Source organism: Nonomuraea sp. bgisy101, assembly GCF_057708945.1.
The window spans coordinates 670,561-724,745 of record NZ_JBYITD010000001.1; the positions used below are offsets into that span (position 1 = coordinate 670,561).

A 54,185-nucleotide genomic window follows, 5' to 3' on the forward strand; every position below is an offset into this window, starting at 1 on the left:
CGACGAGATCAACCAGCAGCTGCGGGACCTGCAGCGGTCGATCACCGCGGCGTTGAAGAAGACGAACACGAAGGTCGACAACGTGCTCGTGGCGCGGCTGCAGACGACGAACGCGGCGCTGTCGAAGCTGGCGACAGAGCGGGACCGGATCGCCGCGACCCTGGAGAAGGCCACCCAGACGGCCGCCGACGTCGCCGAACGAGCCCGCTCGAGCGCAGCCCTGTCCACCCTCACCGAGGAGGAGCGCGCCACGCCGGAAGGGATCGCGGCGGCCCTCCGCAACCGGCTGCAGGCGATCGACGCCTTCCAGGCTGATGTGCAGCGGCTGCAGAAGCGCGGCCTGGACAAGAGCCTGATCGAGCAGCTCGTCACCGGCGGGCCCGACCAGTCCGGCGCGATCGCCGACACCTTGTCGAAGGCGTCCGCCGCCACGCTCCGCGAGATCAACTCGCTGCAGCGGCGCATCAACACGAACTCGAAGTTCTTCGGCCAGCAGGCCGCGGACTTCCTGTTCGACGCCGGAGACAACGCGGGCCGCGGCTTCCTGACGGGGCTGAAGAGTCAAGAGAAGGAGATCAAGGCGCTGATGGTCGAGATCGCCAAAACCGTGTCGACGACCATCAAGAAAGAGCTGAAGATCAAGTCGCCGTCGCGGGTGCTGCGCGCCGACGGCCGCGACTCGGCGCGCGGGTACCTGCTCGGCTTGGAGGACATCGCGCCGCAGGTGCGGGCGGCGGCCGCCCGGCTCGTCGAGCCGGTCACGCCGGCGCGGACCCAGCCGTTCCGGCCCGCCCGCGAAACCGCGGCCGCGAACCGGCCGGTCGCGCCGCGCGGCCAGCAACAGACCGCCCAGGCCGTGCGCGAACTCACGATCAACAACACCTTCCACCAGGTCATGACCAGCGCGAACGAGATCGTCGCCGAGCAGGAGCGCCGCCTGACCGCGGCGCTCCGATAGGAGGACAGCAGCGTGGCCTCGACGGACTGGCTGTGTTTTTCCGGCGTGGAGGTGGCCAACAGCGCACGCGTGTACGCCTACGCGCAGGCGAGTCTCGCGCCGACGCACGCGTCGATCCGCGACTGCGGCTGCACCGGCCTGACCGAGGTCCTCGGCGACGAGCCGTACACGCTGCCCGAAACCGACGAAGCCCCCTGGTACGACCCGGCCGAGCCGTCGTCGACGGACTTCGCCGGCTTCATCGTCACCGACATCGACGGCCTGGATGCCGCGCCTGTCTCCCGCCCGGTCACCAACCGGCTTGGCGACGGTGCCGTCATCGGCCGCCGCCGCTACGGGCCGCGCACCATCACCGTGAGCGGCGTCCTCGTCGGCCGCACCGCGTGCGCCGTCGACTACGGGCACCCGCTGGCTTGCGTCGGTGCTGCGCGGCTCGCTGGCGTGCGGGGCGGGCGCGTGCGGCGGCGACGACTTGGAGTTCATGACGTGCTGCCCGACGGTGCCGGCCGGGCCGGGCGAATGCTGCCCCGGCCCGTGCACCAGCCAGACGTGCGGCGCGGGCGTGTTCCGCACGCTGCGCGACGTCGCTCTGCTCGCGGAGCCGACGGTGCAGCAGCGCATCACCGGCTGCGCCTGCTGCCCCGGCGAGCTGCGGCAGATCCAGTTCCAGCTCGTCGCCGGCCGCCCCCACGCCCTGCGGCCCGCGGTCACGGTCGCCGAAGGTGTGCATTGGCCGCCGCCGACGCCGGACGACGAATGCGTGCAGTGGTCGACCGACCCGGGCTGCCTCGACGAGGCCGGCGAATGCGCCGCCCAGCAGCCGCAGCCGTGCCCGCTCGACCCGAACTGCCCGCCGCCGGTCCTGCCGACGCTGCCGCTGCCGGACAACCCGTGCCTGTGTGAGCCGTTCACCCGCCGCCAGGTGTGCGTGGAGATCCCCGAGAACGCCGCCCCGATCTGGGCCGACCTGGTGCCGCTGCTGGAGATCTACTCCGGGTCCGGCATCCTGCGCAACATCCGGTTCCGCTTCTACCCCAACCCGTTCGGCGCGCCGTACGAGGACCTCGACCCGTGCTCCTGGTGCTCGGAGATCAACATCTCGTATCTGCCGTCGGGCGCCCGGCTGACGATGGACTCGACCCGCCGCACCATCTACGTGCAGTGCCCAGGCCGGGCCGATACCCCGGCCGAGCAGATCGTGTCCGGCCCTCAAGGACGCCCGCTCGACTGGCCGGTGCTGGAGTGCGGCATCCCGTACCTGGCGTGCATCTCTGCCGACTCCGACACGATCGCCGCCGACGCGTCGGTGACGCTCCGCACCATCGTGAGAGAGGCATAGAGATGGGGCCGCTCGGCTGCGCCGAGGAGTACACCGTCGGCATCTACGACCGGACCGGCGGCCGCCAGTACGGCACCGTCGAGGCGTCCGCTCTGGACTGGTCCCGCCTCCTGGACGACACCTCCGAAGCCAACGTCGCCGTGCCGTACCAGGGCGCCGAATGCTGCCAGCTGCTCGGCGACGCCCGCACCTGGTGCAACGAGCTGGCCGTCTTCCGCGATCAGACTCTGGTGTGGCAGGGCCCCCTGGTGAAGATCCAGCACCGCGGCGACGAGACGCTGCTGCAGGCCTGCGACGTCACCCAGTGGCTGTTCCGCCGCAAGATCCGCGCCCTGCTGGACTTCACCGGCACCAACAAAGCTGACCTCGCCGTCATCGGCCAGAGGCTCATCGAGCACGGGTTCGCGCCCGACGACCCGAACGTGCTCGCCTACCTGATGGTGTCCGCCTCCGGCATCATCGGCGAACGCAAGTACGCCAAGAACTCGGGCTACGTCCTGGACCAGCTGCGCGAGCTCGCGCGCACCGGCCTGGACTTCACCGCGCTCGGCCGGCGCATCCTACTGATGGGCGAGGGGCCGCTCGGCAGGCTGCCCGGCCTGACCGACGAGCACTTCGTCGGCCCTCTGTCGGTCATCGAGGACGGCTTGGCCGCCATCACGCACGCCACCGTCATTGGCAAGGGCGTCACCGCCCAGGCTGGCGGCGTCGGCGCGTGCGGGCTGCTGGAGTTCATCGCCACCGAGGAGGAGATCCAGGACATCGCCTCCGCGCAAGCCGAAGCCAACGCGCTCGTCGCGGCCGGCAACCCGGCGCCGCTGTTCCTGGAGGTGCCCGACGACTCACAGCTCGCGCCCGAGGCCCCGGTCGGCATCAACGACCTGATCCCGGGCGTGGTCATCCCCGTCACCTCCGAGGCGACCTGCCGTACGGTAGCGGCGGATCTGCGGCTCATCCGGCTGAAGGTGACGTTCACCGAGAACGACGGCGAGAAGGTCGGCATCACGCTCGCGCCGCCCGGCATTGACACCCCGTCGACCGTCGCGGCCTGACCCAGGGAGACCAGCATGGCGAGGTTGAAGACGCGGCCACGCACACCCGCGGAGATCCTCCGCGACCTGGACGACCGTGTCCGCGTCCTGGAGCACCGCACCAGCGTGGTGATCGGCGTCGCCCCGGACGCCTACGTGCTCGAGGTCGATGACTCCGGCCGGCTGACCGCCCGGCACGCCGACAGCGGCACCGTCACTGTCATCGCCCTGCCGTGACATGCTGGGCGGGCGCTGCTGGTGGAGCCGCGCCCGCCCTTTGGATCAACGTTTTGCCTGGTCAGCCCAGGGTGATGCTGATAGGGATGCCAAGCCAGGCGAGTGCCACTATGACGATAAGCGCCCACACCAGCCACTACGCCGGAGCCCTGCTGCTGGCCCATGGAGCCTGTCACGCTCGGCGACCCTGTCCAGGACGACCTCAACCAGGTGCTCGCCGTACGCAAATTCAGTTGGGATCCCAAACATCGCTCACTTTCGCAAGGCTCTCTCTGATTGCAGCCTCTCTTATCTGCCATTGATGGAGAGGTAGATCCAGCGCCTGCCATTCAACGCTGATTGAAAGGTCGCCATGCTGAGGAAGAGGGTGAAGCCAGCAAGAGAACGACAAACATGCGCCCTGAACATATGTGCCACGGATGGAAAGCGTCGGCTCTGTACGATGCGAATCCCCTGCAGGTGTTGCTGTCGGCGGGGGCGCATGATCCAGGACTTCGGCGGTCCTCCCGTCTGGATAGCGGACTTTCACGGCCGGCCGCAATGCGAGATGAGCGCCGCCTTCGACTGTTATCGGCTGCCTGTCCATCTCGCTTTCGTGAAGGCGTCCTTCGATTCTCAAGATCAAACCCGATGAGAAAACACTAACCTGGTCGATAAACACCGCGCAACGATTGTTGCGTGCAATCATGCCCTGTATTGATAGCGTTGCCGGAATCTCCCTCGCAGGTCTATCTATCCAAGGAGAAGCGTCATCAGAAAAAGTATGTCCACCAATGGTAGGCATTGTGTCCTCATTGAGTATTGACGCTATAGCTACAGAAGGCCGCTATCTGGGCGATCAACACTCTGATTGCCCAGATAGCGACGTTTGCCCATACTATTGAGGCCGTATGGATGTTAAGACTAGCATGATTCCCTTCTGACGGGGATCGTCCCCAGTCCGAAGCGGCATGTCAAAGTTCCGGGAGCTAGACGCACACAAAAGACTCCGAGTTGGAGTCGGTGTAGCTTGCGGTTGCCTGACCATTGTGCGTAGTGGTGAGCCAGAGGCGTGTGGTGTACCACCTGACGGAGCCGGAGCCGCGGCAGGAGTACGACGCTTGGGATCGGGAGGCGGTCCCTGCGGCACATGTCCACTTCACAGCGCCAGTAGCCACGACGTTCCAGTAGGTGCCGTCCCATTGGAGGAGTTCGGCCTCGACGCGGCATCCGCCATTGATCCGATGGATTCGTCTACTAAGGCCGAAATGACTGTGCAGCAGCACAATATTGACGCAATCTCACCACATTGAGGCAGTATTTACTACAGCCAGTTATGCGGCCAATGTGACCGGTAAAGGTATTCGGCCATCTCTGTGCGATCATGAGGAAGCCCGAATCGTAGAGATCTCTGAATGGCGGCCGGGCTGCCTGGTGTGCACGCCGGCGGTGCTCGAGGGCGAGCGGCTGGACGGTGAAGGCGCGCCCCCGCTGCTACTGCGGGCAGCACCCCGTGGTGCAGGGCCCCGGCGTAGTGGAGTTTTGTCCTGTTTCTCGATCATGTGGGGTCGGTGTTGAGGGTGCGGGTGGCGTCGCGGGAGACGTGGCGGATGGCCTGGGCGATGTTGCCGACTCCGGTCAGGCGTAGGGCGCCGATGGCGAGGTTGCGCAAGGCGGCCATGGCGCGGGGCGCGTTGCCGGTGCGGACCTGGCTGTGGTCTTCGGTGTATGTGACGTCGCGGACGTGGTGAAGCCGGTTCTCGATGCTCCAGTGGCCGCGGATCTAGGTGCCAGTTCGGTGGGAGGGGCCTGCCAGGCGGGCAGGTCAGTGATCGCGTAGACGGTCACCGTCCGCCATCTGCCCGTTTTGCCGTCCCTGACCTGCCGTTTGATCTGCATCGCCTGGACGGCGTGGGGGAACAGTAGTCCGGTGGTGACGGTGATGACTTTGAGGGTGCGGCGTTCTTCACGTCCGTGCCCGCGGTCGCGTTCGCGGTGCTGGATGGGGATCAGTTTCCACGACAGCCGTTTGACCTGCGCGTACAGGCTGGGCTGGTTCTTCTTGACGATCAGCACGTAGTGCGCCCGTTTCTGCTCGATGAGGAAGGTGGCGTGCTCGCGCTGGGTGTGCAGGGCATCGGCGGTGACCACGCGATCGTCCAGGTCGAGACGCTCCAGCACGGGCCGGAAGCAGGTGATCTCGTTGGTCTTGCCGTCCACGCCGGTCTGCGCGAGCACCAGGCTGCTGCCGTGGTCGAAGGCGGCCAGCGTAGTCAAGGAACCCCAAAGAGTGATCTTGGTAGTGTTGACCTGTGGTAAGTCGCGGCATCCGAGTCGAAGGTTCACGGATCGTGCACCGTCCGACCACGAGCCCTGATCATCACGGCGAGCAGCTGCCCGCCTTCAGTGCCAAACCGGCATCGCCGGGTGGGACCCCAGAAGGCTCCGTTTCACCACGGCGGCGGTCAACTGCCGTCGCTGCCTCCGGCAAGGCGTGGCCACGCCGACACCAGAGCTGACGTTGTTCTAAGGCCTGTGCTGCGGATCATGAGAGTCGGTCCAGGACACAGCAGGAGCTGGCAGTGGAGACCGAACTCCATAGCGGAAGGCCCGCAGGACATGGTCTCAGTTCCGGAAGATCTCGTTGAGGAAGCCCATCTTGTCGGGTCGTGCCGTCAGCAGAAGCAGGGCGAGTGTGACAACAGGGTCGAGGGCGGGATCGCTGTCTGTTCGCAGAGTGCGGACGGTGGCTTCGGGACTGGAGTGCTCCCGGGCCTGAAGAACCGTGCGCTCGCCAACGGTCACCGCGAAATGCAACTTTCGTCGAAACCGTGAGCGGTGGATGTGGTACGCCTGCCCCCGCAGTCGCACGGTGTCCTTGCGGCGCTCACCCACCGGCTGCCCACGCACGGACAGCAGCGGCTGTCCCTCGTTGAAGTCAATCAGCAGACGGGGTTCGTCGCCGACCAGATCACCGCTGCTCAATACGGACTGACGGCCTCGGCCGGCCTGTACTGCGAACGCCCCTGGTGTTTCACCCTCAAAGCTGAACGTTGAGCTGAGCAGCGAGATCATGGACTCGCCCGGCCGTAACCCGTCGATAGTAGTCATCGCCGAACCACCGGGTCAGCCCTGGCGCCACGTGAAGCGTGGAACCCTGAAGCGAAGTGCGCGGCTGCCGACCGCTGTCGAATCCAGTCGGCTGCTGGTCGCAGCCTTGGACCGGCTCTCATGATTCACAGAACAGACCTTAGCTGGCCCGCACCAGCGGCCCGGCCAGGGGCTGGGCCAGTGCGGTGAAGCGCGCCCCAGCCGGGGCTGGTGCTTCCTGCTCAGCCTTCGGAATCTCCCCGGCAAGTCGCTCAGCGCAGAGCATCGATGACAGTAGGTTTCGGCTGTTGGGGTGCGTGCCTACTTCTCGCGGGTCCAGACGAGCTCGGCCACGACGACGTGCTCCCGGTCGTACACCGCGGCGGCGACGAGCAGCTCAGGCCGGCCCTGGCTGATCAAGCCCACCGTGTAAGCGTAAGGGGTGATGCCTTCGCCTTCGACGGCATGCACGATCCACCCGTGCAGCTGAATGCCGGCGGCGACGTCGTGCAGCAGGTTCGACTCGGCCAGGCTCACGCGAGCACCGCCCCACGTACGGCGCGGGGCAGGCCTGGGCAGCTCGTCAGCATGCGCCGATCCTAGGTGCCGCGTCGTGGCCAGCCGTGCCGCCGCGACGGCCCCCGGTACGCTGGCGGTGATGCTGCTGGTGTGAGGGCCGGGCCGACCTGCGAACGGTGCGGGGTGGTCACGATCGCCAGATGTGGATGTGCGTCCAGTTGCAGCTGCTTGGTCACTGCGGGGCCGGGCGCCACGGTGTCCGGCAACGGGTCATCGGCGAACCCGTACGTTGTCTCTGCGACCGGCACGCTCGATTGCGAGGCGGTCCAGGACTGCGTCGGTGCCGGGTTCGTCCAGGGGCTGCAGTACGACGACGCCGCCAACCAGTTCAGAGCCCGGATCGACCCAGCGCCGGGCAACAACCTGCAGCAGAGTGCCGCAGGACTGTTCGTGCCGACCGGCGCCGCCACGGTGTCGGTCGCCGACACCGCCTGCATCGACATGTCCGGCAACGGGGCGGGCGGATCCCCGATCACCGCGGCGCCGATCCTCAACGCGGCCGCCGGCAACCTCATCACGTGCACGCCGACCGGCCTGCGGGCCGCGCTCACGCTCGCCACGTGCGGTCTCACCGGTAACGGCAGCGCCGCGTCGCCTCTCGCGGCGAAGGTCGGCACCTGGCCGTACCCGTGCACACCTGTCGACACGTTCGCGGGAAACGTCTACTGCGACGGCACCGGCCAGCTGCGCAGTGAGCCGCGTGGACGGACAGCGTTCAACCAGAACACGCAGAACACCACCTACGCCAACGTTGCGGTTCCGGCGGCGATTGACACGCTGATCGAGACGCGAACCCTGTTGATCACAAACCCGGACACGTGTCGGGAGTCGTTCGTGCTGGTGTCGATGGAGCTGGACGTCGACCTGAACCTGCCAGCCAACAGCGGCGCCGCGTACGGCCTGTACACCGACGAGATGCTGTTCCACGCCAACCGCGGCTCGACGGCGGAGAACGACTTTCACGTGCAGGTGGTGAAGGTGGTCAACCAGACGCCGAACCTAGCGCCGGGCGGGAGCAACAACTTCGGTGTGGACATCACGGCCGGCCGGGGCAGCGGAGGCGCCACCTACAACAGGATTCAAACGTTCATTCGAGCCTTTCAGTGGATTCTGTAGGAGGAACTGTGCGAAAGCGGAACTTTGTCGAGGTGCCCGAGTCCGTCGCTGTCGCTTCCTCGTCGCCAGAGCTGCGCACGATGTACGTCGCCTATGCCAGCGGGGCAGTGGCCTCCGTCGAAAGCAACGAGGAAACGATCTCCCTGCCCGACGGCACGAAAGAGATCACCCGCCAGGAGTACGAGGCGAGGCTCGCTGAGCTCAAGGCCGCCAACGCCGAGCATGTCGCGGCGCTACGGGCCGACGATGAGCGGCGCACTCGCGAGGACTACGAGGCACTCAGTGCTGCAGGCGTCCAGGAGGCGACCGCCCGCCGCCTGTCCGGCTACACCGGGGAGCTGTAGCCGTGCCGCAGGTGTGCGTGGGGCCCGAGTTCTCCGTCGACCCGAACGGGCGGCTGCGGCTGGACCTGTGCGGCAGCCCGGCCGAGCAGGCGTGGCCGTACCCGTGTCCGACTTCGCACAACCCGCTCCGGGTCGACCCGTCGTGTGGGCTGTGGGTGCCGCCGTACCCGAAAGCCGGGCGGGCGTCGGCGTCCGGCACGACCGGCGGCGCGCTGGTGACCGTCCCGGCCGGCTACACCGAGGTCGCCCAGGCGGAGATCGAGGTGGAGAACCCGTCGGACTGCTCCGCGGCGATCGTCGTGCAGTGGGTGCAGGTTGACGTCGACCTGTACCTGCCTGCAGGCGCGGACTCCAGGGCCGGGTTCAGGATCAACGGCAATGCCGTGATGGCCAACGAGAACGCCGCACCTGCGAGCGGTACCCAGGAGACCGGCATCCACTGGGAGCTGACGCAAACGCTCGTTTCCGGCACCATCCCGGCGGGCGGATCCAACACGTTCACCGCGCCGATCGACGTCGGGTCCGGCCAGGGCGGCGCCCAGTACGGGGAGATCAGGTGGCAGATGCGAGTGCTGGTCCTGGCGGGCCTGTGATGAACACGAAGTGGTTCCTGCTGGGCGACGGCACGCTGATCTCCCGCTCGCTGCAGGTCGACGGCTCGTACCCGATGAAGGTGACCGTCCCCGCTGACGCGGTCGAGATCAGCGAGGAGAAGGCGGCGGAGATCCGCGAAGGCTACGCCGCCGGCGTCAGGGCGTGGGCGGCCGAGCAGAACGCCGCCGCCGACCTCATCCGTCGGCGGGACTTCGACGCGCTGGTGGCGCTCGGCGCGCCGGAGGAGACCGCGCGCCGTCTATCCGGCTACCGCGGGCCCGCCGAGGCGGCCGGCGATGGGTGAGCAGGATCCGTTCTCAGGTGTGGTCACGGCCGCCACCGTGTACGCGGCCGTCGTCAACGTCGGCGAGCGGGTCGGCCAGGTGGACCACAAGGTCGACCTGGTCGACAACAAAGTCGTGGCCGTCGATCAGAAGGTCGACGGCGTCGTGTCCAGCGTCGCCGCCTGCAGGCCCGCGTCCGCGAGCTGGAGTCGATCGACACGCGGCAGGAAACCGCGATCGAGACGAGCGTCGCTGATGTCGCCGACTTGCAGAGCCGCGTCCGCGACCTGGAGGCGAACCGGTGGCCGAGGGGCCTGCCGACGGTGCTCGCGTTCGCGTCGCTGGTGATCGCGCTGGCGGCGCTGTGGCGGGGGTGGTCATGAGCGGCTGGAAGTACTTCTGGCAGATCGTCGAGCCGGTCTCGCGCGAGCGGCACGCCCCGAGATCGGCGGGCTTCGGCGGGCCGCCGGAGGGTGAGGCGCCGCTGCTGGCTGGGCGGCCGTACCGCGACAGGCGGAAGCAGGCGGCGCGGCGTCGCGCCGCACGAGCGTCAAGGGGGAGACGCTGATGATCAACCTGGTGGCCAGGGAGCAGTGGAACGCCCGCACCCACAAGGGGCACGTCTCCTTGAAGGCCCGACCGGACGGGATCAAGTACCACTACGTCGGCGGCCGCGTTGATCCGGACCTGGTGAAGGACCACGGCCTGTGTGTGGCGCTGGTCAAGAGCATCCAGCGGCACCACATGGACACCAACCTGTGGGCGGACATCGGCTACAGCGCCCAAGTGTGTCCGCATCGGCAGGTCTTCGTGGGGCGGGGGCCGGGCATCCTGCCGGCGGCCAACGGCGACGGGCTCAACGCCGGCCACTACGCGGTTCTCGCGATGGTCGGCGACTCCGGCCTGGTCGTCCCCACTGACGACATGCTGCACGGGCTGCTGGACGCTCGCGACTGGTTGATGGGCCTGCCGGCGCAGAGGATGCCGTGCGGCGGCGAGGTGCTCGGCCACTGCGACGGTTACGAGACGACGTGCCCCGGCGAATGGCTGTATGAGCGGATCGGGCGGGGGTATCCGCGGCCGGGCGGGCCTGGCAGCGTGAGGCCGGTGTCGCCGGCTCCGGCGTGGCCAGGCCGGGTGCTGGAGTATCCGCCGCTGATGTCGGGTGACGATGTCCGCGCCTGGGGCAGCAGATGGCCCAGGCGCGGCTGGCGTATCGCCGTCGACGGCAGGTTCGGGCCGGACTCGCGCGAGGTCGCCCGCGCGTTCCAACGCGAGAAGGGCCGCAGGGTCACGGGCAGGGTGGGGCGGGAGGACTGGCGGGCGGCGTGGCTGGCTCCGATCACCTAGGGCGGCACCGCCTCCCGGTCGACGACGCAGGTGAGGACGATCCTTGCCGGCGTGGCGGTATCTGGTCGCGGTCGTGGTGGCAGGACGCGCTCGAGCGGGCGGTGCGGGCGGGCGCGGCCGCCGTCCTCGCCGGTGTCGGAGCCGACCAGCTCGGCGCGTTGCAGCCGATGACGCTGCGGGCGGCCGGGGTGATGGCGGCGGGCAGCGCGTCGGTGTCGCTGCTGCTGTCGGTGGCCGCTTCCGGCAAAGGCGACAACGAAAATGCGTCTTTCACGCAATAGGGGCGAAAAAGGGCGAAGGGCCCGCCGTCGAGGTGGCAGGCCCTTCTATCGCTCCCTGTGGAGAGGTCGCGCCCAGCGATTACAGAGTACCCCGTTGCCTCTTCTTTACCACCTATGTTCGGTAAGAATTGCAAAGGGTCTCCCTATGGGTATAGGGTAAGAATTGCATGTTAAAGGAGGTGACAATGTGACGGAAGCCCCGCAGGACCGCCCTGAGCTGGTCGGACTGCCCGACATCGCCGAGATCACCGGCGTGAAGGTGGCCACCCTCCGCTCCTGGCGGCACCGCGAGGAGTTCGACAAACTGCCCGACGCGGACGCGGTCATCTCCGGAACCCCGGTATGGCTGAAAGCCCGCTGGAGCAACCCGGGCGAGCCGCTGCCCGAGCTGCCGCAGCTCGTCGGCGTCAAGGAGATCGGCGCGATGTTCGACATCGACCCCGAGACCGTGACGATCTGGTTCAAGCGCAACAACGGCGCCCCCGAGGCGGAGTGGAAGGTCGGCCGGATGCGTATCTGGACGATCCCGCCCTGGGCGGAGTTCGCCAAACGCACAGGCAGGCCCATCACCCTGCCCAGTAGTACATAGCACCACCGTTCGCCCCAGCCTGGGGCGAACTCTGGCCAAGAGCTGTAAGGGGACAGTCGAGGAAAGCCCCCTTAACGGCTCTCTGTGGAGAAGGGCTCAGCACCCGTGACACTACAGACACGTCCCCCTACGTGCATCGTCCCGTTCCCTCTGGTACTCGTCGAAGGGCCCGCCGACTCCGGCAAGACCCGCATGCTCGTCGAGCTCACCGCCTCCCCCCTCATCGGCCGAGCCCTGATGCTCGACCTCGGCGACGGCAACAGCGACGAGTACGGCGACGCCGTCGGCGGCGGCACCCCCACCTACGAGATCATCGAGCACGACGGCTCGTGGGCGTCCATCATCGGCCAGGTCGAAGCCGCCCACGAGGAGGCCGGGAAGGCGCTGGCCGCCGGCGAAGAGCCGTACGCACTTGGCGTCGACAGCGGCTCCCGCCTGTGGGAGATGCTCAAGACCTGGGGCGGCGCCCGCGCCAAAGGCTCGATCAAGAATCAGCGGCTCCTCGCGTTCGACCCGAACGCCGACATCCGCACCCCGAACAACATCTGGGACGACGTCCACGCCCGGCATCAGCGGCTGATGGAGCTACTCGGCACGTTCCCGGGCGTCGTCGTGGTCACAGCCCGCGGCCGCGAAACCTACCTCACCGAAGACCCCGCCGACCCGGTACCGAAGGTCAAGACGTACAAGGTGGAGTTGCCGCCGCGACCTGACGCACGAGGCGAGCGTGTGGATTCGGCTCAGCCTGGACGCCCCACCCACGATCATCGGCGCCAAGAGCAAGTACCTGAACGTGCGTTACGGCAAGGACGAGGCGCGTGTCGTGCCTGACCTCGACCTCGCCTCCCTGATCTTCAAGACGCTGCGCGTCTCCGATGCCAGCCGCCCCCGGCCCGTGATCCGGCTCGGCCGCGAACGCCTGCCCGAGCAGATCCGCGACGAGGCCATGGCCACGACCGACCGCGATCGGCTGCAGCAACTGCTCGCCGAGGCCGCCCACCCCGCCCACCAGGGCGTCACGCTCGACAACGAGTGGGGGAGCAGGAGAGCCTGTCCGAGCTGATCGTGCGCCGCGTCCGCGGGCTGTCCGGCCGCGCCGACACCGTCGCCTACAGCGTGACCGCCGCCCGCCCCCAGGCGCTCCCAGCCCCGGCCGACGAGCCGCCGCCCACACCCCAGCAGCCCAGCCCCGACGACAAGATCAGCAACCAGCTGGCGACGACGCTCAAGCAGATGCTCGCCAAGTGCGGCGCTGTCACCCCCGACCGGCGGCTCACCATCCTGCAGGTCCTCACCGGGCGGCGGCTGGCCTCCGAGCAGCAGCTGACCAACCAGGCGGGCGCGACCGTGATCGGGCTGCTCGCCCCCGCGATCGCCTCGCCGACGCCCAGCGACACGCTCACCGAGGTCATGCAGGCGCGCATGGCCGAGCTGATGGCCGCACAGAACCCGACCACTGCCGAGCAGGAAAGGCCCGCCGCATGAGCCGCCGCACCGCCGCCAAGACCAAGGCCCGCAAGACGCGGCCAGCCCGCACTCCCGCCGCCACCACGTCCACCACCGCGGGACACACGCCCGACGTGGTCATCGTCGACGACCTGGCCCCGGACGCCAGCCCAGCACCTGCGGCCCCCACGGCCGAGGCGGCCCCGGCCGGGCCGGCCGACGCGCCGACGACCACGATCCACGACGTGCCCTTCCGGGACGAGCCGATCGTCTTCGCCGGAGACCAGGCGATGCCCGGCTTCGAGCACCTGTCGTTCGCCGAGCTGGCTCAACTCGCGGCCAAGGCGAGCCTCGCGCTCCCGCCGGGCGCCGACGACGTGCTCGAAGGCGTCGTTCTGCAGAACGAGATCGCCGAGGCGAAGAAGCTGCTGGCCGACGCCGAAGAGCGCGGTGAGAGCCCGCTCGACCTGGCTCATGCCTACGGCTACCTCGACGGCGTGCACAAGGCGCTCGGCAGGCAGGTGAAACGCACCCGCGAGCTGGCCGAGAAGATGTTCGCCGCCGTCCAGCTCGTCCACGGGATGAAGTTGCTGGAAGTGATGGTCGACGACGGCGGGCCCGCCGCGGCCACCATCCACATCCAAGACGTCAAGCCGACGATCGCCTGGGACATGGGCGCGGTGAAGGCCTACTGCCGCCAGCACGCCGAAACCGAGCTGTACACCGAGGTCCTGCCCGGCGTACTCGCCCTCGACGATGTCATCGCCTACATCGCGATGACCCACCCCGACTACGTCAAGACCCGCGTCCGCGAGGCGTACCTGACCCGCCTGCAGTCCGAGATCGACGACGACGGCTGCATCGCCTCGCCCGGCACCGCCGAACTGGTCAAGCTCGCCAAGGTCACGCGCGGTGAGCGGAACGGAGCCTTCATCATCCGCTACACCAACGCCAAGGCCGGCCGCCCCTCCGGCAAGGACCGGATCGAGCGCATGTTCCGCACCGGCGGCATGGGCGACGTCCTCGCCCTCGGCGCCGGTCCCGAACCCGACCCTGACGCGGCCGCACGAGAAGAGGTTTGACGGGTGGCTACCGTCAACCCGCTGGTCGCCGAGCTCGACGCCCTGCGCGTCGAGCTCGGCGTCGCCGAACAGATCGTCGCCGAAGTCGTCGGCGTGGACCCCTTGGACGTCGGCTGGTGGGCCACCGGCCTGCGCACGCCGAGCCTGCGCGAGTTCGTCGGCTACGCCGCTCTGCTCGGCCGGCGGTTCACCTTCGCCAACGAGCACGGCCAGATCGAGTACGTCGACCAGGTGCCGATCCTCGGCGACGACAACCCGCCCGAGCGGCTGAGACTCGTCCTGGAACGACGCCGCGAACGGCGGGAGGTGTCCCGCCGAGCCGTCGCCAACGCCGTCGGAGTCTCGCCGCCGGTGTTCAACCGGTGGGCCACCGGCGAGCGGCCGGTGCCGCTCGACGGCCTGGTCGGCTGGGCCGCTGCCGTCGGCTGGACGGCCGGCCTCGCCGAAGCCCCCGAGACCGAACCCGACGACGAGCGGCCCGCCGGCCCCCGCCAGCCGCGGCCCGAACGTCGCCGCCCTCCCCGTGTGCTGCCGCTCGTCGCCCAGCTGGAACAGATCCGGCACGCACTCCGCATGTCTCAGGTGAGGGTCGCCGAGGTCACCGGCGTCCACAAGAACACGGTCGGCCGCTGGGCGACCGGCGAGCGGACGCCGTCGCTGGAGAACCTCCTCGACCTGGCGCACGCCCTCGCCTGCGACATCCACATCGTCCCGCTCGCCGACCAGCCGCAGCTGACGCCGCAGGCCGTGCTGCGGCAGCAGATCCTGCTGCAGATCGACCTGGCGCGCGGCAACCGTGACCAGCGCACCGGCCGCCGCGTCCACGCCGACGGCACCGGCCCGCACTGGCAGCAGGCCGCCGACGCTGCCCTCGAAGACGAGATCGTCGCCGACCAGCACGAGGGGGCCACCTGGGCGCACCGGGCCCGGACCTCGCTCAACGATGCGCTCCGCCGCGACGACCCGGCCGACCTGCGCGCCGGGATCCTGCAGGCTGCGGCGACGCTCGTGGCGTGGCTCGAAGACCTGGACGCCCGCGCGGCCGGCGAGCACGGAGATCAGGGGGACGGAGACGGGTGACGGTCCTGCTCGCCGTCTACGCCGCATCGGTCTGCGTAGGCCGGTGCGATCACCGCTGCTACGACGCCGACGACGTCCGCTGTACCTGCGTGTGCGGAAGTGCCAACCACGGTCAGGGCCTGGCCGTGGCCATCGACAACACCCGCGCCCACGCACAGCAGTGGATCGACGCCCAACGGCGCGTCCGGCCGGACGTGACGCGCTGGTCGATCCACATCACCGTGCAGACCATCCCGCTGTTCGACCGTCAAGGCGACGAGGTGGAGCTCGTATCTTGACCCGGAACACGTAGCGGTAGATGGTGAACGATCGTTACTGTTCCCCCACGGATCACCGCCAATGACCCCAGCAGCGTTACTGGCGGGGGGCCGTACACAGCCCCTAAAAGTGTTGAGCCCCGGGGTCCGCTGGCAGGCGGTCCGGGGCTGGAACCGACCTAGTCGAGGAGGTCGCGGTGCTGAGCGCCACTGTACCCGTATGGGTCCCTGCCACACAGGCGATCCCGGGTGACAGACCTACACAAAGCACGACGTCTCGTCGGAGCTGGTGCTGGACGAGATCGTGTTCGTGGCGTCTGCCGTCCATTGGCAGGCGGGGCCCAGGGCCGCGATCAGCGCCCTGATGATCGGACCCAGAACCGGCCCCTGGAACGGCGGCCACCGCGCGCTGTCTTGTTCCGTTCTTGCCGGTCACGACGTAGACCGAGTTGGGGTGGTCCTTGCACACGGTGCGGGGCGGCGGCGTAGATCTCGCTGCCCCAGTCGGCGCCGAAGTACAGGGTCGCGATCGGCACGGATCGGACGGCGTTGATGTCGGGATGGACCTGGACGCAGTAGCGGCCCGTGCCCATCCTGGCTACCTTCGTCACGTTTGGCGTGGTTGGGAGGATGGTGGCGTCCAGGGTGCCGCAGTCGAGTCGCGGTAGAACACCCATGGCCGGTTGGTGTTGTTGAAGATGGTCCGGACGGGTTGAGCCGGGGCGATGTCGCAGTAGTAGGAGACTGGCTTGTAGCCGAACATCTCGCCGTCGAAGTCGTCCTCGGTCCACAAGCAGACATAGCCCTGCGGGAACGCCCCTTCCCTTCGGTGACAGCTATCCGAGCAGTGGGTCTCCTTCTTGGTGACGCCGGTGAGGGGACGATGTGGTTCATGTCTTGCGCCTGCTCACGTGGTGCACGATGAGGGCGGCGATGCACGCGACGGCGACGCCGCCCGCGACCAGGCCGAGCGGCCAGGCGCCGATGCCGTTCGCGATCATGTTGACGACCGCGCTGGCCATCAGGACGAGCCAGAGCAGGGCGCGCAGCGCGAGAGCGCCTTTGCTCAGCGCGGGCTTGCTCGCTGCGGGCCGGGAGGTGGTGGGCCGGGGGGTGGCGGGGTCGGAGTCAGGGCTGGGGATGCGGTAGGGGTCGGTCATGGCCAGAATCCTAGAAACGGGCCCGATCTGCGGAAATCCCGCACGCTAGCTGGCCGTGGTACAGCGGGCTGGAGCAAGCCGTGTCCCCTTTCGCCTACTATGAACCTAGTGATGCGGGGAATCCTTGAAGGTCTGGAACGGCTGGCCGGAGGGTTGGGCACCGCGTTCATGGCCGTCGTCGTCGCGCTGTGCTGGCTGGTGGTGGCCGCGTTGAGCCTGGTCGGGGTCGGGCTGGCGCTGGTGCCGGCGATGATCGGGATGACCAGGGGCGCGGCCGAGTGGGAACGCAGGCGCCTGGCCGGCGCGGGTGTCGAGATCGTCAGCCCGTACCGGCTGCCTGCCGAGCAGCTACCCCGAGGCTGGGCGGCCAGGATGCGGGCGGCCCGTGCCGACCCGGCGACCTTGCGCGACCTGGGCTGGCTGGCCGTCTACGTCGTGGTGGGCCCGGCCTGCGGCCTGCTCGGGATGATCATGCCGGTGGCGGTGCTGCGGGAACTCACTTACCCGCTCTACTGGCAGTTGCTGTCGCGCGAGGATCAGCTCACCAACTTCGGCTTCCCGGTTACCACCTGGCCGGGCGCGATCGCCACCTCGGTGATCGGCCTGGCCGTCTTGGTCGCCCTGGTCCGTCTCTTCCCTGTGCTGGCGCGCCTGCAGGCGCTGCCCGCCAGGAAACTGCTGGTGCCGCACGCCTCGATCGACTTGTCGCAGCGCATCGCGCAGCTAACCGTGACCCGCGCGGGGGCGCTGCGCGCGCATGCCGTCGAGCTGCGCCGGATCGAGCGGGCCCTGCACGACGGCGCGCAGAACCGGCTGAACGCGGTCGTGGTCACGGTGGCCGCGGCCGAGCGTGCTCTGCAGCGCGATCCCGCTCGGGCCGCGCACGCACTGGAACGTGCCAGGAGCGCGGCCGAGCAGGCGCTGGCGGAGCTGCGCGGCGTGGTGCGCGCGATCTTGCCGCCGATCCTGGAGGACAAGGGGCTGGCCGGCGCGCTGGACGCGCTGGCCGCCGGATGCTCGGTGCCCTGTCGGGTGCGGGTGGGTGAGCTCGCCGTGGTGCCGTTGTCGGTGGAGAGCGCCGCCTACTTCACCGTGGCCGAGGCGCTGACCAATGTGGGCAAGCACAGCGGCGCCCAGCACGTGGAGGTCGTCGTCGAACGTGTAGGCCCGTTACTGCGCGTCCAGGTGCGTGACGACGGCAAGGGCGGCGCCCGCGATGGCGCGGGCACCGGGCTGGCCGGGGTCCGCCGCCGCGTCGAGGCCCATGACGGAACGATGACCCTGACCAGCCCCGACGGGGGGCCGACTGTGATCGAGGTGGAACTGCCGTGCGAGTCGTGATCGCTGAGGATGACGCGCTGCTGCGCGAGGGCCTGGTGCTGCTGCTGAGCGGGGAGGGCATCGAGGTGGCCGCTGCCGCGAGCGACCCCGAGGGGTTTCTGGCCGCGGTCGAAGAGCACCGGCCCGATGTGGCGGTGGTGGATGTGCGCATGCCGCCCACCCACACCGACGAGGGCATCCGGGCGGCCGTGACGGCCAAGCGCTTGCAGCCGGGCCTGGGGGTGCTGGTGCTGTCGGCGCATGTCGAGCAGACGTTCGCGACCGACCTGCTGGCCGACGGCACGCACGGGGTCGGCTATCTGCTCAAGGAGCGGGTCGGCAAGGTCGAGCAGTTCCTTGAGGCGCTGAACCGGGTCGCCGGCGGCGGCACCGCCATCGACCCGGACGTGGTGGCCCAGCTGTTCATCCGCCGGCGCGACCCCCTGGAGGAGTTCACCCCGCGCGAACGCGAGGTGCTCGCGCTGATGGCCGAAGGACTGGGCAACCTGGCCATCGCCGACAAGATGGTGATCACCGAGGGAGCGGTGCACAAGCACATCCGCAACATCTTCGCCAAGCTCGGCCTGGCTCCCAGTGACCGCGTGGACCGCAGGGTCGCCGCCGTGCTGCGCTACCTCGGTGCCTGAAGCCGGCCTCTGACACCCGGCCTCTGGGGAACAGCCTCGGGGAAACGGCCTTGTGAGCTGGGCCGCGGGCGGCGTGCGGTAGCCAGCACCACCATCGACCGGCCAGCGGGCGGGATCGAAACCGCCTGCGCCCATCCCTACGTTGGTGATTGCTTCATCCGACACCCAACGTAAGGATCTGTCTTGGCGAGCAACACTCTGCGTCGTACCGTGCCGGTCACCCTGGCGCTGGCGGCCTGTCTCGCGAGCGTGAGCGCTCCGGCATTCGCCACCCCCGCCCCCGCCCCCGCCGGCGTTGCCACGGCGGCCGTCGCCGCCGGCCAAGAGCGGGTGGTGGCGAACCTGGAGCGCCACGCCCAGGAACTGCGCAGCACCGTCCCGGGCGGCCCGTCCCGCGACCTGAAGGCGTTGTCGGCGATGACCAAGGGCGCCACCATCGTGGGGATCGGCGAGGTCACGCACGGCTCGAAGGAGCTGTTCACGCTGCGGCACCGGATGTTCCGGCATCTGGTGCAGACCCAGGGCTTCACCACGCTGGCGCTGGAGGCGACCTGGTCGGCCGGCGTCCGCCTGGACGCGTACGTGCGCACCGGCAAGGGCGACCTGCGCACGATCATGGCCGAGGAGTTCCAGCAGTCCTACGGCTCGTGGAAGACCCAGGAGTGGATGGACCTGTATGAGTGGATGCGCGACTACAACCGCACCGCCTCACGCAAGCTGCGCGTGATGGGATTCGACATCGGCGACGTCCATCCCGAGCAGTACCGGCGCATCCTCGCCTGGGCCGAGAAGCACGAGCCGTCGCTGGAGCCCGAACTGCGTCGCCGCTACGCGGGCCTGCTGGCCCTGCCCGCCGGTGTGGAAGAACGGATGAACGCCCTGGCCGCACTGCCGGCCGAGCAGCGCGCCGCCCTGGCCGGCGACGCTCAGGCCGCCTACCGCCTGCTGGATGACAGCGGCAAGGTGAGCCCGCGGGTACTGCAGGAGGCCCGCGTCATCGTCCAGATGTCCACCATGTACGCACTGGACGGCGCGGCCCTGCACCGTCACCGTGACCAGGCCATGGCCGACAACACCGTGTGGTGGCAGCGCCACACCGGCACCAAAACCGTGGCGGCCGCGCACAACGGGCATATCGGCTACGTCTCGGCCTGGCCCGACCATTACCCGGTCACCCAGGGGGCCGTCCTGCGCTCCCTGGCCGGCACCTCCTATGTGGCGATCGGCACCACCATCCACAGCGGCCGCTTCCGCGCCATCGACCCCAAGACCGGCCAGGTCGCAGTCTTCGACACCGGCGCCCCTGTCCCGGACAGCAGCGAGGCCGTCCTGGACCGGGTACGCTACCGCGACTACTACGTGGACCTGCGCCGCGCCGGCCGTACTCCGTCCACCCGAGCGTGGCTGGACACCGCCCGTCCGACCTTCACCATCCCGGCCACGTACGTGCCCGAGCAGTTCAACCGGCCGCTGGCCCTGGGAGCGGCCTTCGACGTGATCGTGCACCTCAACCGGGTCGAGGCAGCCACCCCGCTGCCCTGACCCTCCTTCCCGCGGGCTGGTCGGCCGATGGTGAAGCAGGTTGCATGGCTCCCCAGTAAGAGATGTTATGTAGTTGACTAATAACACACAGTGATCACAGTGTCGACCGCCGAGGGCCGCCGTGGCGCTGGGGGCGCCTGCCGCCCTATGTGGGTGTTTGAGAATGGCGATCTTGCAGCTGGCGCGTCCTGCGGGGTGACCACCTCAACAACCCGCCGGCCGCGCACCTCGGCCTGACCTACCCGCGAGCCGCGATCAGCCGCAAACCCCGGTGATCCGGCGTGTTTAGCCTCCCCTGAGATGACCAATCTCGCGACCACGCAAAGCAACGACGATTACTCAACGTTACTTTGCGGCTGGTGACACGGACCCGAGTGGGGAGCCGACAAGTGTGGTCAGCTGGCTTGTTCGGCTCTGGCTCGGGTCTGGGCAAGGCGGTAGGAGTCGGTGCCGGTCTCGATGATGTTGCCGGCGAAGGTGAGCCGGTCGACGATCGCGGCGCAGAGGCGCGGGTCGGTGAAGGTGCGGGTCCAGCCAGAGAAGGACTCGTTGCTGGCGATGGCGACGCTGTTCTTCTCTTCGCGTTCGGTGAGAACCTGGAAGAGGAGCTCGGCGCCGTGCCGGTCGAGTTCCATGTGGTGGGTCGGAGACGGGACGCCGTGCACCGTTTCGGGTGTCGGTCTTCCTGTCCCCGCCCGCCGAACCGGACGTGCCCGTTGGCCGGGCATCCGGCTCTCCACGTGATCCGTTAGGTCAAGCGAGGTATTCGCTGACCTGGCCGACGAAGGCCACATCGTCATGGCTGGTCCGGCGGAAGCGTGCTCCGTCGGGGTTGACCTCGTCGATGTTGTAAGGCGTGCTGATCTGCGCGCCGCGGAACTGGTAGCCGGCCACGAACGCCAAGTAGTCGTCCACCAGGGCGTGCCCCAGCGACAGCTCAAGGTTCCCGGCGGCGTCGACACGCCGTACCAGCTGTGGTTGCCAGACCATGGCCGCTCCTCGACGGGAACGACCATCTTGACCTGACTCACGAGATCGTGGAGGTGATGTCACCCACATAACCGCCCAGCACCCTGAAAGCGTGGACGTGTCCCTCAAAGAATGCTTCCTGCCCTCCGGTGGCCAGCACCCGGTGGACCGCCTTGCCCGAATACGACAATCGGAACGAGAACAGGAAGCACTTCACCTGCTCGCCCGCGATCCGGACCGTCACGTCCCCGAAGTCGACCTCGGCCTCAACTCCCGGCAGATGCGACTGCGGGATGAACGCCTCCGGCGGACCCCGGCCTGCCTCGACCCGGATCTCGCCCCGCCGGTGAGCGACATAGGCGCGGACGATCTGATACGAGATTTCCATCGCCTGGTGCTCATCCACCAGCCGCGCGAAGATCCGCTTCGCCGTGTGCCGCTGCTTGCGCGGCGCATCCAGATCGGCCCGCAGCATCTCGTCGATCAATGGTTTGAACTCATCCAGCCGACTCGCCCGCGGCGCCATCTTCTTCCTCGGCTCCGGCCGCGGCTGACGCAACGCCTCAGCCACCGTGTTCCGGCTGACCCGATACTTGATCGCGATCTGCCGACCCGACAGCCCCGCACGAGAATCCCGGCGGATCGCCGCGAATACCTCCGCCTTGGGCTGAGGGTGTGTCACCAGCGTCTCCTCACACGGGGTAACGCTTCGATACTTGCACCGCTAACCCTCAGGTGGCTCTGGAATTCGCTAACACGGCTCCAGCCCCACCGGGCGCCACAGAGCCACTGACCGACATTCGGCTCTTAAATTCACCTACAGAGCCAGGGCCGCGAGTTGGAGCGCGCGGTGCTCTTGCCAGGGGCTGTGAGTTCACGCTGAAGCACTGCGGCCAGCGCATGAGCGAGCGGCGGGCCCGTACGAGTGGTACACGTACGGCAAATGCGGATGAGCTGAGGTTTGTACTGGGAAGCTTCGACCGGAGGCTGCCTAATCGCAGCGGTGCGACCGCCTGCAGAGATCTGAGGTCAGGCGTCCGGGTTGTCAAGGACGATGACGGGGGCCTCCTCCACATCCAGCCACTCCTTCTCAAGCCTCAGACTGGTGGCGGCCTCGATGAAGGCGAACGCTGCACTTCGCTTGCCGCGGTAATCCTCTGCGCCCAGGCTGTCGAGCAGGGCGCGGAAGTCAGCCAGGATGCTCGGATCACCGTGCTCGAAGGCGTGCTCGACGAAGATGAAGTCGCGCATCCGCGCTCTGATCTTGCCGTCGGCCGCGTAGAGGATCGTGTATCCCCCGTTGAAGTGCCAGGTTGTCATCCAGACGCGTGACTCCTTGCTGAGCTCGGTGAGGACGTGGTCCGGTATGCCGTATCCGTAGGTGAACTCGAGGAAGCCCCAGGCGCCTTCGCCCTCGAAGGCGAAGAGCACGGGCTGGTCCTCATCGAAGGCCGCCTCTGTGGGGTATGCCATGGTGCGCTGCTCAGGATCGCGGCCGCCGTTCAGCCGCCACAGGAGATCGTCAACCGTGAGTTCCTCGTCGAGGGGTTGTACGACGGTCCAGGAGAGTGCGTCTTCCAGCCACTGGTGCCACTCGAAGAGGTTGCGATAGTGATCAATCACCTGATCATTGTGGCGGGAGCCGCAAGGGGCGAAGCACCCTCAGCGCACGGAGCCGGTGCTGCTGCGGGCGGCCTACGGGCCAGGCTGGTGCAGGCTCAGCCCGGATGGCGGGGCGGTGTGGGTCGAAGCGACGCTGTGGCTTTGAGTCTGGAAGCAGAAGCGCCCCGGAACTCGTATTCGAGTTCCGGGGCGTTTTTGTTCTATCGGCGACTAATCGCGGTAGCCGAGGGTCTTTAGATCGGGCTGCTGCCATCCCGTCTGCGGAATGTCACCCCTATATGGTGGCGTGATAATCGGAGGAACGAAGGTCTCCTTGATCGTCCGGGCGTTCACCCAGCGGATCAGGTTGAAGATCGAGCCCGCCTTGTCGTTCGTGCCGGACGCCCTCGCCCCGCCGAACGGCTGCTGCCCGACCACCGCGCCCGTGGGCTTGTCGTTGACGTAGAAGTTGCCCGCCGCGAACCGCAGCCGCTCCGACGCCGAGGCGATCGCGTAGCGGTCCTGCGCGATGATCGACCCGGTCAGCGCGTACGGCGAGGCCGACTCCATCTGGTCGAGCACCGTGTCGAAGGCCGCGTCGTCGTAGACGTGGACGCCGAGGATCGGCCCGAAGTACTCCTTGACGAAGATCTCGTCCGTCGGGTCGTCCGACACCAGGATGGACGGCTTGACGAAGTAGCCGACGCTGTCGTCGTAGGAGCCGGTGAGCACGTCGATCGAGTCGGTGGCCTTGGCCCTGTCCAGGGCCGCCTTGTGCTTGGCGAAGGCCCGGTCGTCGATGACCGCGCCCATGAACGTGGACAGGTCGGCCGTCACGTCGCCCACGGTCAGCGACTCGGCCGTGGCCACCAGGTCGTCCTTGATCCGCGACCAGATCGAGCGCGGGACGTAGGCGCGTGAGGCCGCCGAGCACTTCTGGCCCTGGTACTCGAACGCGCCGCGGATCAGCGCGGTCGACAGCACGCCGGGATCGGCCGACGGGTGCGCGAGCACGAAGTCCTTGCCGCCGGTCTCGCCCACCAGGCGGGGGTAGCCGTGGTAGCGGGAGATGTTCGCGCCGACGGTGCCCCACAGGTGCTGGAAGGTCGCGGTCGAGCCGGTGAAGTGGATGCCGGCCAGCGCCGGGTGGGTCATGGCGACCTCGGAGACCGCCTGACCGTTGCCGGTGACCAGGTTGATGACGCCGGGGGGCAGCCCCGCCGCCTCCAGCAGCCGCATCGTGTGGTGCGCGGCGAACTGCTGGGTGGGGGAGGGCTTCCACACCACGACGTTGCCCATGAGGGCGGCCGAGGTGGGCAGGTTGCCCGCGATGGCGGTGAAGTTGAAGGGCGTGATCGCCAGGACGAAGCCCTCCAGCGGGCGGTACTCCATGCGGTTCCACACCCCGGGGGAGGAGACCGGCTGGTCGGAGTACAGCTGGCGGGCGTAGGAGACGTTGAAGCGCAGGAAGTCGATCAGCTCGCAGGCCGCGTCGATCTCCGCCTGCTGTACCGACTTGGACTGGCCCAGCATCGTGGCGGCGTTGAGCGTCGCGCGCCAGGGGCCCGCGAGCAGGTCGGCCGCCTTGAGGAAGATGGCCGCCCGCTCGTCGAACGACAGCGCCCGCCACGCGGGGGCGGCGGCCAGTGCCGCGTCGACGGCGTCCTGCACGTCCTGAGCCGTAGCGTCGTTGGTACGGCCCAGGACGGCGGCCTTGTTGTGGGGCTGCACGACGTCGATGGTCGCGCCGCCGCCCATCCTCTCCACACCGTCGATGGTCATGGTCAGCTCGATCGAGGAACCGGCCAGCTCCTTGATGCGGTTCTCCAGCGCGGTGCGCTCGGCGCTGCCCGGCGCGTAGCCGTACACCGGCTCGTTGGCCGGAGTCGGGACGTTGCTGATCGCATCCATGATCACTTACCCCCAAGGGCACGAAGGAAGAAGGCGACGTTGGCGGGGCGCTCGGCCAGGCGGCGCATGAAGTAGCCGTACCAGTCGTCGCCGTAGGGCACGTAGACGCGGACCGTGTGACCGGCGCCCGCGAGAGACTCCTGCTTGTCGGTCCTGATGCCGTAGAGCATCTGGTATTCGTAGTCGCCGACGGCGCGCGAGAACCTGTCGGCGAGCAGCTCGGTGATCGAGATGAGCCGGTCGTCGTGGGTGGCCACCATGGGGTAACCCTTCCCCGCCATGAGGATCCGCAGGCATCGCACGTAGGCCTTGTCGACCTCACCCTTGCTCTGGTGGGCGACGGAGGCGGGCTCGCGGTAGGCGCCCTTGACCAGGCGTACCCTGCTGCCGGGGACGGCGAGGTCGCGGCAGTCGGCCTCGCTGCGGAACAGGTAGGCCTGGATGGCGACGCCGGTGGAGGGGAAGTCCTCGCGGAGGGCGCGCAGGATGCCGAGCGTGGAGTCGACCGTGGTGTGGTCCTCCATGTCGAGGGTGACCGTGGAGCCGTTGGCGGCGGCCGCGGCGCAGATCTCACGGGCGTGGTCGAGCGCCATGGAGTCGCTCAGTTCCTGGCCGACCGCCGACAGCTTCACCGACACCTCGGCGCGCGTGCCGAGGTCCAGCGGGCGCAGCTCCTCCAGGAGGGTGAGATAGGCCTTCGCGGTCGCGGCGGCGGCGCCCGCGTCGCGGGTCTCCTCGCCCAGGTGGTCGATCGTGACGGTCAGCCCGCCGTCGACCAGGCGCTGAACGGCGGCGCTCGCCTCGGAGACGCCCTCACCGGCGACGAACCGGTCGACGACCTTCCTGGTCAGCGGCAGCCCTGACACGGTGCGGCGCACGAGCGCGCTGCGCGACCCGGCGAGAAGTACTTGACCCAGCATGCGTACAGGCTAAAACGCCTGCTCACAGCGGGCCCATTGACGTCCGTAACGTGGCGTGTGGCAGGCTGTCATACAAATGCACAACACCGACGACCTACAGGAGACCGTCGACGAGATCGCCCGCGTTCTCGGGGTCTCCGCGACGCTGGAGGACCGCTCCTTCCGGCTGCTGGCGTACGGCGCGCAGCACGGCGACATCGACACCGTCCGCCAGGAGTCCATCCTGCGCAGGCGCGCCAGCCGCGAGGTCCGCGACTACTTCGAGCGCTTCGGCATCGCCAGGGCGGAGGGCCCCGTCAGGATCCCCGCCGACCAGGAGCTCGGCGTCCTGGCCAGGGTGTGCGTCCCGCTCAGGCACGCGTCGGTGACCTACGGCTACCTCTGGCTGCTCGGCACCCTCGGCGACGCCGAGCTGGCCCGCATCCAGCGGCTCACGGCCAGGGCCGCCGCCATGCTCGCCCAGGAGGCCCGCAGCCGCCACGACCTCGGCAGGGAGCTGGCCGCGCTGCTGTCGGCCGACCCCGAGGAGCGGGCGGGCGCCGCCATCGAGCTCGCAGGGCCCGTGACGGCGATCGCCGTCAAGGAGTCGCAGGAACGGGTGGCCGCTCTCTGGACGCTGCCGCGCGGGGTGCTGTCCCGCGCGGGCCGGCCGGTCGCCGTGCTGGCCCCTTCTCACCTCGCCGGCGAGATCGCGGGCAACCTCCAGACCGCGTACGGCACCGCCGCTGGCATGGGGGCGCCCCGCCGGGACCCCGCCGACGCGTGGCAGAGCTGGCGGGAGGCCAAGCACGCGCTGCGGATCGCCGAGCACTTCCCCCGCTTCCATCCCGTCGCCAGGTGGGACGACCTCGGCGTGCACCGGCTGCTGGCCAGGCTCGGCACCGCCGACCTGCGCGAGCTGGCCGCCGAGACGGCGGCTCTCGACGCCGAGCTGGCCCACACCGTGGAGACCTACCTCGACCTCGGCGGGCACGCCCAGAAGGCGGCGGCGGAGCTGGGCATCCACCGCCAGACCCTCTACTACCGCCTGGGCAAGGCCGAGCGGCTGACCGGGCGCGACCTGTCGGACGGCGACGACAGGCTGGCCGTCCACCTGGCGCTGAAGGCGGTCAGGCTGCTCCCGTGAACCGGTAGACCTTCACCCAGTCGACGTACATCGACACGGTGTCGGGGGTGGAGGCGTTCCTGCACGGCGACCACCGGTTGCACACGACGTCGTTCTGCAGGGCCAGGCCCATCCTGCGGCCTTCGGGAACGTGCGGCCCCCTGTAGTCCCATACCTTCTCACCGTCGAGCCAGAACGTCAGCCGCCCCGGCAGCCAGTCGACGGCGACCGTGTGCCACTGGGTGAAGTCGGCGCGCAGCTGCTTCTGGGCCCGCTGACGGCCCGCGTGCACGAAGATGCCGCCACCGCGCCGATGGGGGTCGATGATCTCCGCGAAGTCGATCTCGGCGTAGTCGCCGTCGCCCTGCCGGTCGGGCCACAGCAGCGCCACGGGCGTGTAGCCGGCGCCGGCCTCGGCCTTGAACCTGACCTCCCACCTGCCGTACTGCTGCGAGGAGCGGGTGGCCAGGCCGCCTGACAGGTCCTGGCCGCCGTAGAAGCCGCCCTTGAGCCTGAGCACCCCGTTGGAGACGGTGGTGGCCTTGCCGGTGCGGGGGTTGGTCTCGGCGCCGGGGGAGTGGTAGACCATCCACCTGCTGGTGTCGAGGGAGTCGAAACGCTCGCTGAAGACCTGTTCGAAGGGCTGCCGCTCGGTGGCGGTGGTGGCGGCGGGCGTCGCCAGGAGCGCCGCCGCCACGAGATAACCAGGAATCGACATGCGTCTCAGGAAAGCATGGATTTCGCTTTGGTAACGGCGTTTTGGACGCGCTCGCGGTGTTCCTCGTCTTTGTGCCCGTCGTATTTGAACTTGCCGCGAATCTCGTCGATCGTCAGCCGCAGCCCCCTGATGCCCGACATCAGCCTCGGCATCAGGGCGGGATCCCCGAGCGTCGGCTCGAGGTCGGCGATCTGCCGCCGCAACACCTCGAGCTTGCCCTCGTCGTCCTTGACGATCTCCGCCGTGCAGACGAGCTGCACGGCGGAGTAGTAGGTCGTCGGCACGCCCAGGCGCGGGTCGGTGCCGGGCTCGGCACGCCACTCACCCTTGATGTAGGTCCACGGTCCGGTCACCGACAGCACGACCTTCGGGTTCTCCTCGATCGCCGGCCAGACGGGGTTGGGCCTGGCCAGGTGCAGCACCACCGTCGTGTCGTCGACCAGGAGGAACTGGGTCGGCACGACCACCGGCACGGCCCTGTCGCGTCCCGAGGCGATCAGTGTGCCGAACTGGTTGTCGCGGACGAAGGCCAGCGACTCTTCGGGTGAACCCGCATCCCAAGGATGAATAAGCATGCATGGCAGCTTATAGGGATTCGTACACGCGAAGAAGCTCCTGGCTGACCCGCTCCCACGAGTAACGGGACCTGGCCCGGTCGGCGCCCGCGAACCCGAGCGCGGTGCGCCTGGTCGGATCGGCGAGCAGTTCGCGGATGAGCCTGGCCGTCTGCGCCGGCCTGTCCGGCGGCACCAGCAGCCCCGTGACGCCGTCGACCACGGAGTCCAGGTGCGCGCCCACGGCGGAGGCGATGACGGGGACGCCGCAGGCCATGGCCTCCAGCGCCACCGTCCCCGCAGGGGCCTCGCGCGGCAGCGTCATGACCAGGTCGGCGCTGCGCATGAGCTTGGCCACCGACGCCTTCGGCACCTGGCCGAGCACGTTCACCCTGTCGGCCACGCCCGCCTGCTCGGCCAGCGTCCTCAGCCGCCTGGCCTCGCGGTCCTCGTCCAGCCCCTCCGCGGGCGGCCCGCCCGCCACGAACAGCTCCGCGTCGGGGACGGCGGCCAGCGCCCGCACCACGGTGTGCGCGCCGCGGTCGGGAGAAAGGGGGCCGACGTGCAGCAACCGCCTGCGGCTGCCGCGTGCCGCCGCGCTGCCCTGGCGGCGGAAGCGGTCCACGTCCACCCCGTAGGGGACGACCGCGATGTGGTTGCGGGGCACCCCCATCCTGATGAGCTCGGACTCCTCGTCGCCGCACCCCGCGATGACGGCGTCGGCGCGGCGGCCGAGCACCCGCTCCATCTTGAGATGCGCGGGAGGCATGGCGACGCCGAACGTGTGGTGGAAGGTCTGCGTGACCGGCACGCCCAGGCCGCGGGCGCCGGCCATCGCCACGAGGCCTCCGGTCCACGAGTGGGCGTGGATCACGTCAGGCCGGTCCTCGCGCCATCGGCGCATCAGGTAGTCGCCCACGTCCGACAGGTACGGCAGGACCTCGTCGGCGAGCAGGTCGCGGGCCGGGCCCGCGTCTATGGTCTCCACGATGACGCCATGGCACATCCTGGCCCTGGGCTTCATGTCGGCGTCGCTGCGGCGGCTGTAGATGGTGACGCGGTGCTCGCGGCCCAGCTCACGGGCGACTGCGAGAATATGAGTGCGGCGCTTGTCGGAAGCGACGATGGCGATATGCATGGCACACCTCGGGCATGTGGCTCCTGCAGGTGTGCCTGCGTCTTAGGCACTCACGTACCCCATAGGCATACCCTGACGCCCGGAAAAAGTAAACCTTCCCAGGCGGGGTAGTTGCCGGGGCGAGCGCGTGAGAAGCGCGACGGGCACACCGCGCATGCGACCGGTCGCCGTCCGTCACGCCACTCTCAGCGCGAGCACCACGATCTCGTCCCAGACGCGCCCGCCGGAGAAGGCGTGCCTGTCCTCCTCGATGGACTTCACCACGGTCGAAGGCGGCTGTGCGACGCTGCGGGCCAGCACGTCGGCCAGCCGCTCCTCGCCGTACGGCTCGCCGTCCTGGCCGCGCGAGGAGATCAGGCCCTCGGAGTAGAGGACCAGCGTCTGCCCGGGGGTCAGTGTGATCTCTTCCACGGCCGTCTCCGCCTCCGCCGTGATGCCGAGCGGCACGCCGCCGCCCGAGACGGAGTGCACGCTGCCGTCCGGCTGGACCAGCGCGGCCGGGTGGTGCCCCGCGGAGCTGAGCGTGATCGTCCTGCCCTTCACGTAGCCCGCCACGGCCATGACGAACATGCCGGAGCGCTGCGCGACCAGCGCGTCGTTGACCTTCCGCACCGCCTGGTCGGGGTCGCTCTCCCACACGCTCAGCACGCGCAGGCCGCCGCGCACCATCGCGCTGACCGAGGCGGCCTCCTCGCCCGAGCCGACCGCGCCGCCCAGCGAGAACCCCCATCCGTCCTTGACCGGGAACACGTCGTAGAACTCCGCCCCCACCGAAGCGCCCTGGTGGTAGATCGCCGCCGCCTCGAAACCGGGGATCTGCGGCAGGTTGCGCGGAACCACGCTGGCCGTCAGCGCCTCGGCGGCCTGCGAGCGGTCACGGAAGCTGTCCTGGGCCGACATCGCCATTCCCAGGTGCGCGCCCAGCTCCTGCACCAGTCCCAGGTCGGCCAGCGTGTACGGCTGGCGGTCGTGCGAGCGCACCAGCGTCAGCGCGCCGCGCACCGCGCCCTCGGCCCCGATCGGCACGCACAACAGGGAGCCCGCCCCCATCACCGTCAGCAGCGGCCCGTCGGCGCAGCCGCCGAGCAGCGACTCGTCCTCCACCATCTCGTGCACCACGCCGGTGCCCTGGTCGAGCACCTGCGTCACGAGCGGGCTGACCGCCGGGTCGGCGCGCTCGACCAGCCGTACCAGATCGGCCACCGGCTGGTCCTTGGGGCCCAGGACCACCGACCTGCGCGGCAGCCCGTCACGCACCACGTCGCCGATCACCCAGTCGGCCCATTCCTCGGCCAGCAACCGCGCGGCCCTCGGCAACGCGACGGGCCGGCGCTGGCTCTCCTCGTCCAGCAGCAGCGTCGCCATCCGCGCCAGCAGCTCCTGCCGCCTGGCCGCCGTCATCAGCAGCCCCGCGTCGGACTGCTCGGGACGGCGCGCGCCCGGCTCGGGCAGCTGCACCTGCGTGGGCAGCGCCACGGCCGCCACCATCTGCTGCGGCTCGCCCGGCATCGTCAGCCTGGTCAGCGCCAGCTGCGCGACGTGGGTGCGGCCCTGGTGGGCCAGCCGCGTCTCGAACGCGGCGCTCTGCCCCGTCTGCAGCACCGCCGTCAGGTGCGAGCGGAAGGCCGCCCGCCGCGGCACGTCCACCAGCAGCGGGAAGGAGCGGCCGATCAGGAACCCGTCGGGGCTGCCGAGCAGAGCCGAGGTCTCGGCGTTGATCCGCCTGATCACCCCACCGCCGTCCAGCACGATCACCGGGACGGGGAACACCCTGAACACCTGGCGCAGCAGCTTCAGCTCCCGCTGGGAGGCGCTCCTGCCCCCCTTGTTCCGCGCCGCGCCGCTCAGCTCCGCCTTCGCGGCGGCCAGCAGTTCGGTGGCGGTGTCGAGCTCGGCCAGGGCGGCGTCGAGCGTCTGCGCCAGCTCCGCCGGATAGGCGGCTCTGGCGGCACGCAACGACGACACGCGCCCGATGAGCTCATCGAGGGCGTGTTCGAGCGCGGCCAAGCCGATGGGATCGGTCACCTGTTTAATCTAGGCTCATCGGGAAGGGATTCGCCATGGCAACAATGATCACCTCCGTGCTGGCGCGCGATCTGGCCGCGCTGGGCCGGGTCGGCGAGGACACCTCGAGCGAGAGCGTGCTTCGGGCGCTGACCACGACCCTGGCCAGGGGGGTTCCCGGCTGTTCCGGAGGGTCGGCCGAGCTGTGGCGCGACGACAGGGTGCTGGTCTCGGGTTCGCACAGCGAGCTCATCATGCTGGTCGAGGGCGAGCGGGCGATCGGCGAGGGACCCTCGACCGAGGCGCGTGGCACGCTGCGGCGCGTCGTCGTCGCCGACGTTCTGCGCGACCGCCGGTGGGCGCGCTACGCCGGTCTGGCCACCCGGTGGGGGGTCCGCTCGGCGTTGCTGCTGCCCATCGAGATCTCGCCCGTGCTCCTGGTGGTGGGCCTCTACTCGGTACGGCCCGGCGCCTTCACCGCGCAGGTCGCAGCGCCGTTGGCGGAGATGCTGACCGAGCAGGTCGGCGTGGCGATGGCGAACCTGTGGGAGTTCGACGAGATGCGCACCGACGCCGCCCAGTTGCAGGAGGCCATGGCCGGGCGGTCGGTCATCGACCAGGCCAAGGGCATCATCATGAAGACCAGCGGATGCAGCGCCGAGGCCGCCTTCGAGGAACTGAGGAAGGTGTCCCAGCACCACCAGGTCAAGGTCGCCGACCTCGCCCGCCTCCTGGTCGAGGAGCACCAGGGCAAGACGCCCTGACCCCGGTGAGCGCGGGGACGGCCGCCGGCGTCCCGCCCGGCGAGCACGCGCAGGGCTGGTCGGCGCGGGCCGCGGTCAGTCGAGGGCCGCGAGCGCCTCGTCGAGCGTCTCGTAGAGCGGCAGCCGCTGCGCAAGACCGGTGATCCACATCACCTTGGACGGGGAGTAGCGCACCCCCACCAGCGCGAACCTTCCTCCCGCCGACGTGCACCCCTGCCAGTGGTGGACGATCAGGCCGAGCGCGCGCGAGTCCATGAACGTGACCCCGGCCATGTCGAGGATCAGATCGTGGCCGTGGACGGCGACCACCTCGTTCAGGTGGTCGGCGAACTGCTCCCTGGTCGTCGCGTCGAGGACGCCCTCCACGACGATCACAGGAATCCCGCCTGCCACTGACGACGTCAGACTCAGGGCGGCCTTCGGCCACTCGTCGTTCTCCGACATCGTCACAGAAGACCTCCTTCGTCGTCGCCCGTCTGGCAGGGCAACCCTACTGTCACCGGGTTGGGGTTGAATACTCCATCCCAATGTGGGAAAACTGGAGTCGAAGTCCAGCAGAGGGCTTTACGAGCGACCTCCATCGAGGCGCGCCTCTGCCTGGGCTTTTTCGCTGTGCGGGGGTGCGGCCGGCGAAGATATGAGGAGCAGACAGGAATGGCTGTTCAGGAACGAGTCCTCGAAGACATGACCGCCGAGGAACTGCTGGCGGAGATGGTCAGGGAAGACACCCCCGACTCTGTCAGGGAAAGGGTCCGCGAGCGTGTCGTCGAGATGCACCGCTCCCTGGCCACGGAGATCGCCAGGCGTTACCGCTACCGGGGCGAGCCGATGGAGGACCTGCTGCAGGCCGCCTACGTCGGACTCATGAAGGCCATCAACGGTTTCGACGCCGCACTCGGCCACGCCTTCAGGGGCTACGCCGTCGTCACCATGACAGGCGAGGTCAAGCGTCACTTCCGCGACCGCACCTGGGCCATCAGGGTGCCGCGGCTCTACCAGGAGCGCCGCTCCGAGCTGAACAGGCTGGTCTCCGATCTCAGCCAGGACCTGGGCCGCGCGCCCACGGTGGCGGAGCTGGCCGCCAAGATGAACATCTCCGAGGAGGACGTGCTGCTCACGCTGGACGCCTCCGCCGCCTACAGCACGCTCTCGCTCGACGCCCCGCTGGGCGCCGACGACGACGCCGCCTCTCTCGGGGACGTCATCCCCGGCGACGACGACGCGCTCAACAACCTGGTCGACCAGCAGGCCGTCAAGCCTCTCATCGACGCCCTGCCCACCAGGGAGAAGAACATCCTGCTCCTGCGTTTCTTCGGCAACATGACCCAGGCCGAGATCGCCGCGGAGTTCGGGATCTCGCAGATGCACGTCTCGCGCATCCTGCGCAAGGTGCTCGACCAGCTCAGGGCAGAACTCATCGCAGAACGCTAGGGGTCCTTCCAGTGGACGAGAACGCGGACGCTCCGGCAAGGGAAGTGCTCTTCCGACTCTCCGACCTGCCGGAGGTCCGCAACTTCGCCGCGGTCCACGCGCGCGCCGCGGGGCTGCCCGACGAGGAGGTCACCGACCTGCTCGTCGCCGTGAACGAGGTCGCGACCAACGCGGTCACCCACGGAACGGGCAGGGCGCGCCTGCGCGTGTGGCACGAGCGTGACGACGTCGTCGTGGAAGTGCACGACGACGGCCGCTGGGAGCTCGAAGGCAGCCCTGGCAGCACGCCTCCGCCGCCGCATGCGACCAGCGGCATGGGCCTGTGGGTGGCCCGCAGCCTCGCCCGGTGGATCGGCTTCCGCACCGGGCGGGACGGAAGCACGGTAACGATGCGGTTCGGGGGTAAGGGAGCGTGATGACTCCTCGCATAGTGATCCTCGGTGGCGGCTCCGTCGGGATGTACACGGCGCTGCGACTCCAGCGCAGGCTCCGCAGGGGCGAGGCGCACATCACCCTCATCGACGTCGACTCCTACATGACCTACCAGCCGTTCCTGCCTGAAGCGGCGGCGGGCAACCTCGAGGCCAGGCACGTCGTCGTCTCCTTGCGCAGGGTTCTGCCCCGCTGCACGATCCTCAACGGCGTGGTCGACGCCATCGACACCAGCCGGCACGAGGTGGAGTTCAGGCCGCACAAGGGCCCTCCACGCAGGATCGGCTACGACCTGCTCGTCGTCTGCCCTGGCTCGGTCTCCCGCACCCTTCCCATCCCCGGCCTGGCCGAGAACGGCATCGGGTTCAAGACCATCGAGGAGGCCATCCACCTGCGCAACCACGTCCTCGGCCAGATGGACCTGGCCGAGTCGACCCAGGACGAGAGGATCAGGCGCCAGGCGCTGACGTTCGTGTTCGTCGGCGCGGGCTTCGCGGGCGTGGAGGCCCTGGCCGAGCTGGAGGACATGGCGCACGACGCCTGCCGCTACTACCCGAGCATCGAGCCGGCCGACCTGAAGTGGTACCTCGTGGAGGCGACCGACCGCATCCTGCCCGAGGTGGGACCCGAGATGGGCATGTGGACGCTGGAGCAGCTACGCCACCGCGGCATCGACGTACGCCTGAGGACCAAGCTCGAATCGGTCAAGGACGGGCGCGTCGTGCTCGACGACGGCTCCGCGTTCGACACGGACACGCTGGTGTGGACGGCGGGCGTCAAACCCAACCCCGTCGTGGCGCGGAGCGACCTGCCCATCGACGGCAAGGGCAGGGTGCGGGCCACGCCGTTCCTCAACGTCGAGGGATACGACGACGTCTTCACCGCGGGCGACTGCGCGGCCGTGCCCGACCTGACCAGGCCGGGCGAGTTCACCGCGCCCAACGCGCAGCACGCCGTACGGCAGGCCAGGGTGATGGCCGACAACCTGCTGGCCACGATCAGGGGCACCCGGCGCAGGCCGTACCGTCACGCCTACGCCGGCTCGGTCGCCAGCCTCGGCCTGCACAAGGGCGTGGCGCAGATCTACGGGGTGAAGCTGCGGGGCGCGCTGGCGTGGCTCATCCACAGGACGTATCACCTGACGAAGATGCCGACCCTGAACAGGAAGGTGCGCGTGCTCCTGGACTGGACGCTCGCGCTGTTCTTCCGCAGGGACATCACGGCGCTGGGCGCGCTGACCGACCCTCGCAGGGAGTTCGAGTACGCCGCCCGCACCACCGCCGAACCCGTCGCCCACGTGTAGGCGGCGTTCCATCCGGTCACGGCGTTCCACCTGGTGACCACGCGCACGAGCGAGGCGCCCCCTGAATCCAGGGGGCGCCCCATTTCGTCCGTGCGGGCTGTCCGGTCTAGCGGCGGGTACGGCGCCAGCCTCCGCGGTAGCTGCCGATGCTGGCCGTTCCGATCCCCGCCTGGTGAAGGGCGAGCAGGCACAGGCCGAGAAGCACGAAGGCCATACCGCTGATCCCGGCGATCCTGGTGTTCAGCAGGTCCAGTAAGAACCCGAGCCCGAACACGATCGCGGCGACGATGGCGAGCATGTCATATCACCTTTCTGCCGACGTGAGGGTGAGCAGCCGGTCCAGCATCGAGCGGTACTCGCGCAGCGCCTGGCGCAGCTGCTCGGTGTCGCTCCCGCTCGCGTTCTTCCAGCGGTCGCGCAGGTGGCCGGCCTGGGAGGTGAGCGTCGACAGCAACTCGTCCACCAGCGTGTCGGCGCGCTCGACCGACAGGCGGGGATCGTCGACGAAGCAGGCCTGGACCTCGCGCCAGCGCAGGCGCATCTGCTCGGGATCCTGGTCGAGCATGAAGGCGGCCTGCTCGGAGCGGGTCTCCACACGCGCGCTCCCGGCGGTCTCCGCCCGCTCCCCGCCGGTCCTCATGTCGCCGGTCATCCCCGTGTCGCCGGTTCTCATGTCCGCGTCGGTGGCGCGGGTGCCGGTCGCGAGGACGTCGTCAGGCGTCCGCGTCTCGTAGGGGTCGCGGTAGCGGGTGTCGTCCTGCGGGCTCTCGGGGTCCGCGTCGGTCATCGGCTGCCGCCTGCCCTGCTCGGGCATGCCCTCCTGGGACGCGCGGGCCTGTGCCATGTGCTCGTCCTCGGTGCGGTCCTCCCACCGGCCCTCGCGCGTCCGGTCGTCCTGGATCCTCTCCTCACGCTCCTGCCCCTGCCACTGCTGCTCGGCGCGCTCGTCGCGGGTGTCGGCTCCCACGGCCTCCTGGTCCCCTGGCCGGCCCTCGGGCGGCTGGTCGGCGCGTGGCGGCGGCACCTGCAGTGCGTCCTCGGCGTGCCTGTGCTCGGTCATATCGTTCACCGTCCTCCTGGTTCGTGACGGGCGGATTGAGGGGCGTCGTCGTGCAGCAGTTCGTGGAACAGCACGCGGTAGTGCACCATGGCCTGGCGGAGCTCCTCGGTCGAGGCCTCCTTCCTGGCGGCGCGCCCGCTGATCTCATGGGCCAGCCGGTAGTGGCCGAGCGTCTCCGCGTGGCCGACGGACAGCGTCGAGATCTTGTCGTCGAAGTCGCGCGTGGGATAGCCGCGATCGCCCATGACCGACGTCACCAACTGGTCCGCCTCGGTCACCGCGAAGCCGGGCGCGTCGACGAAGCGCTCCTGCACCTCGATCCAGCGGCTGGCGTAGTCGGCCCGGCTGTCCTGGGCGAGTGGCCTGATGTCGAGGTCGGCGACACGCTGCTCACGGGAGCGCAGTTCCTGCTCCGCCTCGCGCCGGTTGTCGTGCTCGGCGACCGTACGCTCGTATTCAGGCCCGAACCTGTCCTGAAGTCGGGTCCGGCGCTTCTGCTGCAGTAGGGCGTAACCGACTGCGGCGATGGCGATGACCACCACCACGATGACGGCCACCCAGATCAGAGTTGAGGTGGTCATCTGACGCCTCCGGGTCTGTCGCGATGGGCCGTGATTGGCCCTCCGACTGCCCTGGCGGCGAGAGTCGAAACGCCGGCGTCAGTCGGCTTCCAGGACCTTCACCGCCCGGCCGAGCACCTCGGCGACGTGTGAGCCCGATGGTGGCGCGGGGACCTCCGTGAACCCCTCCACCGGGTCGTAGGCCACATCCAGTCCCTGCTCCACCAGCCGTCGCGCCCACCGCAGCGCGGTGTTCAACCGCTCGGGCGCCACCCGCGCCCCCTGCGCCGCCGCCGACAGGTTCCGCAGGTTGGTGGCGGGCCCCGACTGCGCGTGCGTACGGCTGAGCGTCCACGGAAGCGCCCCGCCGTGGTCGAGCTGCGGCTTGGCCAGGCCCGCGGCCCGCTTGGCCTGCAGGACCCCCGACTCGCTCACCCCGAAGTGCGCGGCCAGCTCCCGCACGCTCATCCCCGCCCCGACCAGCCGCTCCAGCTCGGCCCTGTCGATCGTCGGCCTGCGCCCCACCGCGTCCTCCCAGCTCGCCGTCCCGCCCAGGTTAGGCGTTCCGCCCGCCGCCGGGGGAGCCCGCCGGGGCGGACGCGTCGGCGCGGGGGCGGGTTCAGCCGAGGTGGGGGCGCAGGCTGCGATCCAGCGCTCCGCGGGACCGGCCAGAGGCCTGTCGTCGCGCAGCGGGACCCGGGCCGAGATCGTGCCCATGACGTTGAAGGTGGCGCGCTCGCGGTGGACAGGGGGTGGCACGCTCGCCGTGCCGCTCAGAGCGCGATGTGGTGCCGGTACATCCAGGCGAGCGACTCGTCGCCGGCCGACTTCTTGAGGAAGATCGGGAGCATCAGGTCGCGGAAGACCCGGGCCACCGGCCCCGCCGCCTTGCTGTTGCTGATCTTCCTCGACCAGGCCACCACGCGCTCGACCCGCTCGCGGCGCTGCCGCTCGTAGCAGGCGAACGCCGCCTCGTGGTCGGCCTCGTCGCGCAGGGCCGCGGCCAGCACGAGAGCGTCCTCGATCGCCATGGAGCCGCCCTGTCCCGAGCTGGGGGAGGTGGCGTGCGCGGCGTCGCCGGTGAGCAGGACCCTGCCCCGGTGCCAGGTCGGCACGGGCGGCAGGTCGTGGATCGGCAGCGCCAGGTCGATCGAGCTGCGCCGGATCAGCTCGGCGGCGAAGTTGTCGTCGCCCGAGAACGCCTCGATCAGCGTGGCCTTCCAGTCGGCGGGCACGTCGCCGAGCTCGCGCGGCAAGTTGGCGAACCACCAGGTCTCGCCCGAGGCCGCCACGGTGTAGCCGAAGAAGGCCCTCTTGCCGAAGATCATGTTGTAGACGCCCACCTCGCCGGTGAAGTCGGCGTCCTTGACGATGCCGCCGAAGCTGTACAGCCCGCTGTAGCGGGGGGCGGGCGCGGCCGGGTCGAGCAGTGCGCGGGTGCGGGAGTGCACGCCGTCGGCCGCGATGAGCAGGTCGCCCGTCGCCTCGGTGCCGTCCTCGAACCGGGCGGTGACGCCGCTGGACGTCTCCTGGTAGGCGACCATGCGCTTGCCGTACGAGACGGTGATGCCGCGCCTGACGGCCTCGTCGCGGACGATGCGGTACAGGTCGGAGCGCTGGATGGTGTGGCTCACCGTGCCGTCGTCCAGTGCCAGCCCGTTGGCGACCTCGCCGAGGCGCTTGCCCGTCCCGCTCCACATGACCATGCGGGGGGTCGGAATGCCCGCCGTCAGGACCTCCTTGTGCGCGCCCAGGGTGCGCAGGGCGTCCAGGCCGTTCGAGGCGACGTTCAGGAACGAGCCGACGTTGTCGGCGGTCACGTCGTAGGCCTCGAAGATCTCCGCGTCGATGCCCACGCGCTGGAACGCCATCGCCGTCGCGGGCCCGCCGATGCCGCATCCGATGATCAGAGCCTTCATCGTGTTACCCTCTCCATAGTTATTTCGTTCGGCCGAACGAAATATAGGCCGGAGGGGGAGGCTCGTGTCAACAGATATTTCGGAACACCGAAAGAAACTTCTCGAAGCGCTGTTCGTCGCAGGCCGGGACAACAGCAACGCGGCGGTGATGTTCCACACCGCGGTCGCGGCGCGCATCGGCCTGGGCATGACGGAGGAGAAGGCGCTCGACCTGCTCCAGCGGAACGGGCCGATGACGGCAGGAGAGATCAGCCAGCACACGGGACTGGCCCCCGCGTCGGTCAGCGGGCTGATCGACCGCCTGGAAGCCAAGGGCCTGGCCCACCGCACCCGCGACCCCCGTGACAAGCGCAGGGTGATCGTCGAGGTCGACTACGGCAGGCTGGCCGGCTTCGGGAGCCTGTTCGACGGGCTGGTCTCGGGGCTCACCGAGCTCTACGGCGGCTACACCGACGAGCAGCTGGAATTGATCCTCGACTTCCTGACCAGGGCCACGGCCATCCAGCGGGCCGTCACACCGCACCTCGCCCCATGAGGCCCCTGGCCGCGGCCGCCACGTTCCTCGGCATCCGGCCGAAGATCAGGCCGTGGAAGGGGAGGATCGACCACCAGTAGAGGTGGCCGAGCAGGCCGTGCGGGTGGAAGACGGCCCGCTGACGGTAGACGGTCCGCCCATCCTCGACGCCCTGGCTCAGCTCCAGCCAGGCAAGACCAGGCAGCCGCATCTCGGCCCGCAGGCGGAGCAGGCGCCCCTGCTCGATCTCCTCGACGCGCCAGAAGTCGATGGAGTCGCCCACCCTCAGCCGCAGGGGGTCCCGGCGGCCGCGGCGCAGGCCCACGCCACCGACCATCCGGTCGAGCGCGCCGCGGACCTTCCAGGCGACGGGAAGGGAGTACCAGCCGTTCTCGCCGCCGATCCCCTCGATGACCCGCCACAGGGCCTCGGGGTCGGCCGCGACGGTGATGGCGCGCCGGTCGATGTAGAGGCTGCCGCCCGCCCAATCGGGATCGGTGGGCAGGGGATCGCTCGGAGCCCCCGGCATGGCGGCCGAGGACCACCTGGTCGCCACATCGGCCTCCTTGATCTTCTGAAGGGCCAGCGAGACGGCCCGGTCGAAGCCGATCAGGCCGCCCTCGGGGTCGGCGACGTACCGGGCGATGTCGTGCTCGCGGCACACCGCCTGGCTGCGCAGCGACTCCACCAGGGGGCGCGCGATCGCCGCGGGGACCGGCGTGACCAGCCCGACCCAGAGACTCGACAGTCTCGGGGTCAGCAGCGGCACGGGAATGATCAGCCGTGGCGGCAGCCCTGCCACGGCGGCGTAGCGCCGCATCATCTCGGCGTAGGTCAGCACGTCGGGCCCGCCGATGTCGAACCCGCTGTTGACCTCCTCGGCGATCCCCGCCCACGCCACCAGGTAGCGGAGCACGTCCCGGACGGCGATCGGCTGGGTACGGCTGCGTACCCAGCGCGGCGTCGTCATCACCGGCAGCCGCTCCGCCAGGTACCGCAGCATCTCGAAGGAGGCCGAGCCCGACCCGATGATCACCGCGGCTCTGAGCACCACACTGGGCACGCCGGACGCCAGGAAGATCTCGCCGACCTCGGCCCGCGAGCTCATGTGCGCCGACAGCCGGTGCCCCTCGCCGGCGTCAGGGGTGAGCCCGCCGAGATAGACCACCCTGCGAACCCTCGCACGCCGTGCCGCCACCGCGAACGTGCGCGCGGCGTCCCGGTCGGAGGCGGCGAAGCCCCGCCCGCCGCTCATGCCGTGGATGAGGTAGTAGGCGACGTCGATCCCGCGCAGGGCCGCGGCCACGCGCTCGGGGTCGCGCGCGTCGGCCTCGGCGATCTCGGTCCTGCCCGCCCACGGCAGATCGCGCAGCCGCCCCGCCGAGCGCACCATGCAGCGGACGTCGTGGCCTGCCGCCAGCAGTTCGGGCACGAGCCTGCCGCCGATGTACCCGGTGGCCCCCGTGACCAGGCAGCGAGTCATGCCCAGTGCCTACCCCGCCGGTGGCGGCATTGTCATGTTTCGCCGCTCCTTGGGCCGGGAGGCGCGCCGCCCGCCGCGGCGGACCGGCAACGCCACCGTGCACCTCATCGACAGGGTCCTCATGCCCACGTAGCGGCCCCCGGCCTGGCTCAGCCGTACGTGAGCAGGAAGTGGCTCTCGAAGTCGCCGCCGCCGGCGGCCGCGACCGCCCAGAGGCCGCTCGATCCGGGGATCCTGGTGATCGACGTCCTCGTCACCGTCTGGTGGTCGTACTCGCGCTGCTCCCGCAGGGGCAGCTCGGGTCCGTAGGAGGCGGTCAGCCTGTCCCCGGCGTACCGCAGGAACATGATCCGCCTGCCGTGCGCGAAGTCGACGCCGCTGGCCCAGACGGTGCCTGCGGCGTCGCTGGTCAGGCCGGTCAGCCGTCCCCTGGCCACGGGGACGGCCACCTGACGCCATGACCTGCCGTCGTAGTGGAGCGCTATCGGCCTGGAGGCGAGGAAGTCCTTGTGGTCATAGGACGTCTTGCCCGCGTACCCGACGGCCCAGACGTCCCCGCCGGCGACCTGCCACACGCGTGTCAGGTGCCCGTCAGGGATCGAGGGGGCGGGGGTGAGCTTCCACGTCCTGCCGCCGTCGGTGCCGCGGACGATCAGCGGCTGGGTCCCGGTCGAGCCGACGGCCCAGATCTCGCCCGTCCCCGCGCGCGACGTCACGGCCTCGAGCTTGCCCGGCAGGGAGTGCGCCCGGTAGAAGCCCTTGTCCCGGTTCCAGCCCAGGACCACGCCGCTGCCCTTGACGGTGCCCACGAGCCACGGCCTGCCGCCCGAGACGGCGACGTCCGCCAGCCTGCTCTCCGCCCCTGAGCCGAGCGGCTTGTAGCCGGTCCACCGCGAGCCGGTCCAGTGGCCGGCCCAGGGGGCGGTGCCGTTGCCCACCGCCCACACGTCGGTCGGTGAGGCCGCGCTGACACCCTCGACATGCTCGAGGTCGGCCCCGGGCGGGTTGGCCTTGCTCCAGCGCGAGCCGTTCCACCGGATGATCGCGGCGCAGCCTTCCCTGTCCTCGGCGCTGCAGGCGTAGCCGGCGGCCCACGCGTCGCGCGTGCCCGACGCGGCCACGTCCAGCAGGGCCGTCGCGCTCTCGCCGATGTCGACGCCCTTGACGATCCGCCACGCGGGTGCGGCGGCCTGCGCAGGCTGGCCGGCCAGCGTGACGGCGACGGCGGTCCCGACGCCCAGTAACAGTCGAAGCATGATCATTCCTTTCGGTGCGGTCTAGGCGACGGCGGTGAGGATCGCGTCGAAGGTCGGGGTGAGCCGGGTGGTGGTGGACGTGGCGGCCTCCTGCGCGGACACGTCGCTCTTCGCGGCGGACCCGGGTGTCGACCCGCAACCCGCCAGGAACGCTCCCGCGAGCGAGAGGAGGACTGCGCCGCGTTTCGCGGACGGCAGGGCCGACAGGACTGTCATGGGGGCTCCTCCAGGTGTCTGACCCAGTGATAGAGCCGGCCGCTTGCAAGCCGCTTTCCGGCACGCCTGTCCCTGCCGGCGGCGCGGCTGAGGCGGGCCGTGACCGCTCCAGCGGGGATCGCTACCGGTACAGCCAGCGGCGCAGCACCCGGCTCAGCAGCGGCATGAGGGCGTAGGTCAGCAGCGGCGACAGCATCGCGGGCAGCGTCATGGCGCGCAGCGGCAACGGCAGAGGGAGGCTCGCGATCCTGCCCGCCAGCAGCCACTGGAACAGCAGCACGCACGGGTAGACGGCCACGAACGAGGTCAACGCCGTCTTCCACCGCGACGGCGGCGCCACCGTGCAGTGCGGCAGGCTGAACCACGATTCCATCCCCGTCGTGGACACCCTCGGCTCCGCCTCGGTGGCGATGCCATCCAGCCTGTCCACCCAGGTCGCCCTCTCATTGGAGTTCAGCCAGCGCTTCAGGCTCGTGACGTCGGTGAACCGCAGGATCGCGAAGTACCGGCCCTCCTTCTCTCCTGGCCGCAGCCAGGTCACCCCCAGATGGCCGGAGAACTTCATGGCGGCGGCGTTGACGTCGTACAGCCAGCGCTCGAACGCCTCCCGCCTGCCTGGCGCGACGTCCCAGGTGAAGAGCAGTGTGACCGGTTCCTCTTCCATCCCACCACCCGACCGCAATCGAGGGCTCTCTTCAACCACCGTCCCCCTGCCGGCCTGCGCGGCCGCACCCGCCTCAGGATGCCGGAAGCTCCTCGGGAAGGCCGCAGCGGCCGCGGCGCCGGCCGCCGCGGGGTGGCGAAGACGCGTTCGGCGAAGAACCGGCGGATGTCGTCGCGGCCGGCGAACCATGCGGGCAGCGGCGGCGTGGTGAACCTGGCGTCGCCGGCGAGCCATGCGGGCAGCGGCGGCGTGGTGAACCTGGCGTCGCCGGCGAGCAGGGCCACGATGGCGCGCGATCCGCTCCCGCGAGGGCCTGCCGGCACCGGCCGCCCGTCAGGTCGTGGCGACAGGGGCGTCGTCGGACGCCCTCCACAGCCCCGCGGTCATCCAGGCGATGCCGACCGCGGCGGCTGCCAGACCGGCCAGGTACACCGGCAGCGGCACCGCGCTCCTGAGCGAGCCGGGGACCATCCCGGCCATGTAGAGGACGACCGCCACGACGGGGAGCGAGCCCGACCGCAGCGCCGCGAGGCCGAAGGTGAGAACGCCCGCCAGCAGGATGACCGAGGTGACGAGGAAGGCCCGCCCCGTCCCTCCGGCCAGCAACTCGCCGGTCGCCGACCGCCCGAGGTAGGGGAAGACGAAGTGCAGGCTGTACTCGATGGCGAACGCGCCGGCGAGCCCGGCCGCGTTGAGCAGGAAGCCGGCCAGGCCGAGCCCACCCGCCCGGTGGCGGATCAGCAGGTAGAGACCCGTGACCGCCAGCAGCCCTGCCAGCGGCGCGAGCGGCGCGATGGAGTGCGTGAAGGCGGTCTCGGGCAGTAACCCGCCACGGCGGGCGACGTTGACCAGCAGCAGGACGGCGCAGCCCAGCCCCGCCACCGCGCTGGCGCGATACAGAGATGATCTCATTCTGGTACTCCTCGACGTGTGGGGACGACCGTTATGATCGCCGCCGCACGACCGGGCGGACAGCTTCCGCGGCAGGACGTAAGCACCCCGAAAGGATTCACGTCACGCCCGGGCAGGGAGGGCGCCGCGCCGCCGCGCTCCGGTGGGCAGGCCGTCATGCCGCCGAGGGCGCGACCTTCTCGCGGAAGGCGCGCAGGGCGGCGGCGCCCACCGCCTTGTCCTGCTCGCCGTTGCCGCCGCTCACCCCCACCGCGCCCACCACCTGTCCCTCGTGGACGATCGGGAACCCGCCCACGAAGATCGCGAACTTGCCCGGATGCATGTGGCCGATCCCGAAGGCCTCGTTGCCCGGCAGCGCGGGGCCGTCCGGCGGTTCGTTGAAGCGGTGCGTGTCCCGCCGGTGCCCGGCGGCGGTGAACGCCTTCGCCATCGCTATCTCGACGCCGGTGAGCCGGGCTCCGGTCATCCGGTGCAGCGCGATCGGATGGGCGCCGTCGTCGGCGATGCAAATGGTCTGTTCGACGCCGATCCTGTGCGCCTCCTCCTCGGCGGCGGACAGCATGACGAGGGCGTCCTCAAGGGTCAGCCGAAAGACGCGGTGCACTTTTCCTCCGTCGTTTTCCTGAGAATAGGCATGCAAAAGAAGGACGCCGCGCCGGAGAAATCGGCTATTGCCCACCTGGCGCGGGAAATCCAGACTGATGAACAACTCCTCCCGCTGGGGACGGGACCTTCACACACCGTCAGTCTCGGAGGGAGCCTGACCCCGGGCAACAGACAATCCGCCGAACCAGCGGGACAGGATTTGGGCACATGGCACATCCACACCTGACCATCGACGGCACCGACGGCACCGACGGCACCGACGGCACCGACGGAATCGACGGCAACGGACACGTCCCGATCAGGACGCTCCTGGCGGAGCCCCTGTTACGCGGGCGGGTCATCGGCGGAGAGGCGGGGCTGGGCCGTACCGCGTCCTGGTGCCTGCCGCTGTCGGAGGTCGGCCATCACGCCATCTCCGGGGCCACCCCCAGGGCCGGCTCCGGCGCCGCCTCTGGGGAGGGGCCGCCCCGTGACCTCTCAGGCGTCGCCGTGCATCTGCCGCTCGCCACGCTGACAGGGGAGAGCGGCGAGGGCCTGGTGGCGGAGCTCGCGGGTCGCGGCGCGGCGGCGCTGCTGGCCTGGTCCCCGCCTGACGGCCCAGCGGCCCAGGAAGGGCCCGCCGGACGGCTCGCCGATCCCGCGGGCCTGGCGGCCGCGACCCGCGCGGCGGACGCGGCGGGCATCCTGCTGCTCATCCTGCCCGCGGAGGCCGACTACCGCGCGGTGAGCCGGCTCGTGGGGCAGAAGGCGCTCGCCCAGACGAGCCACGTCCTGGAGTACAGCACCCGGGTGCACCGCGCGCTGGCCGAGGTGCTCGCGCGCGGATCGGGGATCCCCGCCATGGCGCGCGCCATCACGGGCCTGTCGCGCTGCCCCGTCATGGCGATGGACGCCGACGGGGAGACGCTGGCCTGCGCGGGTTTCGACGGCACCGGCTGCGACCCCGAGGAGATCGGCGGCCTGCTGGCCGAGCGCCTTCCCGACCTGCGCGACCGGTACGGCACGGCGGCGGGCCTGATCGAGCTCGACCTGCGAAGGGAGGGGCCGGCCCACGCCACCCACGTGCTGATCGCGCCGATCGTCGTCGGCGGCGAGCTGTACGGCAGGCTGGTCCTGATCGAGCCGTCCTGGCCGTCCGACGAGCACGATCTCGCCCAGCACCGGGTCATCGCCGAGCACGGCGCGACGCTGACCGGGTCGGAGATGCTGCGCCAGCGCTCGGTGAGGGCGGCGGAGGAACGGGCGCGGGGCGACTTCGTGGAGGCGCTCGCGCACGGGCGCTTCGCCGACCCGCACGAGCTGGAGGCGCGAGCCCGCCACCACGGGTTCGACACCGCCGGACGGTTCGCCGTGTTCGCCGCGACGGCGGGCGCGCTACTGCCGGCCGGCCGCAGGGACGAGCGGCGGGCCGCGGCCGTGACGCGGATCGCCCAGGCCGTCGAGCCCTCGGCGGACAGGTGGACCATGGCCGCCGCCGTCGGCACGTTCATCGTGGTGATCCGCCAGGTGGCGGCGACGGGCGCGGCGGCCGACCCGCTCGCCGAGCAGCGCGCCGTCGCGCAGTTCGCCCAGCATCTCCACCGGAGCCTGCGCGCCCACCTGGGCGACGACCTCAGGGTCACCTCGGGCCGCCCCGGCAGGGGCGCGGCGGGCGTGGCGGCGAGCTACTACGAGGCGAGGGTCGCGATGGGCCTGGCGCGCCACACCGACGCCTCGCCCGTCTGCGGTTACGACGACCTGCGCGTCTACGCCGCGCTCAAGGAGGTGGCGGCCAGCGCGGAGGGAAGGGCCTTCGCGCGCGAGATCCTGGAGTCGCTGCGGCGGGTGCACAGCCAGAGCGGAGACCTGGAGCAGGTGGTCATCGCCTACATCAGGTCGGCGGGCAATCTGAACGCCGCGGCCCGGACGCTGAAGCTGCACCGCAACACGATGCTCTACAAGCTCGACCGGGCCTCACGGGCGCTCAGGATGGACATCAGGTCGGCCGACACCCAGTTCATGGTCTGGCTCGCCCACCACATCGACACTCTCGCCGCGGTCACCGGTGCCCTGTCCGACGAGCTGTCCCCGCCCGCCGACGACGTCCTCGTACCGTGATGCCCCTGCCGCCGGGCCGTCTTGAGGCAGGGGCCCCGGCGGCAGGGGGCGGCGGCAGGGGGCGCGACGGCGGCGCCGCGGGCTCAGCCCGTCGCCTCCCGCCTGCCGTGGTCGAGCCGCCGCCGCCTCGGGCCGTCCGCCGTCGCCGCCTCCGGAGGGAGCAGGACGAGGATCTCGCCGCCCTCCTCCCTGGCCGGGTACACGTGGATCGGCCTGGTCGCGGGAGGTGTGACAGGCTCGCCCGACTCGTAGTCGAAGACGCTGCCGTGACAGGAGCACAGCAGACCGTCCTCTGTGGCGTGGCCGGACGACAGCAGGCAGTCGAGATGGGTGCAGTAGTTGGACATGGCGTGGACCCGGCCGGCCCAGCGGGCCACCGCGATCTCCACCCCGTCCAGGAAGAACCGCCGTACGACGCCCTCGGGCACCTGGCCCGACCTGGCCACGCGCCGGTAGTCCATGGCTCTCTCCTCACAGCAGATCGGTCAGGTCGGTGTCCTCGTCGCGCAGCGCCGCAGGGTCGGGCTCGGCGCGTGCCGCGATGAGCTGCCGCGCCGCCGCCACCTCGCCGCCCCTGTCGATCCCGAAGGCGGCCCGGAGCACGCCCTTGTCCAGGTAGAAGGCGACGAAGTCGAAGCCCTCCACGTCACCGCGCACGACGATCTCGTCCCCGTCGCTCGCGTGACCGGTGTACTGCAGATTCCTGCCGAACTGGTCGGACCAGAACCAGTGCGGCGTGCTGTACGGGCTGCGCTGCCCGAGGATGCTCCTGGCGGCCGCCATGCCGTGGAGGCTGGCGTGGTCGAAGTGCTCGACCCTGATCCTGCGGCCGGTCGGCGGATGGTGGTGGCGGGCCACGTCCCCTGCGGCGTAGACGCCCTCGACGCTCGTACGGCAGTACTCGTCGACCAGCACGCCGTCGTCTACCTCGACGCCTGAGCCCTGGAGCGGCTCGACGTTGGGCACTGTCCCGACGCCCACCACGACCACGTCACCCTCGACGGCCCGGCCCGAGGCGGTCAGCACCACGGCCGCCCGGCCCGTCTCGGCGTACCCGCGCACGGCCTCGCCGGTGCGCAGGTCGACGCCGCAGGCGCGCTGCAGGGCCGCCAGCACCCCGCCCATCCGCTCGCCGAGGACGTGCGCCAGCGGGCGCTCCGCGCGCTCGATCACGGTCACGTCCGCGCCCCGCGCCAGGGCGGTCGAGGCCACCTCTGAGCCGATGAAGCCGGCACCGACGACCACCACCCTGGCGCCTGGCCGCAGATCCTCCCTGAGCCGGTCCGCGTCCCCCATGGTCCGCAGGTACCTGACCCGCTCGCCCTCGAATCCCGGCAGACGGCGCGGCCTGCCACCGGTGGCGACCAGCAGCGCCCCCGCGCGCAGCACGGAACCGTCGGCCAGCTCCACCGCCCGTTCGGCCGCGCGCACGGCCACCACCCGGACGCCGAGGCGGAGCTCGACGCCGTTGTCGGCGCACCAGCGCTCGGGAAGCAGGCACAGCCCCTCGGAGGTCTCCTCGCCCGCCAGGTACTCCTTCGACAGCGGCGGCCGCTGGTACGGCGGGGCGTGCTCCTCGCCGATGAGGAGCACGCCGCCGTCGAACCCGCGGCGGCGCAGCGTGCGCGCGGCGACCGCGGCCGTCTGGCCCGCGCCCACCACGATGACCGATCCGATCACCGGTTCTCCTCCATCGCCGGCGTCCGCGGACGCGGATCCACGTAGACCGTGCCGTCCTCGACCCGCACCTCGTAGGTGGGCTGGCACTCGTCCTGCCCGTCGGCCCGCCCGGTGCGCGGGTCGAAGGCCCACTGGTGACCGGGGCAGATCACTCGGCCGTGCAGGATCGTGCCCTTGGTGAGCGATCGCTGCTTGTGCACGCACACGTCGCGCAGGGCGTAGACGGTGCCGTCCACCAGGAACAGCCCGATCCGCTCGCCGCCGACGGTCACGAGCTTGCGCCTGCGCCGCGTGAGATCGGGCAGCGTCCCCACCTCGACCCACTGGTTCGACGTCATCACGTCGCGGCGAGGTCCGGCTTGACGTAGTGGCTGTAGAGCGCGTCGGTGTAGGAGAAGCGCATCTCGGCGCCCCACCGGCACAGCAGCAGGCAGCGCTGCTGCAACTCGGGGGTGTCGGCGTGGTCGAGGACGATCTGGTAGCCCCGCTCGCCGTGCACCTCGTCCGAGGTGATGTGCAGGTCGAAGAACTCGATCTCGTCCTCGGTGAACCCGTACACCTCCCGCAGCGGGACGATCTGCTTGCGGTAGATGCTCGGCACCTGCGACTCCAGGCCGATGACGAGCGCGGCCGTGGCGACGACGAAGTGCTCGCGCATGGCCACGGCGTAGCACCACGACTGCAGGCCGCGCGTGACCGGGTTCATGTTGGCCGGGTCCTCGATGCGCCCCCTGGTCGTCCCGCACGCCTCGGCGAACCGGATCAGCAGGTCGGTGTGGCGGATGTCGGCCAGCTCCTCCTCGTACATGTTCTGCAGGAGGAAGTCCTTGGCGCCGGTGAACCGGTCGGGGGTGTTGGCGTAGACGTAGGCCAGGTAGTCGGCGAACGGCCCGACGTAGTGGTAGTGGTTCTCCGCCCAGCGGGCGAAGTGCTCACGCTTGAGCAGGCCCTCGGCCCACGCCCGGCTGAACGGCGCGTCCTTCGCCTTCCGGCCCTTGATCGAGTCCTTCAGCGCCTGGCGGAATTCGTCGCGCGACAGCAGTTCCGGCATTTTACCGCTCCCTTCTCCTGAGGTCAGGCTAGGAAATTCCGATTTCTTTTCGTACGGTTATCCGGCACAGCGGCGAACGGAATTCGTGTGCACTCTGCACCGTCAGTCGAGTGGCGAAAGATAAACGCTCTTCTCGCGGAGATAGAAAAGCATCGCGGTCGGCCCCGCCTGCTCCTTGAATGTCTGGGAGCTCGACTCGCCGAGCCCTCCGAAGGGCACGTTCATCGCCGTTCCCGTGGTCGGCTGATTGACCTTCACGAGGCCGGACGGGCTGCGCCGGGCGAAGGCCAGCGCCTTGCCGAGATCGCGCGTGACGATGCCGGAGGCGAGGCCGTACTCGGTGGCGGCGGCCAGTTCCAGCGCCTCCTCGAAATCGGCGGCGCACTGGAACCCCAGCACGGGGCCGAAGATCTCCTCGCGGGCGAGCCGCATCTCCGGGCAGACCCCCGCGAAGACGGCCGGCGCGACGAACAGGCCGCGTTCCCGCCCGCCGCCGGTGAGCCGGTGCCCGCCGGTCATCAGGTCGGCCCCCTCCTCCTGGCCGACGCGCACGTGGTCGAGCACCTTGCGGAGCTGGAAGTCCGCGGCCAGCGGGCCCATGTCGACGCCCGGCCGCATGCCGTCTCCGACGGCCAGCTTCCCCGCGAGCTCCACCACGCGGTCGAGGAGCGGGTCGTGCACCTGGCGCAGGGCGATCACGCGGCTGGTGCCGGTGCAGGCCTGGCCGCTGAGGCCGAAGGCGCCCTTGACGATGATCCGGGCCGCGCGGTCGAGGTCGGCGTCCTGCAGTATCACCACCGGGTTCTTGCCGCCCATCTCGAGCTGCGCCCGCCGGGACGGACCCACCAGGGCGTGCACCGCCCGCCCCGCGGTGGTGGAGCCGGTGAAGGTCACCGCGGCCACGCGCGGGTCGGCCGCCGCCGCGGCGCCGGCGGCGGCGCCGCCGTGCAGCAGCGCGACGGCCCTGGACGGCAGCCCCGCCGCGAGAAGCGCCTCGACCAGGCGCTGCGCCATGAGCGGGGTGACCGGTGAGGGCTTGAACAGGACGGCGTTGCCCGCCGCGAGCGCGGGCCCGATCTTGCGCGACGGGATGGTGAGCGGGAAGTTCCACGGTGTGATGGCGCCGACCACCCCGACGGGCTCGCGCCAGGTGTACACCAGGCCGCCGTCGTCGGCGGGATAGGAGGCGCCCGCGACGCGATGCGCCTCGCCCGCGTAGAAGCGCAGGTTGAGTGAGGTCCGGGTGGTCTCGGCCGTCGCCTCGGCGAGCGTCTTGCCCTCCTCGCGCACCAGCTCGGCGGCCAGCTCGGCGCGCCGCTCTTCCAGGAGGCCTGCCGCCCTCCCCAGCACCTCCGCCCGCCGGTCGGCGGAGGCCGCGGCCCACTCGGCGGCGCCCTCGGCCAGGGCGGGCAGCGCGGCCTCGACGTCCGCCATCGACGACTCGGGGAACTCCCCGACCAGGTCGTCGTCGTCGGCCGGGTTCCTGCGCGAGAAGACCTTCCCCGAGTGGGCGGCCGTCCACTGTCCGGCCACCAGGTTGAGCCCGGATGTGCTCGTCACGTCGCTTCCTCCTCCGTGTCACGGGCCGCCACCAGCCGACGCCCGCGGGTCGCCTGCCTCCCATGTCCGCCTCCGCCGCCGCTCCACCGGCTGGGCCGACGCCCGGGGCTCCTGACGCCTCCACGTCCGCCTTCTCCGCCGCTCCTGACGCCTCCACGTCCACCTCCACCTCCGCTCCACCGGCGGGGGCTCAGACACCGAGCGCCACCCCGTCCTGCCGCGGGTCGGCGGCGCCGAACAGGACGCCCGACGCGTGGTCGGCGGTCACGACGAGCGCGCTGCCGCCCGCCCCCCACGGCCCTGTCACGCGCACGTCGTACCCCAGCTCCCCGAGCCGGGCCAGCACCCGATCGCCCAGGCGGGACTCGCAGCGCAGCTCGCAGGGCCTGCCGAGGGTGTCGGCGTCGCTGCCGGGGAAGAGCGTGAAGCGCGGCGCCGACACCGCCTCCACGGGGTCGGCACCATGGTCGAGCACGTGGGACAGCAGCTGCGCGTTCCACTGGACCTGGCCGTCGCCGCCGGGCGTGTTGCCCACGTGGCGCAGGCGGCCCGCCGCGTCGGTGACCATCCACGCGTTCAGCGTGTGCAGCGGCCTGCGGCGCGGAGCCACCTCGTTCGGGTGCCCGTCCAGCAGGTACGCCCCGCGGCCCAGCCGGTTGTTGAGCACGACGCCGGTGCCGGGGACGGTGATCCGCGCGCCGAACGTGAAGGCGAGGGAGTGGATGAGGCTGACCGCCATGCCGCTCGCGTCGACCGCGACCACCGAGGTGGTGTCGCCCCCGCCGGGCACCGGCGATCGTGCCACGACGGGGGGCCGTCCCGTGCTCAGCGCCGCCCTGCGCGCGGCGAGGGATGCGGGGGTGAGCAGCTCGCGCCAGCCGTCACCGTCGGATCCGCAGGAGGCGAGCCGGTCGGCGAAGGCCGTCGCGGCCGCGCCGGCCGCCCAGCCGATCGCCTGCGCGCCGAGCCACGGCAGGCGGGCGAGCACGCCGTCGCACAGTGCGGCCTGCTGGAGGACCATCCAGCCTGGCGTCGGCAGGGGCGTCTGGTGGACGGTGAACCCTCCGTAACGCCCGTCGATGGACGGGCCGGTCAGGGCCTGCCCGCACGCGGCCCACTCCTCGCCGGAGAAGGGGGCGCCCGCCGACGACAGCGCCGCCACGGCGCGCTCGGCCGGCTCGCCGGTGTAGAAACCGGCCGGGTCGGCGGCGAGGCGGCGCAGGGTCGCGGCCAGCTCGGGCTGGATGATCGGCCGGCCGGCACGCGGCGGCCTCCCGCCCGGCAGGAACACCGCCGCCGTCCCCGGGTCGCGGGCGAGAGCTCCCTGGTGCTCGGCGATGTCGGCACTGGTCCTGGCCGTGCACGGCAGCCCCCGCTCGGCCGCCTCGACGGCGGGCGCCCACAGCTCCTCGAGGTCGCGCGTGGCCGCCGCCGCGTGCAGGGCGGCGAGCGCCGCCACCGCGCCCGGCACGGCGACGGCGAGCGGCCCTTCCAGCGGCAGCGCGGCCAGCCCGCGCTCGCGGTAGAAGCAGGGCAGGCCGCCGTCGGGGCCGAAGCCGCTACCGCCGTAGGAGACCACCTCGCCGTCAGGGCGGCGCAGCAGCGCGAAGGCGTCGCCACCGACGCCGCACTGCCCGGGCAGGGCAGGCCAGCACATCGCGGCCATCGCCAGGGCGGCGTCGGCGGCGTTGCCGCCGCGTTCCAGCACCCGCGCACCCGCGAGGCCCACCGCCGGGTGGCTCGCCGCCACCATGCCGGCGCCCACCGCCGGGCCACGGGGCGGGATGCTCCATTCCTGCAGGAAACCGCACACGGCAGACAGTGTCGGTGGGGGAGTTCCGTCCCTGATATGGACCAAGTGCAGGGGATACGCAGGGAAACTTGGGCGCAGTGCACATGCGTCTTCCCTGCCGGCCCATCAGCCGGAGCGGGACGCACGCTGGCACGCTGCACAAACGACCTGGTGCTTAATGTGCAGTTTTCTCATTGCCCGCCCCCGGGAGACCGAGCACATTCTGTGCATCTACTCGCTGCCTGGTGCGCACGCCGTACCGAAAGAGAGGTGTCATGGAACTCGGTGCCGCTCACTGGATGTACCTGGCCGGGATTGTCGTGATCATCGCTGTGATGATCATGCGGAAGAACATCGTGATCCCCGCTGTCGCGGCGACGTTCTTGACCGCCTGGGCCTTCACCGGGAACCTCATCACCGGACTTCAGTCGATTTTCGGGGCCAGCCTCACCGCCGCGGCGGAACTGTTCAACATCTTCCTCATCATCGCCCTGGTGACGGCGCTCCTCGGATCGCTCAGGGCGCTGGGCGCGGACCAGCGGATGATCGAGCCCTTCCGGGCGATCATGCGCAACGGCCACGCCTCGTACTGGGTCATCGCCGGCGTCACCTACGTCATCAGCCTGTTCTTCTGGCCGACGCCTGCCGTACCGCTGATCGGCGCGATCCTGCTGCCGGTGGCGATCAGGGCCGGGCTGCCGCCGCTGGGCGCGGCCCTCGCGATCGCCATCGCGGGCCAGGGGATGGCCCTGTCGAGCGACTACGTCATGCAGGTCGCCCCCGGCCTGTCCGCCAAGGCGGCCGGGACGTCGGCAGGGCTGGTGGCCGACCGGGCGCTGGTCCTGTCGCTGATCGTCGGCGTGATCGCGCTGGTCCTCGCGTACGTGACGACCCGCAGGACGATCACGGCGCCGAGCCTGGACAGCCTGCTGGCCTGGGAGGGCGGGTCCGCCACGCCGACGGCCATCGCCGGTGGGTCCGTCGCGGGAGCCGCCGCCGTCGCCCCTGCCGTGGCCCCCGCGGTCGCGACCGTCGCGGTGGCGGACCAGATCGCGGCCGACAGGGGGGCAGAACCGCCGGGCTCCCCTGGGCCCCCGAGCCCGGCCGGGGCCTCGGACGTGCCCGGTCCGGCCGCGTCCCACGGAGCCGGCGAGGCTGCCGGGCCGGTGAGCGAGGCGGCCGGCGGCACGGGCCTCCCGGGTCTCGCCCGGCGGGCCAAGGCCTTCGCCGTCGTCGTCCCCCTCACCTTCGCCGGGTTGGTGGCGTACATGCTCCTGGGAAAGTTCACCGACCTGATCCCCGAGACGATCGGCGGTCAGGCGGCCGCCCTGGTCGGCGGGGTCGCCGCGGTGCTGCTCCTGCTCGCCACCGTCGTCACCGACGGCAGGCGCAGCCTGGAGACCTGTGCGACCCATGTCGTCGACGGCCTGGTCTTCGCGGTCAAGGCCATGGGCGTCGTACTGCCCATCGCCGGGTTCTTCTTCATCGGCAGCGACACCTTCGCCGGCAAGATCATGGGGCTCGAGGAGGGCGCCAAGGCGCCGAACTTCCTGTTCGACCTCGTCAACGCGGCGCAGTCGGGCATCCCGCACAACTCGTTCGTCATCGCGTTCGCCATTCTCGTCATCGGCGTGATCACCGGGCTCGACGGCTCGGGTT

The 54,185-nt window shown here is 70.3% G+C and carries 63 protein-coding genes and 2 pseudogenes (1 of these 65 running past the window's edge); 29 read left to right on the top strand and 36 right to left on the bottom strand.

Features of this window, described 5'->3' with window-relative positions; genetic code table 11:
- Positions 1-82: 82 nt before the first annotated feature.
- Positions 83-958 (top strand): hypothetical protein, encoded by an 876-nt coding sequence (locus tag AC3EO4_RS03185; protein ID WP_431893556.1) that lies wholly within the window; start codon positions 83-85, stop codon positions 956-958.
- Positions 959-1,035: 77 nt separating this feature from the next.
- On the opposite strand, the gene AC3EO4_RS03190 is transcribed toward AC3EO4_RS03185, so the two are convergent.
- Positions 1,036-1,212: a hypothetical protein gene (locus AC3EO4_RS03190; protein ID WP_379578878.1), complete on the bottom strand. Its 177-nt coding sequence runs from the start codon at positions 1,210-1,212 to the stop codon at positions 1,036-1,038.
- A 167-nt stretch (positions 1,213-1,379) separates the two neighbouring features.
- Here AC3EO4_RS03190 and AC3EO4_RS03195 point away from each other — a divergent pair, with 167 nt between their 5' ends.
- Genes AC3EO4_RS03195 through AC3EO4_RS03205 form a run of 3 tightly spaced genes read left to right on the top strand, consistent with a single transcriptional unit; the run spans position 1,380 to position 3,565 of the window.
- The gene (locus AC3EO4_RS03195; protein WP_379578876.1) at positions 1,380-2,297 is read left to right on the top strand and encodes a hypothetical protein; all 918 of its coding nucleotides are present in this window, start codon (positions 1,380-1,382) and stop codon (positions 2,295-2,297) included.
- Positions 2,298-2,299: 2 nt separating this feature from the next.
- On the top strand, positions 2,300-3,349 hold the full coding sequence (locus AC3EO4_RS03200; protein WP_379578874.1) for a hypothetical protein: 1,050 nt from the start codon (positions 2,300-2,302) through the stop codon (positions 3,347-3,349).
- A 15-nt stretch (positions 3,350-3,364) separates the two neighbouring features.
- A complete protein-coding gene (locus tag AC3EO4_RS03205; RefSeq protein WP_379578872.1) occupies positions 3,365-3,565 on the top strand; it encodes a hypothetical protein in 201 nt (66 codons plus the stop codon).
- A 229-nt stretch (positions 3,566-3,794) separates the two neighbouring features.
- Here the strand turns inward: AC3EO4_RS03205 and AC3EO4_RS03210 are convergent, their stop codons facing one another.
- From AC3EO4_RS03210 to AC3EO4_RS03225, 4 genes are all read right to left on the bottom strand, one after another.
- Positions 3,795-4,253, bottom strand: coding sequence for a hypothetical protein (locus AC3EO4_RS03210; protein ID WP_379578870.1), 459 nt, complete (start codon positions 4,251-4,253; stop codon positions 3,795-3,797).
- 929 nt (positions 4,254-5,182) lie between these two features.
- A complete protein-coding gene (locus AC3EO4_RS03215) occupies positions 5,183-5,821 on the bottom strand; it encodes an ISAs1 family transposase (RefSeq protein WP_379578868.1) in 639 nt (212 codons plus the stop codon).
- Positions 5,822-6,169: 348 nt separating this feature from the next.
- Positions 6,170-6,655, bottom strand: coding sequence for a hypothetical protein (locus AC3EO4_RS03220; protein ID WP_379578866.1), 486 nt, complete (start codon positions 6,653-6,655; stop codon positions 6,170-6,172).
- Between the two features lie 300 nt (positions 6,656-6,955).
- Positions 6,956-7,171 carry a DUF4262 domain-containing protein gene (locus AC3EO4_RS03225; protein WP_379578864.1) on the bottom strand — a complete coding sequence of 72 codons (216 nt, stop codon included), beginning with the start codon at positions 7,169-7,171 and terminating at the stop codon, positions 6,956-6,958.
- 237 nt (positions 7,172-7,408) lie between these two features.
- Between AC3EO4_RS03225 and AC3EO4_RS03230 the strand changes: the two genes are divergently transcribed.
- The 14 genes from AC3EO4_RS03230 to AC3EO4_RS03295 all read left to right on the top strand — a co-directional run bounded on the left by AC3EO4_RS03230 (position 7,409) and on the right by AC3EO4_RS03295 (position 15,657).
- On the top strand, positions 7,409-8,329 hold the full coding sequence (locus AC3EO4_RS03230; protein ID WP_379578862.1) for a hypothetical protein: 921 nt from the start codon (positions 7,409-7,411) through the stop codon (positions 8,327-8,329).
- An 8-nt stretch (positions 8,330-8,337) separates the two neighbouring features.
- Positions 8,338-8,673, top strand: coding sequence for a hypothetical protein (locus AC3EO4_RS03235; RefSeq protein WP_431893561.1), 336 nt, complete (start codon positions 8,338-8,340; stop codon positions 8,671-8,673).
- A gap of 2 nt (positions 8,674-8,675) precedes the next feature.
- Positions 8,676-9,266: a hypothetical protein gene (locus AC3EO4_RS03240; protein WP_431893563.1), complete on the top strand. Its 591-nt coding sequence runs from the start codon at positions 8,676-8,678 to the stop codon at positions 9,264-9,266.
- Positions 9,266-9,571, top strand: a complete 306-nt coding sequence (locus AC3EO4_RS03245; RefSeq protein WP_379578857.1) for a hypothetical protein — start codon at positions 9,266-9,268, stop codon at positions 9,569-9,571. Before AC3EO4_RS03240 ends, AC3EO4_RS03245 begins: the two co-directional genes overlap by 1 nt.
- A gap of 359 nt (positions 9,572-9,930) precedes the next feature.
- The gene (locus AC3EO4_RS03250) at positions 9,931-10,119 is read left to right on the top strand and encodes a hypothetical protein (RefSeq protein ID WP_431893566.1); all 189 of its coding nucleotides are present in this window, start codon (positions 9,931-9,933) and stop codon (positions 10,117-10,119) included.
- Positions 10,119-10,901: a peptidoglycan recognition protein family protein gene (locus AC3EO4_RS03255; protein ID WP_431893568.1), complete on the top strand. Its 783-nt coding sequence runs from the start codon at positions 10,119-10,121 to the stop codon at positions 10,899-10,901. Before AC3EO4_RS03250 ends, AC3EO4_RS03255 begins: the two co-directional genes overlap by 1 nt.
- Complete coding sequence (locus AC3EO4_RS03260; protein WP_431893571.1) at positions 10,880-11,182, top strand: holin; 303 nt, start codon at positions 10,880-10,882, stop codon at positions 11,180-11,182. Before AC3EO4_RS03255 ends, AC3EO4_RS03260 begins: the two co-directional genes overlap by 22 nt.
- A 187-nt stretch (positions 11,183-11,369) precedes the next feature.
- Positions 11,370-11,771 carry a hypothetical protein gene (locus tag AC3EO4_RS03265; protein ID WP_431893574.1) on the top strand — a complete coding sequence of 134 codons (402 nt, stop codon included), beginning with the start codon at positions 11,370-11,372 and terminating at the stop codon, positions 11,769-11,771.
- Between the two features lie 105 nt (positions 11,772-11,876).
- The gene (locus AC3EO4_RS03270) at positions 11,877-12,602 is read left to right on the top strand and encodes a DEAD/DEAH box helicase family protein (RefSeq protein WP_431893576.1); all 726 of its coding nucleotides are present in this window, start codon (positions 11,877-11,879) and stop codon (positions 12,600-12,602) included.
- Complete coding sequence (locus tag AC3EO4_RS03275) at positions 12,595-12,834, top strand: hypothetical protein (protein WP_431893578.1); 240 nt, start codon at positions 12,595-12,597, stop codon at positions 12,832-12,834. Before AC3EO4_RS03270 ends, AC3EO4_RS03275 begins: the two co-directional genes overlap by 8 nt.
- Entirely contained in the window at positions 12,804-13,256 is a 453-nt protein-coding gene (locus tag AC3EO4_RS03280; RefSeq protein ID WP_431893580.1) for a hypothetical protein, read from the top strand. Before AC3EO4_RS03275 ends, AC3EO4_RS03280 begins: the two co-directional genes overlap by 31 nt.
- A complete protein-coding gene (locus tag AC3EO4_RS03285; RefSeq protein ID WP_431893582.1) occupies positions 13,253-14,299 on the top strand; it encodes a hypothetical protein in 1,047 nt (348 codons plus the stop codon). The genes AC3EO4_RS03280 and AC3EO4_RS03285 overlap by 4 nt, the downstream gene beginning before the upstream one ends.
- 3 nt (positions 14,300-14,302) lie before the next feature.
- Complete coding sequence (locus AC3EO4_RS03290; protein ID WP_431893585.1) at positions 14,303-15,379, top strand: helix-turn-helix domain-containing protein; 1,077 nt, start codon at positions 14,303-14,305, stop codon at positions 15,377-15,379.
- Positions 15,376-15,657: a hypothetical protein gene (locus tag AC3EO4_RS03295; RefSeq protein ID WP_379578837.1), complete on the top strand. Its 282-nt coding sequence runs from the start codon at positions 15,376-15,378 to the stop codon at positions 15,655-15,657. The genes AC3EO4_RS03290 and AC3EO4_RS03295 overlap by 4 nt, the downstream gene beginning before the upstream one ends.
- A gap of 332 nt (positions 15,658-15,989) precedes the next feature.
- Here the strand turns inward: AC3EO4_RS03295 and AC3EO4_RS03300 are convergent, their stop codons facing one another.
- The 3 genes and pseudogenes from AC3EO4_RS03300 to AC3EO4_RS03310 all read right to left on the bottom strand — a co-directional run bounded on the left by AC3EO4_RS03300 (position 15,990) and on the right by AC3EO4_RS03310 (position 16,796).
- Entirely contained in the window at positions 15,990-16,247 is a 258-nt protein-coding gene (locus AC3EO4_RS03300; RefSeq protein WP_379578835.1) for a hypothetical protein, read from the bottom strand.
- A pseudogene (locus AC3EO4_RS03305) lies at positions 16,244-16,435 on the bottom strand (peptidase inhibitor family I36 protein); the annotation flags it as partial. The gene AC3EO4_RS03300 and the pseudogene AC3EO4_RS03305, both read right to left, overlap by 4 nt.
- Positions 16,436-16,526: 91 nt before the next feature.
- Positions 16,527-16,796, bottom strand: a complete 270-nt coding sequence (locus AC3EO4_RS03310) for a hypothetical protein (RefSeq protein ID WP_431893588.1) — start codon at positions 16,794-16,796, stop codon at positions 16,527-16,529.
- 111 nt (positions 16,797-16,907) lie between these two features.
- Here AC3EO4_RS03310 and AC3EO4_RS03315 point away from each other — a divergent pair, with 111 nt between their 5' ends.
- The 3 genes from AC3EO4_RS03315 to AC3EO4_RS03325 all read left to right on the top strand — a co-directional run bounded on the left by AC3EO4_RS03315 (position 16,908) and on the right by AC3EO4_RS03325 (position 20,305).
- Entirely contained in the window at positions 16,908-18,137 is a 1,230-nt protein-coding gene (locus AC3EO4_RS03315) for a sensor histidine kinase (RefSeq protein WP_431893591.1), read from the top strand.
- The gene (locus AC3EO4_RS03320; RefSeq protein WP_379578829.1) at positions 18,125-18,763 is read left to right on the top strand and encodes a response regulator transcription factor; all 639 of its coding nucleotides are present in this window, start codon (positions 18,125-18,127) and stop codon (positions 18,761-18,763) included. The genes AC3EO4_RS03315 and AC3EO4_RS03320 overlap by 13 nt, the downstream gene beginning before the upstream one ends.
- Before the next feature lie 183 nt (positions 18,764-18,946).
- Positions 18,947-20,305 (top strand): erythromycin esterase family protein, encoded by a 1,359-nt coding sequence (locus AC3EO4_RS03325; RefSeq protein ID WP_379578827.1) that lies wholly within the window; start codon positions 18,947-18,949, stop codon positions 20,303-20,305.
- Positions 20,306-20,700: 395 nt separating this feature from the next.
- Here the strand turns inward: AC3EO4_RS03325 and AC3EO4_RS03330 are convergent.
- The 6 genes and pseudogenes from AC3EO4_RS03330 to AC3EO4_RS03355 form a co-directional block, all read right to left on the bottom strand.
- Positions 20,701-20,943, bottom strand: a pseudogene (locus AC3EO4_RS03330) (ATP-binding protein); the annotation flags it as partial.
- 115 nt (positions 20,944-21,058) lie between these two features.
- Positions 21,059-21,295: a hypothetical protein gene (locus AC3EO4_RS03335; protein WP_431893595.1), complete on the bottom strand. Its 237-nt coding sequence runs from the start codon at positions 21,293-21,295 to the stop codon at positions 21,059-21,061.
- 37 nt (positions 21,296-21,332) lie between these two features.
- A complete protein-coding gene (locus AC3EO4_RS03340; RefSeq protein WP_431893597.1) occupies positions 21,333-21,956 on the bottom strand; it encodes a hypothetical protein in 624 nt (207 codons plus the stop codon).
- Positions 21,957-22,303: 347 nt separating this feature from the next.
- Positions 22,304-22,897, bottom strand: a complete 594-nt coding sequence (locus AC3EO4_RS03345; RefSeq protein ID WP_379578822.1) for a hypothetical protein — start codon at positions 22,895-22,897, stop codon at positions 22,304-22,306.
- 210 nt (positions 22,898-23,107) lie between these two features.
- Positions 23,108-24,787 (bottom strand): L-glutamate gamma-semialdehyde dehydrogenase, encoded by a 1,680-nt coding sequence (gene pruA, locus AC3EO4_RS03350; RefSeq protein ID WP_431893599.1) that lies wholly within the window; start codon positions 24,785-24,787, stop codon positions 23,108-23,110.
- A gap of 2 nt (positions 24,788-24,789) precedes the next feature.
- Positions 24,790-25,707 carry a proline dehydrogenase family protein gene (locus tag AC3EO4_RS03355; RefSeq protein WP_379578820.1) on the bottom strand — a complete coding sequence of 306 codons (918 nt, stop codon included), beginning with the start codon at positions 25,705-25,707 and terminating at the stop codon, positions 24,790-24,792.
- A gap of 76 nt (positions 25,708-25,783) precedes the next feature.
- Here AC3EO4_RS03355 and AC3EO4_RS03360 point away from each other — a divergent pair, with 76 nt between their 5' ends.
- Positions 25,784-26,833, top strand: coding sequence for a PucR family transcriptional regulator (locus AC3EO4_RS03360; RefSeq protein ID WP_431893601.1), 1,050 nt, complete (start codon positions 25,784-25,786; stop codon positions 26,831-26,833).
- On the opposite strand, the gene AC3EO4_RS03365 is transcribed toward AC3EO4_RS03360, so the two are convergent.
- From AC3EO4_RS03365 to AC3EO4_RS03380, 4 genes are all read right to left on the bottom strand, one after another.
- Complete coding sequence (locus AC3EO4_RS03365; protein WP_431893604.1) at positions 26,817-27,530, bottom strand: glycoside hydrolase family 16 protein; 714 nt, start codon at positions 27,528-27,530, stop codon at positions 26,817-26,819. The two genes, AC3EO4_RS03360 and AC3EO4_RS03365, sit on opposite strands and share 17 nt — an antisense overlap.
- Before the next feature lie 5 nt (positions 27,531-27,535).
- On the bottom strand, positions 27,536-28,105 hold the full coding sequence (locus AC3EO4_RS03370) for an FMN-binding negative transcriptional regulator (RefSeq protein ID WP_431893607.1): 570 nt from the start codon (positions 28,103-28,105) through the stop codon (positions 27,536-27,538).
- A 10-nt stretch (positions 28,106-28,115) separates the two neighbouring features.
- The gene (locus tag AC3EO4_RS03375) at positions 28,116-29,222 is read right to left on the bottom strand and encodes a glycosyltransferase (RefSeq protein ID WP_379578812.1); all 1,107 of its coding nucleotides are present in this window, start codon (positions 29,220-29,222) and stop codon (positions 28,116-28,118) included.
- A gap of 174 nt (positions 29,223-29,396) precedes the next feature.
- Positions 29,397-31,247 carry a SpoIIE family protein phosphatase gene (locus AC3EO4_RS03380; RefSeq protein WP_431893609.1) on the bottom strand — a complete coding sequence of 617 codons (1,851 nt, stop codon included), beginning with the start codon at positions 31,245-31,247 and terminating at the stop codon, positions 29,397-29,399.
- Positions 31,248-31,282: 35 nt separating this feature from the next.
- Here AC3EO4_RS03380 and AC3EO4_RS03385 point away from each other — a divergent pair, with 35 nt between their 5' ends.
- A complete protein-coding gene (locus AC3EO4_RS03385) occupies positions 31,283-31,990 on the top strand; it encodes an ANTAR domain-containing protein (RefSeq protein WP_431893612.1) in 708 nt (235 codons plus the stop codon).
- Positions 31,991-32,065: 75 nt separating this feature from the next.
- Here the strand turns inward: AC3EO4_RS03385 and AC3EO4_RS03390 are convergent, their stop codons facing one another.
- Positions 32,066-32,434, bottom strand: a complete 369-nt coding sequence (locus tag AC3EO4_RS03390; protein ID WP_379580237.1) for an STAS domain-containing protein — start codon at positions 32,432-32,434, stop codon at positions 32,066-32,068.
- Positions 32,435-32,644: 210 nt separating this feature from the next.
- Between AC3EO4_RS03390 and AC3EO4_RS03395 the strand changes: the two genes are divergently transcribed.
- From AC3EO4_RS03395 to AC3EO4_RS03405, 3 genes are read left to right on the top strand one after another with little or no spacing between them, the layout of a single operon-like run.
- The gene (locus AC3EO4_RS03395) at positions 32,645-33,421 is read left to right on the top strand and encodes a SigB/SigF/SigG family RNA polymerase sigma factor (protein ID WP_379578807.1); all 777 of its coding nucleotides are present in this window, start codon (positions 32,645-32,647) and stop codon (positions 33,419-33,421) included.
- A 44-nt stretch (positions 33,422-33,465) separates the two neighbouring features.
- Positions 33,466-33,837, top strand: a complete 372-nt coding sequence (locus AC3EO4_RS03400; RefSeq protein WP_488186328.1) for an ATP-binding protein — start codon at positions 33,466-33,468, stop codon at positions 33,835-33,837.
- On the top strand, positions 33,837-35,156 hold the full coding sequence (locus tag AC3EO4_RS03405) for an NAD(P)/FAD-dependent oxidoreductase (protein ID WP_379578803.1): 1,320 nt from the start codon (positions 33,837-33,839) through the stop codon (positions 35,154-35,156). Before AC3EO4_RS03400 ends, AC3EO4_RS03405 begins: the two co-directional genes overlap by 1 nt.
- 106 nt (positions 35,157-35,262) lie before the next feature.
- On the opposite strand, the gene AC3EO4_RS03410 is transcribed toward AC3EO4_RS03405, so the two are convergent.
- The 5 genes from AC3EO4_RS03410 to AC3EO4_RS03430 form a co-directional block, all read right to left on the bottom strand.
- Complete coding sequence (locus AC3EO4_RS03410) at positions 35,263-35,454, bottom strand: hypothetical protein (protein WP_379578801.1); 192 nt, start codon at positions 35,452-35,454, stop codon at positions 35,263-35,265.
- Between the two features lie 6 nt (positions 35,455-35,460).
- Entirely contained in the window at positions 35,461-36,225 is a 765-nt protein-coding gene (locus tag AC3EO4_RS03415; protein WP_431893617.1) for a hypothetical protein, read from the bottom strand.
- A complete protein-coding gene (locus AC3EO4_RS03420; protein WP_379578797.1) occupies positions 36,222-36,797 on the bottom strand; it encodes a hypothetical protein in 576 nt (191 codons plus the stop codon). Before AC3EO4_RS03420 ends, AC3EO4_RS03415 begins: the two co-directional genes overlap by 4 nt.
- A gap of 78 nt (positions 36,798-36,875) precedes the next feature.
- Complete coding sequence (locus AC3EO4_RS03425; protein ID WP_431893620.1) at positions 36,876-37,493, bottom strand: hypothetical protein; 618 nt, start codon at positions 37,491-37,493, stop codon at positions 36,876-36,878.
- 56 nt (positions 37,494-37,549) lie between these two features.
- Complete coding sequence (locus tag AC3EO4_RS03430; protein WP_431893623.1) at positions 37,550-38,695, bottom strand: FAD-dependent monooxygenase; 1,146 nt, start codon at positions 38,693-38,695, stop codon at positions 37,550-37,552.
- A gap of 64 nt (positions 38,696-38,759) precedes the next feature.
- Between AC3EO4_RS03430 and AC3EO4_RS03435 the strand changes: the two genes are divergently transcribed.
- Positions 38,760-39,230, top strand: coding sequence for a MarR family winged helix-turn-helix transcriptional regulator (locus AC3EO4_RS03435; protein ID WP_379578791.1), 471 nt, complete (start codon positions 38,760-38,762; stop codon positions 39,228-39,230).
- On the opposite strand, the gene AC3EO4_RS03440 is transcribed toward AC3EO4_RS03435, so the two are convergent.
- From AC3EO4_RS03440 to AC3EO4_RS03465, 6 genes are all read right to left on the bottom strand, one after another.
- Complete coding sequence (locus AC3EO4_RS03440) at positions 39,208-40,692, bottom strand: SDR family oxidoreductase (RefSeq protein WP_431893626.1); 1,485 nt, start codon at positions 40,690-40,692, stop codon at positions 39,208-39,210. The genes AC3EO4_RS03435 and AC3EO4_RS03440 overlap by 23 nt on opposite strands.
- Positions 40,693-40,841: 149 nt before the next feature.
- The gene (locus tag AC3EO4_RS03445; protein ID WP_431893629.1) at positions 40,842-41,948 is read right to left on the bottom strand and encodes a hypothetical protein; all 1,107 of its coding nucleotides are present in this window, start codon (positions 41,946-41,948) and stop codon (positions 40,842-40,844) included.
- A 21-nt stretch (positions 41,949-41,969) separates the two neighbouring features.
- Positions 41,970-42,164: a hypothetical protein gene (locus AC3EO4_RS03450; protein ID WP_431893631.1), complete on the bottom strand. Its 195-nt coding sequence runs from the start codon at positions 42,162-42,164 to the stop codon at positions 41,970-41,972.
- Positions 42,165-42,285: 121 nt separating this feature from the next.
- Positions 42,286-42,828 carry an antibiotic biosynthesis monooxygenase gene (locus AC3EO4_RS03455; RefSeq protein WP_431893634.1) on the bottom strand — a complete coding sequence of 181 codons (543 nt, stop codon included), beginning with the start codon at positions 42,826-42,828 and terminating at the stop codon, positions 42,286-42,288.
- Between the two features lie 333 nt (positions 42,829-43,161).
- Positions 43,162-43,740: a hypothetical protein gene (locus AC3EO4_RS03460; protein ID WP_379578781.1), complete on the bottom strand. Its 579-nt coding sequence runs from the start codon at positions 43,738-43,740 to the stop codon at positions 43,162-43,164.
- A 154-nt stretch (positions 43,741-43,894) separates the two neighbouring features.
- Complete coding sequence (locus tag AC3EO4_RS03465) at positions 43,895-44,449, bottom strand: GlcG/HbpS family heme-binding protein (RefSeq protein ID WP_379578779.1); 555 nt, start codon at positions 44,447-44,449, stop codon at positions 43,895-43,897.
- Between the two features lie 104 nt (positions 44,450-44,553).
- On the opposite strand from AC3EO4_RS03465, the gene AC3EO4_RS03470 reads away from it, so the two are divergent.
- Positions 44,554-46,443 carry a helix-turn-helix domain-containing protein gene (locus tag AC3EO4_RS03470; RefSeq protein WP_431893637.1) on the top strand — a complete coding sequence of 630 codons (1,890 nt, stop codon included), beginning with the start codon at positions 44,554-44,556 and terminating at the stop codon, positions 46,441-46,443.
- An 83-nt stretch (positions 46,444-46,526) separates the two neighbouring features.
- Here AC3EO4_RS03470 and AC3EO4_RS03475 read toward each other — a convergent pair whose 3' ends face one another.
- The 6 genes from AC3EO4_RS03475 to AC3EO4_RS03500 all read right to left on the bottom strand — a co-directional run bounded on the left by AC3EO4_RS03475 (position 46,527) and on the right by AC3EO4_RS03500 (position 52,547).
- Positions 46,527-46,904, bottom strand: coding sequence for a Rieske (2Fe-2S) protein (locus tag AC3EO4_RS03475; protein ID WP_379578775.1), 378 nt, complete (start codon positions 46,902-46,904; stop codon positions 46,527-46,529).
- A gap of 10 nt (positions 46,905-46,914) precedes the next feature.
- A complete protein-coding gene (locus AC3EO4_RS03480) occupies positions 46,915-48,123 on the bottom strand; it encodes an NAD(P)/FAD-dependent oxidoreductase (RefSeq protein WP_431893639.1) in 1,209 nt (402 codons plus the stop codon).
- The gene (locus AC3EO4_RS03485) at positions 48,120-48,461 is read right to left on the bottom strand and encodes a Rieske (2Fe-2S) protein (RefSeq protein WP_379578772.1); all 342 of its coding nucleotides are present in this window, start codon (positions 48,459-48,461) and stop codon (positions 48,120-48,122) included. Before AC3EO4_RS03485 ends, AC3EO4_RS03480 begins: the two co-directional genes overlap by 4 nt.
- A complete protein-coding gene (locus tag AC3EO4_RS03490; RefSeq protein WP_379578770.1) occupies positions 48,461-49,174 on the bottom strand; it encodes an iron-containing redox enzyme family protein in 714 nt (237 codons plus the stop codon). The genes AC3EO4_RS03485 and AC3EO4_RS03490 overlap by 1 nt, the downstream gene beginning before the upstream one ends.
- A gap of 102 nt (positions 49,175-49,276) precedes the next feature.
- Positions 49,277-50,734, bottom strand: coding sequence for an aldehyde dehydrogenase family protein (locus AC3EO4_RS03495; RefSeq protein WP_431893642.1), 1,458 nt, complete (start codon positions 50,732-50,734; stop codon positions 49,277-49,279).
- 190 nt (positions 50,735-50,924) lie between these two features.
- A complete protein-coding gene (locus tag AC3EO4_RS03500) occupies positions 50,925-52,547 on the bottom strand; it encodes a gamma-glutamyltransferase (RefSeq protein WP_431893643.1) in 1,623 nt (540 codons plus the stop codon).
- Positions 52,548-52,801: 254 nt separating this feature from the next.
- On the opposite strand from AC3EO4_RS03500, the gene AC3EO4_RS03505 reads away from it, so the two are divergent.
- A protein-coding gene (locus AC3EO4_RS03505) for a hypothetical protein (RefSeq protein ID WP_379578764.1) crosses the window boundary here: on the top strand, positions 52,802-54,185 show its 5' portion. It continues 254 nt past the right edge of the window; the window shows 1,384 of its 1,638 coding nt (coding positions 1-1,384); the start codon lies at positions 52,802-52,804; its stop codon lies off the right edge, out of view.

Coding starts and splice junctions, on each gene's coding strand:
- AC3EO4_RS03220 (WP_379578866.1), bottom strand. CDS start 6,655: ATGACTACTATCGACGGGTTACGGCCGGGCGAGTCCATGATCTCGCTG.
- AC3EO4_RS03390 (WP_379580237.1), bottom strand. CDS start 32,434: ATGTCGGAGAACGACGAGTGGCCGAAGGCCGCCCTGAGTCTGACGTCG.
- AC3EO4_RS03450 (WP_431893631.1), bottom strand. CDS start 42,164: ATGACAGTCCTGTCGGCCCTGCCGTCCGCGAAACGCGGCGCAGTCCTC.
- AC3EO4_RS03250 (WP_431893566.1), top strand. CDS start 9,931: ATGAGCGGCTGGAAGTACTTCTGGCAGATCGTCGAGCCGGTCTCGCGC.
- AC3EO4_RS03200 (WP_379578874.1), top strand. CDS start 2,300: ATGGGGCCGCTCGGCTGCGCCGAGGAGTACACCGTCGGCATCTACGAC.
- AC3EO4_RS03355 (WP_379578820.1), bottom strand. CDS start 25,707: ATGCTGGGTCAAGTACTTCTCGCCGGGTCGCGCAGCGCGCTCGTGCGC.
- AC3EO4_RS03385 (WP_431893612.1), top strand. CDS start 31,283: ATGGCAACAATGATCACCTCCGTGCTGGCGCGCGATCTGGCCGCGCTG.
- AC3EO4_RS03475 (WP_379578775.1), bottom strand. CDS start 46,904: ATGGACTACCGGCGCGTGGCCAGGTCGGGCCAGGTGCCCGAGGGCGTC.
- AC3EO4_RS03335 (WP_431893595.1), bottom strand. CDS start 21,295: ATGGTCTGGCAACCACAGCTGGTACGGCGTGTCGACGCCGCCGGGAAC.
- AC3EO4_RS03190 (WP_379578878.1), bottom strand. CDS start 1,212: ATGTCGGTGACGATGAAGCCGGCGAAGTCCGTCGACGACGGCTCGGCC.
- AC3EO4_RS03430 (WP_431893623.1), bottom strand. CDS start 38,695: ATGAAGGCTCTGATCATCGGATGCGGCATCGGCGGGCCCGCGACGGCG.
- AC3EO4_RS03310 (WP_431893588.1), bottom strand. CDS start 16,796: ATGACCGACCCCTACCGCATCCCCAGCCCTGACTCCGACCCCGCCACC.
- AC3EO4_RS03445 (WP_431893629.1), bottom strand. CDS start 41,948: ATGCTTCGACTGTTACTGGGCGTCGGGACCGCCGTCGCCGTCACGCTG.
- AC3EO4_RS03375 (WP_379578812.1), bottom strand. CDS start 29,222: ATGCATATCGCCATCGTCGCTTCCGACAAGCGCCGCACTCATATTCTC.
- AC3EO4_RS03395 (WP_379578807.1), top strand. CDS start 32,645: ATGGCTGTTCAGGAACGAGTCCTCGAAGACATGACCGCCGAGGAACTG.
- AC3EO4_RS03255 (WP_431893568.1), top strand. CDS start 10,119: ATGATCAACCTGGTGGCCAGGGAGCAGTGGAACGCCCGCACCCACAAG.
- AC3EO4_RS03360 (WP_431893601.1), top strand. CDS start 25,784: ATGCACAACACCGACGACCTACAGGAGACCGTCGACGAGATCGCCCGC.
- AC3EO4_RS03440 (WP_431893626.1), bottom strand. CDS start 40,692: ATGACTCGCTGCCTGGTCACGGGGGCCACCGGGTACATCGGCGGCAGG.
- pruA (WP_431893599.1), bottom strand. CDS start 24,787: ATGGATGCGATCAGCAACGTCCCGACTCCGGCCAACGAGCCGGTGTAC.
- AC3EO4_RS03365 (WP_431893604.1), bottom strand. CDS start 27,530: ATGTCGATTCCTGGTTATCTCGTGGCGGCGGCGCTCCTGGCGACGCCC.
- AC3EO4_RS03420 (WP_379578797.1), bottom strand. CDS start 36,797: ATGACCACCTCAACTCTGATCTGGGTGGCCGTCATCGTGGTGGTGGTC.
- AC3EO4_RS03485 (WP_379578772.1), bottom strand. CDS start 48,461: ATGACGTCGAACCAGTGGGTCGAGGTGGGGACGCTGCCCGATCTCACG.
- AC3EO4_RS03470 (WP_431893637.1), top strand. CDS start 44,554: ATGGCACATCCACACCTGACCATCGACGGCACCGACGGCACCGACGGC.
- AC3EO4_RS03460 (WP_379578781.1), bottom strand. CDS start 43,740: ATGAGATCATCTCTGTATCGCGCCAGCGCGGTGGCGGGGCTGGGCTGC.
- AC3EO4_RS03210 (WP_379578870.1), bottom strand. CDS start 4,253: ATGATTGCACGCAACAATCGTTGCGCGGTGTTTATCGACCAGGTTAGT.
- AC3EO4_RS03410 (WP_379578801.1), bottom strand. CDS start 35,454: ATGCTCGCCATCGTCGCCGCGATCGTGTTCGGGCTCGGGTTCTTACTG.
- AC3EO4_RS03455 (WP_431893634.1), bottom strand. CDS start 42,828: ATGGAAGAGGAACCGGTCACACTGCTCTTCACCTGGGACGTCGCGCCA.
- AC3EO4_RS03315 (WP_431893591.1), top strand. CDS start 16,908: ATGCGGGGAATCCTTGAAGGTCTGGAACGGCTGGCCGGAGGGTTGGGC.
- AC3EO4_RS03405 (WP_379578803.1), top strand. CDS start 33,837: ATGACTCCTCGCATAGTGATCCTCGGTGGCGGCTCCGTCGGGATGTAC.
- AC3EO4_RS03205 (WP_379578872.1), top strand. CDS start 3,365: ATGGCGAGGTTGAAGACGCGGCCACGCACACCCGCGGAGATCCTCCGC.
- AC3EO4_RS03370 (WP_431893607.1), bottom strand. CDS start 28,105: ATGCTTATTCATCCTTGGGATGCGGGTTCACCCGAAGAGTCGCTGGCC.
- AC3EO4_RS03245 (WP_379578857.1), top strand. CDS start 9,266: ATGAACACGAAGTGGTTCCTGCTGGGCGACGGCACGCTGATCTCCCGC.
- AC3EO4_RS03425 (WP_431893620.1), bottom strand. CDS start 37,493: ATGGGCACGATCTCGGCCCGGGTCCCGCTGCGCGACGACAGGCCTCTG.
- AC3EO4_RS03490 (WP_379578770.1), bottom strand. CDS start 49,174: ATGCCGGAACTGCTGTCGCGCGACGAATTCCGCCAGGCGCTGAAGGAC.
- AC3EO4_RS03285 (WP_431893582.1), top strand. CDS start 13,253: ATGAGCCGCCGCACCGCCGCCAAGACCAAGGCCCGCAAGACGCGGCCA.